Origin of the sequence: Streptomyces aidingensis, assembly GCF_900112355.1 — a bacterium.
Lineage (GTDB): Bacteria > Actinomycetota > Actinomycetes > Streptomycetales > Streptomycetaceae > Streptomyces > Streptomyces aidingensis.
This window is the reverse complement of sequence record NZ_FOLM01000007.1, coordinates 229468-284411: the sequence shown is the minus strand read 5'-3', so window position 1 is coordinate 284411 and position 54944 is coordinate 229468. Positions and strand designations below refer to the sequence as shown.

Annotated in this window: 57 protein-coding genes and 6 pseudogenes (2 of these 63 only partly in view); 27 read left to right on the top strand and 36 right to left on the bottom strand. The window is 71.6% G+C overall.

Translation table 11 applies throughout. The features are described from left to right. Positions 1-1078 carry the 3' portion of a pyridoxal phosphate-dependent decarboxylase family protein gene (locus BM242_RS15165; protein WP_245834098.1) on the top strand. Its footprint begins 461 nt before the window's first position, so the window shows 1078 of its 1539 coding nt (coding positions 462-1539); its start codon lies off the left edge, out of view; it ends in the stop codon at positions 1076-1078. 66 nt (positions 1079-1144) lie between these two features. On the opposite strand, the gene BM242_RS15160 is transcribed toward BM242_RS15165, so the two are convergent. Beyond that, entirely contained in the window at positions 1145-1588 is a 444-nt protein-coding gene (locus BM242_RS15160) for a MerR family transcriptional regulator (RefSeq protein ID WP_093839343.1), read from the bottom strand. A 55-nt stretch (positions 1589-1643) separates the two neighbouring features. On the opposite strand from BM242_RS15160, the gene BM242_RS15155 reads away from it, so the two are divergent. The 13 genes from BM242_RS15155 to BM242_RS15095 all read left to right on the top strand — a co-directional run bounded on the left by BM242_RS15155 (position 1644) and on the right by BM242_RS15095 (position 16680). After that, positions 1644-2627: an SDR family NAD(P)-dependent oxidoreductase gene (locus BM242_RS15155; RefSeq protein WP_093839342.1), complete on the top strand. Its 984-nt coding sequence runs from the start codon at positions 1644-1646 to the stop codon at positions 2625-2627. Positions 2628-2785: 158 nt separating this feature from the next. Further along, positions 2786-3457 carry an ArsR/SmtB family transcription factor gene (locus tag BM242_RS15150; protein ID WP_093839341.1) on the top strand — a complete coding sequence of 224 codons (672 nt, stop codon included), beginning with the start codon at positions 2786-2788 and terminating at the stop codon, positions 3455-3457. 166 nt (positions 3458-3623) lie between these two features. Next, the gene (gene phnD, locus BM242_RS15145; protein ID WP_175541430.1) at positions 3624-4538 is read left to right on the top strand and encodes a phosphate/phosphite/phosphonate ABC transporter substrate-binding protein; all 915 of its coding nucleotides are present in this window, start codon (positions 3624-3626) and stop codon (positions 4536-4538) included. 49 nt (positions 4539-4587) lie between these two features. Continuing rightward, complete coding sequence (locus BM242_RS15140; protein ID WP_093839339.1) at positions 4588-5340, top strand: phosphonate ABC transporter ATP-binding protein; 753 nt, start codon at positions 4588-4590, stop codon at positions 5338-5340. Beyond that, positions 5337-6254: a phosphonate ABC transporter, permease protein PhnE gene (gene phnE, locus BM242_RS15135; protein ID WP_093839338.1), complete on the top strand. Its 918-nt coding sequence runs from the start codon at positions 5337-5339 to the stop codon at positions 6252-6254. Before BM242_RS15140 ends, phnE begins: the two co-directional genes overlap by 4 nt. Positions 6255-6376: 122 nt before the next feature. After that, positions 6377-6727: a DsrE/DsrF/TusD sulfur relay family protein gene (locus BM242_RS15130; RefSeq protein WP_175541429.1), complete on the top strand. Its 351-nt coding sequence runs from the start codon at positions 6377-6379 to the stop codon at positions 6725-6727. Between the two features lie 71 nt (positions 6728-6798). After that, positions 6799-7992: an NAD(P)/FAD-dependent oxidoreductase gene (locus tag BM242_RS15125; protein ID WP_093839336.1), complete on the top strand. Its 1194-nt coding sequence runs from the start codon at positions 6799-6801 to the stop codon at positions 7990-7992. Between the two features lie 105 nt (positions 7993-8097). Beyond that, on the top strand, positions 8098-10278 hold the full coding sequence (locus BM242_RS15120; RefSeq protein WP_093839335.1) for an MMPL family transporter: 2181 nt from the start codon (positions 8098-8100) through the stop codon (positions 10276-10278). A gap of 19 nt (positions 10279-10297) precedes the next feature. Further along, positions 10298-10909 carry a 4Fe-4S dicluster domain-containing protein gene (locus BM242_RS15115; protein WP_093839334.1) on the top strand — a complete coding sequence of 204 codons (612 nt, stop codon included), beginning with the start codon at positions 10298-10300 and terminating at the stop codon, positions 10907-10909. A gap of 4 nt (positions 10910-10913) precedes the next feature. Further along, positions 10914-11876 carry an NrfD/PsrC family molybdoenzyme membrane anchor subunit gene (nrfD, locus tag BM242_RS15110; protein WP_093839333.1) on the top strand — a complete coding sequence of 321 codons (963 nt, stop codon included), beginning with the start codon at positions 10914-10916 and terminating at the stop codon, positions 11874-11876. Between the two features lie 79 nt (positions 11877-11955). Further along, positions 11956-14535 carry a molybdopterin-containing oxidoreductase family protein gene (locus BM242_RS15105; protein ID WP_093839332.1) on the top strand — a complete coding sequence of 860 codons (2580 nt, stop codon included), beginning with the start codon at positions 11956-11958 and terminating at the stop codon, positions 14533-14535. 3 nt (positions 14536-14538) lie between these two features. Beyond that, the gene (locus BM242_RS31180; protein ID WP_093839331.1) at positions 14539-15489 is read left to right on the top strand and encodes a molecular chaperone TorD family protein; all 951 of its coding nucleotides are present in this window, start codon (positions 14539-14541) and stop codon (positions 15487-15489) included. Between the two features lie 21 nt (positions 15490-15510). Beyond that, entirely contained in the window at positions 15511-16680 is a 1170-nt protein-coding gene (locus tag BM242_RS15095; RefSeq protein ID WP_342746972.1) for a cysteine desulfurase family protein, read from the top strand. A gap of 76 nt (positions 16681-16756) precedes the next feature. Here BM242_RS15095 and BM242_RS15090 read toward each other — a convergent pair whose 3' ends face one another. From BM242_RS15090 to BM242_RS15065, 6 genes are all read right to left on the bottom strand, one after another. Continuing rightward, complete coding sequence (locus tag BM242_RS15090; protein WP_245834094.1) at positions 16757-17074, bottom strand: ArsR/SmtB family transcription factor; 318 nt, start codon at positions 17072-17074, stop codon at positions 16757-16759. A gap of 65 nt (positions 17075-17139) precedes the next feature. Then, the gene (locus BM242_RS15085) at positions 17140-17442 is read right to left on the bottom strand and encodes a hypothetical protein (RefSeq protein ID WP_093839329.1); all 303 of its coding nucleotides are present in this window, start codon (positions 17440-17442) and stop codon (positions 17140-17142) included. A 155-nt stretch (positions 17443-17597) separates the two neighbouring features. Further along, positions 17598-18371, bottom strand: a complete 774-nt coding sequence (locus tag BM242_RS15080) for a class I SAM-dependent methyltransferase (protein WP_093839328.1) — start codon at positions 18369-18371, stop codon at positions 17598-17600. Between the two features lie 124 nt (positions 18372-18495). Beyond that, positions 18496-19683 (bottom strand): aminotransferase class V-fold PLP-dependent enzyme, encoded by a 1188-nt coding sequence (locus tag BM242_RS15075; protein WP_093839327.1) that lies wholly within the window; start codon positions 19681-19683, stop codon positions 18496-18498. A 31-nt stretch (positions 19684-19714) separates the two neighbouring features. Further along, positions 19715-21034, bottom strand: coding sequence for a pyridoxal-phosphate dependent enzyme (locus tag BM242_RS15070; RefSeq protein ID WP_093839326.1), 1320 nt, complete (start codon positions 21032-21034; stop codon positions 19715-19717). Continuing rightward, positions 21031-22500, bottom strand: a complete 1470-nt coding sequence (locus BM242_RS15065; protein WP_093839325.1) for a Y4yA family PLP-dependent enzyme — start codon at positions 22498-22500, stop codon at positions 21031-21033. The genes BM242_RS15070 and BM242_RS15065 overlap by 4 nt, the downstream gene beginning before the upstream one ends. Positions 22501-22836: 336 nt before the next feature. Between BM242_RS15065 and BM242_RS15060 the strand changes: the two genes are divergently transcribed. Beyond that, on the top strand, positions 22837-23268 hold the full coding sequence (locus BM242_RS15060; protein WP_425443858.1) for a Fur family transcriptional regulator: 432 nt from the start codon (positions 22837-22839) through the stop codon (positions 23266-23268). Positions 23269-23279: 11 nt separating this feature from the next. Here BM242_RS15060 and BM242_RS15055 read toward each other — a convergent pair whose 3' ends face one another. The 3 genes from BM242_RS15055 to BM242_RS15045 form a co-directional block, all read right to left on the bottom strand. Continuing rightward, positions 23280-23816 carry an ATP-binding cassette domain-containing protein gene (locus tag BM242_RS15055; protein ID WP_093839324.1) on the bottom strand — a complete coding sequence of 179 codons (537 nt, stop codon included), beginning with the start codon at positions 23814-23816 and terminating at the stop codon, positions 23280-23282. A gap of 171 nt (positions 23817-23987) precedes the next feature. Beyond that, positions 23988-25736 (bottom strand): fibronectin type III domain-containing protein, encoded by a 1749-nt coding sequence (locus BM242_RS15050; RefSeq protein WP_093839323.1) that lies wholly within the window; start codon positions 25734-25736, stop codon positions 23988-23990. Between the two features lie 316 nt (positions 25737-26052). After that, positions 26053-27156, bottom strand: a complete 1104-nt coding sequence (locus BM242_RS15045; protein ID WP_093839322.1) for a glycoside hydrolase family 11 protein — start codon at positions 27154-27156, stop codon at positions 26053-26055. Between the two features lie 615 nt (positions 27157-27771). On the opposite strand from BM242_RS15045, the gene BM242_RS15040 reads away from it, so the two are divergent. Beyond that, the gene (locus BM242_RS15040) at positions 27772-28254 is read left to right on the top strand and encodes a GNAT family N-acetyltransferase (protein WP_175541427.1); all 483 of its coding nucleotides are present in this window, start codon (positions 27772-27774) and stop codon (positions 28252-28254) included. Between the two features lie 73 nt (positions 28255-28327). Here BM242_RS15040 and BM242_RS15035 read toward each other — a convergent pair. Both BM242_RS15035 and BM242_RS15030 read right to left on the bottom strand, forming a co-directional pair. Further along, positions 28328-28686 (bottom strand): annotated as a pseudogene (locus BM242_RS15035) (ATP-binding protein); the annotation flags it as partial. Positions 28687-28763: 77 nt separating this feature from the next. Further along, positions 28764-29828: a hypothetical protein gene (locus BM242_RS15030; RefSeq protein WP_107365132.1), complete on the bottom strand. Its 1065-nt coding sequence runs from the start codon at positions 29826-29828 to the stop codon at positions 28764-28766. A gap of 153 nt (positions 29829-29981) precedes the next feature. On the opposite strand from BM242_RS15030, the gene BM242_RS15025 reads away from it, so the two are divergent. Further along, positions 29982-30518 (top strand): hemerythrin domain-containing protein, encoded by a 537-nt coding sequence (locus BM242_RS15025; RefSeq protein ID WP_093839319.1) that lies wholly within the window; start codon positions 29982-29984, stop codon positions 30516-30518. Positions 30519-30622: 104 nt separating this feature from the next. Here BM242_RS15025 and BM242_RS30280 read toward each other — a convergent pair whose 3' ends face one another. Together BM242_RS30280 and BM242_RS30275 are read right to left on the bottom strand one after the other, a co-directional pair. Next, the gene (locus tag BM242_RS30280) at positions 30623-31339 is read right to left on the bottom strand and encodes a CmcI family methyltransferase (protein WP_245834112.1); all 717 of its coding nucleotides are present in this window, start codon (positions 31337-31339) and stop codon (positions 30623-30625) included. A 192-nt stretch (positions 31340-31531) separates the two neighbouring features. Continuing rightward, positions 31532-31693 (bottom strand): annotated as a pseudogene (locus BM242_RS30275) (IS5/IS1182 family transposase); the annotation flags it as partial. A 427-nt stretch (positions 31694-32120) separates the two neighbouring features. Here BM242_RS30275 and BM242_RS28920 point away from each other — a divergent pair. Both BM242_RS28920 and BM242_RS15015 read left to right on the top strand, forming a co-directional pair. Continuing rightward, positions 32121-33071 (top strand): terpene synthase family protein, encoded by a 951-nt coding sequence (locus BM242_RS28920; protein WP_217652497.1) that lies wholly within the window; start codon positions 32121-32123, stop codon positions 33069-33071. A 263-nt stretch (positions 33072-33334) separates the two neighbouring features. Continuing rightward, positions 33335-33766, top strand: coding sequence for a transposase family protein (locus BM242_RS15015; protein WP_342746969.1), 432 nt, complete (start codon positions 33335-33337; stop codon positions 33764-33766). 45 nt (positions 33767-33811) lie between these two features. On the opposite strand, the pseudogene BM242_RS31175 reads toward BM242_RS15015, so the two are convergent. From BM242_RS31175 to BM242_RS29440, 5 genes and pseudogenes are all read right to left on the bottom strand, one after another. After that, positions 33812-34034, bottom strand: a pseudogene (locus BM242_RS31175) (SAM-dependent methyltransferase); the annotation flags it as partial. Then, on the bottom strand, positions 34007-34273 hold the full coding sequence (locus BM242_RS15005; RefSeq protein WP_093839317.1) for a hypothetical protein: 267 nt from the start codon (positions 34271-34273) through the stop codon (positions 34007-34009). The gene BM242_RS15005 and the pseudogene BM242_RS31175, both read right to left, overlap by 28 nt. Continuing rightward, positions 34270-34419 (bottom strand): hypothetical protein, encoded by a 150-nt coding sequence (locus BM242_RS29445; RefSeq protein WP_175541426.1) that lies wholly within the window; start codon positions 34417-34419, stop codon positions 34270-34272. The genes BM242_RS15005 and BM242_RS29445 overlap by 4 nt, the downstream gene beginning before the upstream one ends. A 597-nt stretch (positions 34420-35016) precedes the next feature. Beyond that, on the bottom strand, positions 35017-36750 hold the full coding sequence (locus BM242_RS15000; RefSeq protein WP_093839316.1) for a thioester domain-containing protein: 1734 nt from the start codon (positions 36748-36750) through the stop codon (positions 35017-35019). Positions 36751-37005: 255 nt separating this feature from the next. Further along, positions 37006-37233: a hypothetical protein gene (locus BM242_RS29440; protein ID WP_175541408.1), complete on the bottom strand. Its 228-nt coding sequence runs from the start codon at positions 37231-37233 to the stop codon at positions 37006-37008. On the opposite strand from BM242_RS29440, the pseudogene BM242_RS14995 reads away from it, so the two are divergent. Further along, positions 37156-37529 (top strand): annotated as a pseudogene (locus tag BM242_RS14995) (transposase); the annotation flags it as partial. The gene BM242_RS29440 and the pseudogene BM242_RS14995 sit on opposite strands and share 78 nt — an antisense overlap. 318 nt (positions 37530-37847) lie before the next feature. Here the strand turns inward: BM242_RS14995 and BM242_RS14990 are convergent. After that, the gene (locus BM242_RS14990) at positions 37848-38270 is read right to left on the bottom strand and encodes a winged helix-turn-helix transcriptional regulator (RefSeq protein ID WP_093839315.1); all 423 of its coding nucleotides are present in this window, start codon (positions 38268-38270) and stop codon (positions 37848-37850) included. 85 nt (positions 38271-38355) lie between these two features. On the opposite strand from BM242_RS14990, the gene BM242_RS14985 reads away from it, so the two are divergent. From BM242_RS14985 to BM242_RS29435, 3 genes and pseudogenes are all read left to right on the top strand, one after another. Then, positions 38356-39171 (top strand): NAD(P)H-binding protein, encoded by an 816-nt coding sequence (locus BM242_RS14985; protein WP_093839314.1) that lies wholly within the window; start codon positions 38356-38358, stop codon positions 39169-39171. Between the two features lie 54 nt (positions 39172-39225). Next, positions 39226-39534, top strand: a pseudogene (locus BM242_RS14980) (IS481 family transposase); the annotation flags it as partial. Between the two features lie 141 nt (positions 39535-39675). Then, on the top strand, positions 39676-40065 hold the full coding sequence (locus BM242_RS29435; protein WP_175541424.1) for a hypothetical protein: 390 nt from the start codon (positions 39676-39678) through the stop codon (positions 40063-40065). Positions 40066-40103: 38 nt separating this feature from the next. Here the strand turns inward: BM242_RS29435 and BM242_RS14970 are convergent, their stop codons facing one another. From BM242_RS14970 to BM242_RS14955, 4 genes are all read right to left on the bottom strand, one after another. After that, complete coding sequence (locus BM242_RS14970; protein WP_093839312.1) at positions 40104-40727, bottom strand: dihydrofolate reductase family protein; 624 nt, start codon at positions 40725-40727, stop codon at positions 40104-40106. Then, entirely contained in the window at positions 40724-41137 is a 414-nt protein-coding gene (locus tag BM242_RS14965; RefSeq protein ID WP_217652495.1) for an SRPBCC domain-containing protein, read from the bottom strand. Before BM242_RS14965 ends, BM242_RS14970 begins: the two co-directional genes overlap by 4 nt. 73 nt (positions 41138-41210) lie before the next feature. Further along, on the bottom strand, positions 41211-41543 hold the full coding sequence (locus BM242_RS14960; protein ID WP_093839394.1) for an ArsR/SmtB family transcription factor: 333 nt from the start codon (positions 41541-41543) through the stop codon (positions 41211-41213). A 264-nt stretch (positions 41544-41807) separates the two neighbouring features. Continuing rightward, a complete protein-coding gene (locus BM242_RS14955; protein WP_093839311.1) occupies positions 41808-42812 on the bottom strand; it encodes an NAD(P)-dependent alcohol dehydrogenase in 1005 nt (334 codons plus the stop codon). A 156-nt stretch (positions 42813-42968) separates the two neighbouring features. Between BM242_RS14955 and BM242_RS14950 the strand changes: the two are divergent. After that, positions 42969-43181, top strand: a pseudogene (locus BM242_RS14950) (toxin Doc); the annotation flags it as partial. 198 nt (positions 43182-43379) lie between these two features. On the opposite strand, the gene BM242_RS14945 reads toward BM242_RS14950, so the two are convergent. The 3 genes from BM242_RS14945 to BM242_RS14935 are packed head-to-tail and all read right to left on the bottom strand — an operon-like array spanning position 43380 to position 44833. After that, entirely contained in the window at positions 43380-44000 is a 621-nt protein-coding gene (locus BM242_RS14945) for a dihydrofolate reductase family protein (RefSeq protein ID WP_093839310.1), read from the bottom strand. After that, positions 44000-44506, bottom strand: coding sequence for an SRPBCC domain-containing protein (locus BM242_RS14940; protein ID WP_093839309.1), 507 nt, complete (start codon positions 44504-44506; stop codon positions 44000-44002). Before BM242_RS14940 ends, BM242_RS14945 begins: the two co-directional genes overlap by 1 nt. Before the next feature lie 3 nt (positions 44507-44509). Further along, a complete protein-coding gene (locus BM242_RS14935) occupies positions 44510-44833 on the bottom strand; it encodes an ArsR/SmtB family transcription factor (protein ID WP_093839308.1) in 324 nt (107 codons plus the stop codon). 444 nt (positions 44834-45277) lie between these two features. Here BM242_RS14935 and BM242_RS14925 point away from each other — a divergent pair, with 444 nt between their 5' ends. Together BM242_RS14925 and BM242_RS14920 are read left to right on the top strand one after the other, a co-directional pair. After that, positions 45278-45814: a GNAT family N-acetyltransferase gene (locus tag BM242_RS14925; RefSeq protein WP_093839306.1), complete on the top strand. Its 537-nt coding sequence runs from the start codon at positions 45278-45280 to the stop codon at positions 45812-45814. An 83-nt stretch (positions 45815-45897) separates the two neighbouring features. Further along, complete coding sequence (locus BM242_RS14920) at positions 45898-46122, top strand: hypothetical protein (RefSeq protein ID WP_093839305.1); 225 nt, start codon at positions 45898-45900, stop codon at positions 46120-46122. Positions 46123-46555: 433 nt separating this feature from the next. Here the strand turns inward: BM242_RS14920 and BM242_RS14915 are convergent, their stop codons facing one another. The 3 genes from BM242_RS14915 to BM242_RS14905 all read right to left on the bottom strand — a co-directional run bounded on the left by BM242_RS14915 (position 46556) and on the right by BM242_RS14905 (position 48763). Continuing rightward, positions 46556-46930: a LuxR C-terminal-related transcriptional regulator gene (locus BM242_RS14915; RefSeq protein WP_093839304.1), complete on the bottom strand. Its 375-nt coding sequence runs from the start codon at positions 46928-46930 to the stop codon at positions 46556-46558. Positions 46931-47750: 820 nt separating this feature from the next. Next, positions 47751-48083 carry an AzlD domain-containing protein gene (locus BM242_RS14910; protein ID WP_093839303.1) on the bottom strand — a complete coding sequence of 111 codons (333 nt, stop codon included), beginning with the start codon at positions 48081-48083 and terminating at the stop codon, positions 47751-47753. Further along, positions 48080-48763, bottom strand: coding sequence for an AzlC family ABC transporter permease (locus BM242_RS14905; RefSeq protein WP_093839302.1), 684 nt, complete (start codon positions 48761-48763; stop codon positions 48080-48082). Before BM242_RS14905 ends, BM242_RS14910 begins: the two co-directional genes overlap by 4 nt. A 68-nt stretch (positions 48764-48831) precedes the next feature. Here BM242_RS14905 and BM242_RS14900 point away from each other — a divergent pair, with 68 nt between their 5' ends. Beyond that, the gene (locus BM242_RS14900; RefSeq protein WP_093839301.1) at positions 48832-49401 is read left to right on the top strand and encodes a helix-turn-helix domain-containing protein; all 570 of its coding nucleotides are present in this window, start codon (positions 48832-48834) and stop codon (positions 49399-49401) included. Positions 49402-49420: 19 nt separating this feature from the next. Here the strand turns inward: BM242_RS14900 and fabG are convergent, their stop codons facing one another. The 6 genes from fabG to BM242_RS14870 all read right to left on the bottom strand — a co-directional run. Continuing rightward, complete coding sequence (fabG, locus tag BM242_RS14895; protein WP_093839300.1) at positions 49421-50140, bottom strand: 3-oxoacyl-ACP reductase FabG; 720 nt, start codon at positions 50138-50140, stop codon at positions 49421-49423. 53 nt (positions 50141-50193) lie between these two features. Continuing rightward, positions 50194-51276 (bottom strand): branched-chain amino acid aminotransferase, encoded by a 1083-nt coding sequence (locus tag BM242_RS14890; RefSeq protein WP_093839299.1) that lies wholly within the window; start codon positions 51274-51276, stop codon positions 50194-50196. A 40-nt stretch (positions 51277-51316) separates the two neighbouring features. Next, positions 51317-52912 (bottom strand): acyl-CoA carboxylase subunit beta, encoded by a 1596-nt coding sequence (locus BM242_RS14885; protein ID WP_093839298.1) that lies wholly within the window; start codon positions 52910-52912, stop codon positions 51317-51319. 91 nt (positions 52913-53003) lie between these two features. Beyond that, positions 53004-53942: a fumarylacetoacetate hydrolase family protein gene (locus BM242_RS14880; protein WP_093839297.1), complete on the bottom strand. Its 939-nt coding sequence runs from the start codon at positions 53940-53942 to the stop codon at positions 53004-53006. A gap of 1 nt (position 53943) precedes the next feature. Continuing rightward, the gene (locus BM242_RS14875; RefSeq protein ID WP_093839296.1) at positions 53944-54366 is read right to left on the bottom strand and encodes an acyl-CoA thioesterase; all 423 of its coding nucleotides are present in this window, start codon (positions 54364-54366) and stop codon (positions 53944-53946) included. Between the two features lie 5 nt (positions 54367-54371). Further along, a protein-coding gene (locus tag BM242_RS14870) for an acyl-CoA dehydrogenase family protein (protein ID WP_093839295.1) crosses the window boundary here: on the bottom strand, positions 54372-54944 show its 3' end. 1275 nt of this gene lie beyond the right edge of the window; 573 of the gene's 1848 nt are visible here — the last part of the coding sequence; its start codon lies off the right edge, out of view; it ends in the stop codon at positions 54372-54374.

Here is a 54944-nt window from a genome sequence, read left to right as displayed (position 1 = left end):
CTGGGGCGGACTCTTCGTCAGCGGCGGCTCCGTCGCCAACCTCACCGCCCTCGCAGCCGCCCGCGACCACCACCTGGCCGGCGACCTCACCGGCGCCCGCCTCTACTGCTCCACCCAGGCCCACCCCTCCGTCGCCCGCGCCGCCCACCTCCTCGGCCTCACCCGCGACCAGCTCACCGCCCTCCCGCCCGACGACACCCAGCGCCTCGATCCGCACGCGCTCGCCGCCCGCGTCGACGCCGACCGGGCCGCCGGGCTGCGCCCCTTCGCCGTCGTCGCCACCGTCGGCACCACCGGCACCGGCGCCGTCGACCCCCTCGGCGAACTCGCCCGCCTCTGCCACCGCCACGGCCTGTGGCTGCACGCCGACGGCGCCCATGGGGCGGCCCTCGCCCTCACCGACCGGGGCCGCCCCCTGCGCGAGGCGCTGGGCCGCGCCGACTCCCTCACCGTCGATCCGCACAAGTGGCTCTTCCAGCCCTACGAGGCGGGCTGCGTCCTGGTCCGCGACCCGTCCCTGCTGCGGAACAGCTTCCGCATGGCCCGGCACCACCTCGACACCGGCTACCTGCACCCCGCCGAGGCCCACGGCGACGAGATCAACCTCGACGACTACGGCCCACAGCAGTCCCGCGGCCTGCGCGCCCTGAAACTGTGGCTGTCCCTCAAGACCTTCGGCGCCGCTGCCTTCCGGCGGGCCGTCGACCACGGCCTCGCCCTGTGCGACCACGCCGCCGCCCGTATCACCGACCACCCGGAGCTGGCCCTCGTGACCGCCCCCAGCCTCGGCATCCTCACGTTCCGCTACCGGCCGCCCCGCGGCGCGCCCGCCCCGCCCGCCCCGGAGGCCCTCGACGGCCTCCAGCATACCGTCAGCCGCGCCGTCTGCGCCGACGGCCGCGCCATGATCCTCACCACCCGGGTCCGCGGCCGGTCCGTCCTCCGCCTGTGCACCATCAACCCGGCCACGCTCCCGGCCGACATCGACACGGTCCTGGAGCTCGTGGTCCGCGCCGGCCGCGCCGCCACGGCCGCGGGGGAGGGCGCGGCCCGCGGAAACGGGCGCCCGGGGACCTGACGCCGGACTCAGCCGGAAAGCCCCCGGCGAGCCGCCGGCGACACCTGTCCGGCAGTCCTCGTCCGCTCAGACCGGGCGACCGCCGGCGGCGGCGGTCGGGTCCCAGAGCCCGACGGCCTCGCCGCGTGCCACGTGCTCGGCGTAGATGCCGACCTTCCGGGCGATGACCGAGCGGCACTCCTCCAGCGCGCGGATCTGTTCCTCGACGCGCCGCTGATGCGCATCGAGGAGCCGCAGCCGCTCGGGCTCGTTCCCCGGGCCCTCACGGACCAGTCCGGCGAACCGCTTCAGCTCGGCGAGGGGCATCCCCGACTCCCGGAGCCGGACACAGATCCCCAGCCAGTCCACATCGGCGGCGGTGTACCGCCTCCGGCCGCCGGAGGTGCGGCGGACCGGGCCGACCAGCAGGCCCTCGCGCTCGTAGAAGCGCAGGGCGTGGACGCTGAGGCCGGTGCGGTCGGCCACCTGACCGATGCCCAGCGATTCCGCGGGGGTCCCTGGCGTCGTCATACGGCTCACCCTATGACTTGATCTGGACCGCGCTCCAGCTCCTAGCGTCGTCGGCATGACTACCGACACCGTCACCACCGCACAGCAGCCGCTCGGCTCCCCGTTCTCCGCCGTCTCCACCGCCGAGGACGTCATGGCCGGGACCGATCTCTCCGGCAGGACCGCCGTCGTCACCGGCGGGTACTCCGGCCTGGGACTGGAGACGGCCCGGGCCCTGGCCACCGCCGGGGCGCGGGTCGTCGTCCCGGCCCGCCGGCCCGGGGCGGCGCGGGACGCGCTGGCCGGCGTCCCCGGCTGCGAGGTCATCCCCATGGACCTCACAGACCTCGACAGTGTCCGGGCGGCCGCCGCGCAGCTCCGCGGGTCGGTCGGCCGGATCGACCTGCTCATGGCCGTCGCCGGGGTGATGGCCACCCCGGAGCGGCGCGTCGGGCCCGGCTGGGAGTACCAGTTCACCGCCAATCACCTCGGGCACTTCGCCTTCGTCTGCGAGGTGTACCCCCTGCTGCGCGGCGCGCACGGCGCCCGCGTCGTCGTCTACAGCTCCAGCGGCCACGGCATCACCGACATCCGCTGGCACGACCCGCACTTCCGCACCGGCTACGACCGGTGGCAGGCATACGGGCAGGCCAAGACCGCCAACGTCCTGTTCGCCGTGCATCTCGACGCCCTCGGCCGGGGCGACGGCGTCCGGGCGTTCGCCCTCCATCCGGGGAAGATCATCACCGGTCTCCAGCGGGACCTGACGCGGGGGGAACAGGTCGGCCTCGGGTGGGTGGACGAGCACGGCACGGTGATCGGCGAGGGCTTCAGGACACCGTCGCAGGGCGCCGCCACCGGCCTGTGGGCAGCGACGTCCCCGCTCCTCGACGGCCGGGGCGGGCTCTACCTGGAGGACTGCGAGGTGGCGCGGGCCACCGGCGAGGACGGGCCGATGGACGACGGCTGGGTCCGCGCCTACGCCGTTGACCCGGCCTCGGCCACGCGCCTGTGGGAGCTGTCCGTCGCGGCGACCGGCGCCCGGCCCGTCCCCTGGTGAGTCCGGGTCCGGCCGGCCGCCGGGCGCCGAGCGCTCGGTGGGCATCCCGGGCGGGTGGGGCATCCGGCACGCGAAGGGAGAAAGGTGATTTCCTGGACTTCCCTTGTCTTTGGGGAAGTCTTCTAGTTATCTTTTGAACAGCGAGCGAAGGGGGCGCCATGTCGGAGCGGGTGGTACGTGAGGGGCTGTTCGGTCAGCTCGCCCGCATCGGCAAGGCGATCGGCAGCGCCAAGCGGCTGGAGCTGCTGGACGTGCTCGGCCAGGGCGAGCGCTCGGTCGAGTCCCTCGCTCAGGCCACCCATATGACCGTGGGCAATACCTCGGCCCACCTACAGGTACTGCGCAACGCGCGGATCGTGGAGACCCGCCGGCAGGGCACCAAGGTGCTCTATTCGCTCGCCGACGAGCAGGTGGGAGTGTTCCTGCGCGAGCTGTGGCGGCTGGCCGACACCCGGCTGGCCGAAGTGGAGCAGCTCCTCCGGGACTACCTGGAGGGAGACGACAGCCTGGAGCGGATCACCCGCGACGAACTGGTGCGGCGTTCCCTGAGCGGGGACGTCTGCGTCATCGACGTGCGTCCGGTCGAGGAGTACCGGGCCGGCCACATCCCGGGGGCGATCTCCGTCCCGTTCCAGGAGCTGAACGAGCATCTGGCGAAGCTGCCCGAGGGCACCGACATCGTCGCCTACTGCCGTGGCCCGCACTGCGTTCTGGCGCCCAAGGCGGCCCAGATCCTGCGGCGGTCCGGGCTGCGCGCGATGGTGCTGGAGGACGGCATGCCGGAGTGGCGGGCAGGGGGACTGCCCGTGAGCACCGCACGAGCGAGCTGACCACAAGACCGGGTTCCGTCACCTGGTGCACGACGTCCACGTCCGCGTCCGCGGTCTCTTCCCGGGACGCCGGCGGAAGACCGCGGCGCGGCCGGAGGGACCGCGCCGGGGCCGGAGGCGTCAATGTCATGCACTTGACACGTACGCCCACTGGGGGAGTGTGCACGTGAAACTGCTGAGAACTCTGCTGGCCGCGCTCGCCGCGCCGGCCCTGGCCGTGACGCTGTCCGCCTGCGGCGGCGACGCGGACGCCACCAACAGCGAGGGACTTCCGGAGAAGCTCACGGTCGGGGTCATCCCGAACGTCGCGCCGGACACCCAGAACGCCAAGTACGAACCGCTGCGGGCCTATCTCGCCGGACAGCTCGACACCGAGGTCGAGCTGTTCGTGGCCACCGACTACGCCGGTGTGGTGGCGGCGCTGGCCGCCGGGAAGGTGGACGTGGCCTATGTGGGCGGCCTGACCTACGCCCAGGCACGTGCCCAGACCGAGGTCGAACCCCTGGTCACCGAGGTCGACAAGGAGACCGGCACCAAGGAGTACCTGTCCGGTGTCGTGGTCCGGGCCGACTCCGGCTTCGAGACCCTGGCCGAGGTCGTCCGGGCGGGCGGCTCCTTCGCCTTCGGAGACGTCAGCTCCACCTCCGGAAGTCTCTATCCGCGCCTGATGCTGAACGCGGCCGGTGCCGAGTGTTCCCCCGGCGCCATGGAGAGCTGTCCGCCGCTGAGCGGCGTCTCCTTCACCGGCGGCCATGACGCCACCGCCCAGGCGGTGCTCAACGGCTCGGCCGACGCCGGCGGCCTGGAGGTGCGCATTCTGCACCGGCTGGAGCGCGACGGGGTCGTCCCGGAGGGCGAACTGAAGGTGATCCAGACCGAGAACGTCATGGGCTACCCCTGGATCATGCGCTCCGCCCTGGGCGAGAAGGCGGCCGAGGCGGTCACCGAGGCCTTCCTGGAGATGGACGACCCGGAGCTGCTGGACCTGATGCAGACCACCGGCTACCAGCGGGTCGGCGCCGAGGAGTACGAGCCGCTGGTGCGGCACGCCGAGGACCTGGGCCTGCTCTCGGCCGGCTGACCCGTGCCCATGGTCCATTCCACACCCACCCCGACGGGGGAGTACTGGCATGCACATCCGTCTCGATGACGTCTGCACCTCCTTCGACCGCGGCCGGACACCCGTCCTGGACGCCATCACCCTGGACATCGCCGAGGGCGAGCACGTGGTGCTGCTCGGGCCCTCCGGCTCCGGCAAGACCACCCTGCTGCGCTGCCTGCTGGGCGCCGTCCGCCCGGACCGCGGCACCCTGCGGATCGGCGGCCTGGACCCGGCCGACCCCGCGCAACTGCGCACCATCCGCCGCCGCGCCGGCGTGGTCCGGCAGGGCAACGACCTGGTCCTGGGCCTGACCGCCCGGACCAACGCCCTGCTGGGCACCGCGCACTCCTGGGGCGTGCGCGAATGGGCGGCGGTCCTGCGCGGCGGCACCCCGAAACGTTTCGCCGAGCGGATGCGCCGGCTGGCCGAGAACCAGGGCATCACCCCGCAGTTACGGCACCGGGTGGAGAATCTCTCCGGCGGGCAACGGCAGCGGGTGGCGCTGGTCCGTGCCGTGCTGCCCGCGCCGTCCCTGCTGCTCGCGGACGAGCCCACCAGCGGCCTGGACCCGGTCACCTCCCGGGCCGCGGTGGACACCCTGCGCGAGGCCGAGGGCGTCACCGTGGTGGTCTCCACCCATGACCTGGCCGTCGCCCGGCAGTTCCCCCGGATCGTGGCCCTGCGGGAGGGCCGGGTCTGCTTCGACGGTGCCGAGCTCACCGACCGGGCGGCGGAGCGGATCTACCGTGGCGCCGCGGCCGGGGCGGAGGTGCCGGCATGAGCACCTCCGTGAAGAAGGGCAACTGCGGCCCGCGGGTGCCCGTGGACGACGCGGGGGAGAGCCGGGCGGCGGACGGCGCCGGACAGCCGCCGCCCGCCGCTCCCCGGCGCCGCCGGCCGGCCGAGCCGGCCGGCAACCCCAGACGTTCCAGGACCCTGTGGCTGGTGTTCCTGGTCGCCGCGGCGGCCATCGGCTGGTCCCTGCACGGCACCGGGGTCGATGTCGCCTCCCTGGCCGCCGGCTGGGAGGGCGCCCGCGAGATCGCCGTCGGACTGTTCCCCCCGGACATGGACGGGGACCTGCTCCGGTCGGTCGGCGACGCGGTGATCGAGACGCTGCAGATCTCCCTGGCCGCGCTGTTCTTCGGCACCGTCATGGGGCTGCTGCTGGCCGTGCTGATGGCCGGCAACATCGGCGCCCCGGCCTGGCTGGCCTCCTCGGCCCGGCTGATCGCCACCGTCTTCCGCTCGGTGCCCGAACTGCTGTGGGCGCTGGTGTTCGTCGCCATGATCGGCCTCGGCCCCGCGGCCGGGGTCTACGCCATCTCCCTGCACGCCGCCGGGCTGCTGGCCAAGCTGGTCTCCGAACAGCTCGAAGCGGTGGATCCCGCCCCGGTGGAGGCCATGCGGCTGACCGGCGCCTCCCGCAAGGCCACCGGCGTGCTGGCGGTGATCCCGCAGGCCCGCAACAACATCGCCTCCCTGGTGCTCTACCAGTGGGAGTGCAACATCCGCAGTTCCGCCATCGTCGGCTTCGTCGGCGCCGGCGGCATCGGCCAGTCGCTGGGCATCTCCATGCGGCTGTTCCGCTACCAGGAGCTGGCCACCCTGATGATCGCCCTGCTGCTGCTGGTCATCGGCGTGGACCAGATCTCCCGCCTGCTGCGGCGGCGCATGGGGGCCGCCACCCGCTGAACCGCCCGCGGGGCGCACGGCGACTTCCGTGCGCCCCGCGGAACCCCGAAAGACACGCCGCGCTCTGGACACCCCTTCACCGTATCTCTAGTCTTCTAGTGTTCTTTTGAAAAGGAGTGGAAGTGAACTTCCTGTTTGTGCTGCACGATCCGCCCTACGGCACCGAGCGGGTCTACAACGGGCTGCGCTGGGCCACCGAGGTCGCCCGCCGGGAGGGCCATCAGGTGAAGGTCTTCCTCTTCGGGGACGCGGTGGTCTCGGTGGCCGACGGCCAGAAGACGCCGGACGGCTACTACAACGTGGCGCGGATGGCCACCAACTTCGCCCGGCTGGGCGGGGAGATCGGCTGCTGCGGATCCTGCATGGACGCCCGCGCCATGACCGAGGAGGGCCTGACCAAGGGCGCCCACCGGTCCTCGATGAAGGAGCTCACCGACTGGACCCTGTGGGCGGACAAGGTCATCAACGTCTGACCGCCGCCGTCCCCGGCGCATCCGGCATATCCGGCACATCCACCGACGCGACGTACGGAGAAGCACATTCCATGGCCCAACGCGACATTGTGGTGCTCGGCGGAGGCTTCGGCGGTCTGAGCACCGTCCGGGAACTCCAGCGGCACCTGCCCGCTTCCGACCGGATCACCCTGATCGACCGCACCGGGGACCAGTTCCAGGGGCTCTCCCTGCTCTGGCTGATGCGCGGCTGGCGGCAGCCGGAGGACGTCCGGGTGGTCCCCACCGCCCGGGCCCTCGGCCGTGCCCGCCGGGTCACTGCCGAGGTCACCGCCCTGGACCTTCAGGGCCGCACCGTGCGCACCTCGGGGGGCGACTTCGGCTATGACGCCCTGGTGCTGGCCCTCGGCGCCCGCAACGACACCGCCGCCCTGCCCGGCCTGGACCAGGCCCTGGCCGCCGGCAGCGCCGCGCACTACTACAGCGCCGAGGCCGCCGTGGACGCCCACGCCAGGCTGCGCGCGGTGCGCTCGGGCAGGGTGGTCGTCCTGGTCTCCGCCATCCCCTACCGCTGCCCGGCCGCCCCGTACGAGGGGGCGCTGCTGGCCGGCTGCCTGCTGAGCGAGACCGGCGCCCGGGACAGCGTGGCGCTGGACGTCTTCACCCCCGAGCCGCAGCCGATGCCGGTGGCCGGACCGGTGGTGGGCCAGGCCGTGGTCTCCCTGCTGGAGGCGCAGAAGATCGGCTTCCACCCCGGGCACCAGGCCGAGCGGGTGGACGCCGCCGCCCGCGAGGTGGTCTTCGCCGACGGCACCCGGGCCCCCTTCGACCTGCTGCTGGTGGTGCCGCCGCACCGGCCGCCCGAGCCGGTGGCCGCCGCCGGTTTCTCCCCGGCCGGCTGGGTCCCGGTGGACGCCCACACCCTGCGCACCCAGGACGACCGGGTCTGGGCCATGGGCGACAACGCCGCCATCACCCTGACCAACGGCAAGCCGCTGCCCAAGGCCGCGGTCTTCGCCCGCGGCCAGGCCGAGGCGGTGGCCGCCGGCATCGCCCGCGAACTCGGCCATGACGCGCCCGAGCCGTACTTCACCGGCCATGGCCACTGCTACATCGAAACGGGAGGCCGCAAGGCCGCCAAGGGCGAGGGCGACTTCTACCACCCCGACGGCCCGCAGGTCGCCATGTCCGAACCCTCGGAGGAACTGCACCGGGAGAAGGGGCGCGAGGAGTCCGGCTGGCTGGAGCTGTGGAGCGCCAACGGCTCCGCCGCCCCCGCCGGCTGACCCCGGCGCCGCCGCTCCCCGCCCGTGCGGCGGCCGTCCCCGTCGGCCGCCGCACCCCAGCCCCAGCTCCGCCCTCGCCCGCCCCGCACCGAAAGGCCCGTCCCCATGTCCGTCGGCACCTCCGAACCCCTCCGTGACGCCTCCGGCGGCGCCCGCTCACCGGAGCAGGCGGAGCGGCGACGCACCCTGGCCGACCGCACCGCCGCCGTCATGGTCCGCCGCCGCAGGCCGGTCATGCTGCTCTGGCTCGTCATCATCCTGGCCGCCGCCCCGCTGGCCGCCACCCTGAGCGGGGCGCTCTCCGGCGCCGGGTGGACCGCCCGCGGCTCGGAGAGCGAACAGGTCCGCGACGAGCTGCGCCGCGACTTCCCCGAACTGGGCGCCGAGGCCGCCGTCGTGGTGGTCCAGGCCCCGGCCGGCAGCGAACCCGACGCCGCCGTCGGCGAAATCATCGCCGCCCTGGACGGCCGGGAAGGCGTCGCCGGGCTCACCGACCCCCGCACCCGGCCCGCCGAGGCCGGGCTGGTCAGCGAGGACGGCCGCACCGCCCTGGTCCCGGTGCGGCTGACCGCCGAGGACGAGGCCGGCCTGCCCGAGGCCGCCGCCGAGGTCCGCGACACCGTCGAGGACACCGCGCTGCCGCCCTCGGTCACCGCCGAGGTCACCGGCGAATGGCCGGTGTGGGCCGACTTCAACGAATCCAACGAACAGGCCATGCTCCGCGCCGAGCTGCTCTCCGGCCTGCCGGTGATGATCCTGCTGGTGGTGGTCTTCGGCTCGCTGGTCGCGGCCGGGCTGCCCATGATGCTGGCCATGGCCGGCATCGCCACCGGCTATGCCGCCCTGCACCTGATCACCTTCGCCACCCCGCTGTCGGTGTGGTCGATGAACTTCTCCATGATGATCGGGATGGCCATCGGCATCGACTACAGCCTGTTCATCGTCACCCGCTACCGCGCCGAACGCGCCAGGGGAGCCGGCACCGAAGCCGCCCTGGCCCGCACCCTGGCCACCTCCGGCAAGGCCATCCTGCTCTCCGCGCTCGCCCTGGTGATGGCGCTGGGCGCGGTGTTCCTGCTGCCCGTGATGGTCTTCCGCTCCATGGCGCTGGGCATGATCCTCGCCGTCGTGGCGGTCTCCGCCGCCGCCGTCACCCTGCTGCCCGCGGTGCTCGCCGCCCTCGGCGACCGGGTGCTGCGCGGCCGGGCGGGGCGCACCGAGCGCAGCGAAACCCGCTGGCGCCGCTGGTCGGCCGTGGTGGTGCGCCGCCCGGTGACGGGGCTGCTGGCCGGAGCGGTGCTGCTGACCGGGCTGAGCGGCCCGGTCGCCGGGGTGGAACTGGGCATGCCCGGCGCCCGGGTGGTGGACACCGGCTGGTCCAGCCGCGACGGCTACGAGACCCTCACCGACGCCTTCGGCCCCGGCGCCGCGGCCCCCCTCTACCTCACCGCCCCGGAGGCCGGCGCCCCGGCCGTGCTGGAGGAGCTCACCGGCCGTGACGGGGTGGCCCAGGCCGGTGTGGTCACCGAACCGGCCGAGGACAGCGGACGGGTGGTCATCCGCGCCGTCCCGGCCACCGCCATCGACGACGACCGCACCGCCGACCTGGTCGCCGACCTGCGCGAGGACCTCGGACAGACGGTGCCGGACGCCCGGGTGGGCGGCCCGGCCGCCCAGAACCACGACATGACCCGGGCCCTGGCCGCCTCCGCACCCTGGATCATCGCCCTGGTGCTGGCCATGTCGCTGCTGATGATGCTGATCGTCTTCCGCAGTCCGGCCATCGCCCTGGTGACCATTGTGATGAACCTGCTCACCGTGGCCGCGGCCTTCGGCATCGCCGCGATCATCTTCCAGCACGGCATCGGCGCCGGGCTGATCGGCATTGACCACCAGGGCTTCATCAACGCCTGGGCACCGGTGTTCTTCTTCGCCATCCTGTTCGGTCTGTCCATGGACTACCAGCTCTTCCTGCTCGCCGCGGTGCGGGAGCGCTACGAGCTGTCCGGCGACACCCGGCAGGCGGTGCGGGAGGGCATCGCGGTCACCGGACGGCCCATCACCAACGCCGCCGTGATCATGGTGATCGTCTTCACCGCCTTCGGTGTCACCGGCCCCATCCCGCCCACCGAACTCGGCGTCACCCTGGCCATTGCGGTCATCCTGGATGCCACCGTGGTCCGCATGCTGGTCGTCCCCGCCTCGCTCACCCTGCTCGGCGAGCGCACCTGGTGGATCCCGCGCGCGCTGGACAAGGCACTGCCCTCGGTCACCTTCCGCCACTGACCCGCCAAGGAGCGCCCCCATGGCCCGGCTCGGCATGCTCATCGACCTGTCCACCTGCATCGGCTGCCACGCCTGCTCCGTGGCCTGCAAGGCGGAGTTCGACGTCCCGCTCGGGGTCTTCCGCGACACCGTGCGAACCGTCGAGGAAGGCCAGTACCCCAAGGCCGCCAAGCACTTCGTCCCCGTGCTGTGCAACCACTGCGAGGACGCGCCCTGTCTGGACGCCTGTCCCACCGGGGCCATCACCCGGCTGGAGAACGGCGAGGTGGTCATCGAGGAGGGCGACTGCAACCTCAACCGCTTCTGCATGGCCGCCTGCCCGTATGACGCCATCTACGAGGACCCGGAGAAGAACGTCGCGCAGAAGTGCACCTTCTGCGAGCACCGCACCGCCGACGGGCGGCAGCCCGCCTGCGTGGACGCCTGCCCCACCGGCTGCCGGATCTTCGGCGACCTCGACGACCCTGACAGCCGGATCTCCGTCACCGCCCGGGAGAACGGCACCGACGTGTGGAAGCCGGAGGCCGGCACCCGTCCCCGGGTGCTGTATGTGGACCCGCGCCGGGCACTGCCGCTGATCGCGGCGGACGGCGTACAGATGGACACCGGCGCGGACCTGGCCGGGGAGTGAGCCCATGCCCGAGCCCGCGCTCGCCGCGCAGATCACCCCCATGGAGAACGTGCCCTGGGGCGCGCCGCTGGCCCTGTACTTCACCCTGATCGGCCTGCCCAGCGGACTGACCCTGATCCTCTGGTGGCGCGCCGCCCGGCCGGCGACCGCCGCGGTACCGGGCGCGTCCCCGGGTGGCGGGGGAGGGGAGGGCTGGAGGCTGGACTGGCGGGCGCATTGGACGGTTCTGGCCCTGCTGACCGCCGCCGGTGCGCTGCTGGTCACCGACCTGGGACGGCCGGAACGTTTCTTCCTGATGCTGACCGCGTTCGGCAACTGGGACTCACCGATCTCCCTGGGTGCCAAGCTGATCGCCGTCAAGTCGGCCCTGCTGGCGCTGGCGCTCTATCTGCTGTGGGATCTGCTGTGGGCCCGGCGCCGCGCCGCCGGCCCGGGCGGCGGACCGCTGCCCGCCGCCCGGGGCCCGGCCCGTGCCGTGGACCGGGCCCTGCCCTGGCTGCTCGGCGCGGCCAGCGCCGCACTCGCCGTCTACCCGGCCGCCGTCCTGGCCCGCACCTGGGTCTCCCCGCTGGCCGCCACCCCCGGCGCGGCACTGCTGTATCTGCTCACCGCCCTGCTGATGGGCGGCGCGGCCGTCCAGCTTCTGCTGCTGTGGCCGCCCGGCGGCGCGGCGGCGGAGGACCCCGCCCGGCGCCGGTTCACCCTGGGGCTGCTGACCGTCTACGCCGCCGCGCTGTTCTTCGCCGGCATCTCCGTGGCCGACGGCACACCGGCCCGCGAATCGCTGGACGCACTGCTGAACGGCGGCTGGTCCGCCCTCTTCTACGGCGGGGTGCTCGGTGCGGGACTGCTGCTCCCGCTGCTCACCCTGGGCCTGGCCGGCCGCCGGCGGTGGGCGCAGCCGGCCGCGGCGGTCGGCGTGCTGGCCGGCGCCTGCGCCCTGCGCTTCCTGATCTTCGCCGCCTGAACCCCTGAACTTCTGAACCCCTGAGTTCCCGCGCCCCGAACCGTGCCCGCCGTCCCGTCCGTCCCGGGAGGAACCCGCGATGAGCACCCGAGCCGACACCCCCTCCACCGGGGAACCGTCCGACGTCCCGCCCGGCGCCTCCTGGGAGCTGGGGCGGCGTGATCTGCTGCGGATCGGCGCGGCGGCCGGGGCGGCCGTGGCGGGCCTCGGCATCCTCGACGCCGTCCACGACCCCGGGCCGGTGCCCGCCTCGGACCGCGGGACGGGCCCCGCCGCGGCCCGCACCGCGGTGCCCTCCATGTGCCAGATGTGCACCACCGCCTGCGGCATCATCGGCCATGTCGTGGACGGCCGCCTGGTGGAGGTGACCGGCAACCCGCTGGACCCCAACAGCCGCGGCTCGGTCTGTGCCAAGGGCGTGGCCGGGCCGTCCGTGCTCTACGACCCGCACCGGCTGCTCTACCCGCTCAGGCGCACCGGACCGCGCGGCTCCGGCCGCTGGAAGCGCATCTCCTGGGAGGAGGCGTACACCGAGATCGCCGGCCGGCTGCGGGAGATACGGGAACGCGGCGCCCCCGAGGAATTCGCCTTCCAGCAGGGCCGCAACCGCTCCGGCGACATCGTCTCCCGCTTCCTCAACGCCTACGGCACCCCCTCCCACTTCAACCACCGGGCGCTGTGCTCCAACAACCGGCGTGCCGCGATCGTCACCACCATCGGCGACTCGGACTGGGACCTGGGCGACTTCGAGAACAGCCGCTATGTGCTGAACTTCGGCTCCAACTGGGCCGAGGCCCACCAGGGCCACATCCCGGTGGCCATCCGGATGATGGAGGCACGCCGCCGCGGCGCCCGACTCGTCACCTTCGAGACCCGGCTGTCCAACACCGCCGCCCTGTCGGACGAGTGGTTCTGCGTCAAACCCGGCACCGACGGCCTGATAGCCCTGGCCATGGCGAACGTCATCTGCCGCGAGGAACTGTGGGACCGGGAATGGCTGGACACCTGGTCGAACTACCCGGCAGAGGACTTCGCGGCGCATGTGGCGCGGTACACCCCCGAGTACGCCGAGGAGCACAGCGGCGTCCCGGCCGCCGACATCGCGCGCATCGCCCGCGAGTTCGCCGCCGCCGCCCCGCGCGCCACCACCATCTGCAACCGCGGCTCCCAGGCGCACCGCAACGGCTTCTACAACGACCGTGCCATCACCGTGCTCAACGCCCTGGTCGGTTCCATGGGAAAGAAGGGCGGCTGGTGCTGGCACCCCAACGGCTCCTGGGACAAGAAGGCCATCCCCGAGCCCGGGCCCATCCCGCCCAGGCCCACGGCGAGCAGCGTCATCGCCGACGCCAGGGACTGGCCGCTGGCCAACGCCTTCGAGGGCAAGAGGATGCGCGTCGGTGAGATCGTCTACCTGTGGATCAAGGAAGGGCGGCAGAAGATCTCCGCCCTGATGACCTACAACGCCGACACCGCCTGGGCCTGGCCCGAGGCCAACCTGGTCCGCTCCGTCCTCGCCGACGAGAGCCTGATCCCCTTCCACGTCTGCATCGACGTGATGTACAGCGAGACCGCCCACCTCGCCGACATCGTGCTGCCCTGGACCACCTACCTGGAACGCTGGGACATCGACGCCCGCCCCCCGCAGTCCCTGGTGGACTACGTCGGCCTGCGCCAGCCCGTGGTGGCCCCGCGCGGGGAGTCCAAGGACATCCGCGACATCTTCCCCGAACTCGCCCGCCGGATCGGCGGCGGCATGGAGACCTACTTCCCCTGGGCCACCACCGAGGAATACCTGGAGGCCTTCTTCGCCCCCGTGCCCGGCGGGCTGGCCGCCATGCGCCGCGACGGCATCCACCTCGACCCGGAGAAACAGCCGAACTACGAGCCCTATATGCGCCGCCTGACCCCCGGGGAACTGGCGGGCGCCACCGAGGACCCGGCCACCGGCATCATCACCTCCGGCACCGACGACAAGGGCCGCCCGCGGGCCATCGGCATCCGGGTGAAGGGCATCGCCCGCCGGGGCTTCTCCACCCCCTCCCGCAAGGTGGAGATCCACTGCGGCTTCATCGTCGGCAAGGGGCGGGAGGCCGGCCGGGACATCGAGCCGCTGCCGGTCTACGAACCGATCGCCGACCACCAGGGCGAATTCCCCGACGACCAGTTCATCATGACCAGCTTCAAGATCAATGTGCACAACGCGCACCGGACCATGCAGTCCAAATGGCTCCAGGAGATCTCCCACACCAACCCCGCCCTGCTCAACCGCGCCTCCGCGCGGCGGCTGGGCATCGCCGACGGGGACTGGATCGTCGTGGAGAGCTACCGGCCCAACGACCCCGACATCCCGCAGGGCGACGGCTCCCCGCTGGGCACCCTGCGCACCCGGGTACGGCTCACCGAGGGCGTCCACCCGCTGGTCATCGCCATCGCCCACAACTCCGGCCGCTCGGCCGGCGGCGCCTACGCCACCAACGGACGCGACCGCACCGCCAACCCCGGCTACGGCACCGACGCCGCCGACCCCGACCTGGACCGCCTGTGGTGGAGCGGCGCGCTGAGCGTCCCGCAGAACGACCTGCTCCCCATCTACCCCGACCCGCGCACCGGCGGGCAGGCCTACCACGACACCATCGTCCGCATCCGGAAGGCGTGAACCATGGCCGATACGGCAGCGCATCCGCACTTCCCGGCCCCGCCCGCACCCGCCGCCGCCCATGTCAAGGCCTACACCGGGCTGCTGCGGCTGGCCGTCCGCCTCTTCAGCCGGGAAGCCGACACCGCCCTGTACCGGCAGCTCCTCGCCGCCGACGAGCGCTTCCACGCCGAGGAGCACCCCCGTTTCCTCGACCCCGCCCTGGCCCGGGAACCCGAGGACGCGGCCGTGGAACGCCTTGCCGAGGAGTACTGCCGGCTGTTCATCGGCCCCGGCCCGGCCGCCCCGCCCTACGCCTCCGCCCAGCAGCGCCAGGCCAAGCTCGGCGGACCGCAGGCCCGCGCCATGACCGCCTTCCTGGACCGGCACCGGCTGCGCAGCCTTCCGCAGCCGGGCGACGCCGTCCTCGAACCCGACCACCTGGCCGTCCAGCTCGCCCTGCTCGCCCACCTCTACGGCACCTGTTGCGGTACCGCCACCGGCGGGCCGCCACCCGCAGCCGCCTGGGCGGCGGCCCACGAACTGCTCCACCGTCACATCCTGACCTGGACCCCCGCCTATCTCGACCGGCTGGCCGGCACGGCGATCCCGCCCTACCGCACCATCGCCCGCCTGCTGCGCAAGGTACTGACCGAGGCCGCCGACTGGCCGGGCACCACCCCGCCCACCGCCACCCCTCGCCCGCACACTCCCGACGAAGCCCACGGAGCCCCGATGATCACCGTCTACACCACGCCCGCCTGCGGCTACTGCCACCGCCTGAAGTCCCGCCTGAACGCGGAGGCCATACCCTTCACCGAGGTCAGCATCGAGCACGATCCCGACTCCGCGGCACTGGTGGAGAAGATCAACAACGGCAACCAGGTGGTCCCCACCGTCGTTTTCGCCGACGGCACCGCCATGACCAATCCCGGGATCCCCAAGATCAAGCAGCACCTCGCCCGAACCGCCTGACGCACGCCCGGGGGTACCGCCATCACATCCCTGGCCGAACGACTGCGGGAGGGGCCCGCCTACCTCGACTACAACGCCACCACCCCGGTCGATCCGGAGGTGGCGGAGGCCATGCTGCCGTACCTGACGGCCCACTTCGGCAACCCCTCCAGCGGCCACCCCTACGGCCGCCTGGCCGCGGCGGCCGTCGCCACCGCCCGCGACCAGGTCGCCGGGCTGATCGGCGCCGGGCCGGCGGACATCGTCTTCACCGGCAGCGGATCGGAGGCCAACACCCTCGCGCTGCGCGGCACCCTGCTCCCCGCGCTGCGCCAGGGCCGCGACCACCTGGTCACCCAGACCACCGAGCACCCTTCCGTCCTGGAGACCTGCCGGGCGCTGGAGAGACTGCACGGCGTCCGGGTCACCCGGCTTCCCGTGGACAGGCACGGCCGCGTCGGCCCGGAAGACCTCCGCGCGGCCGTCACCGACCGCACGGCCCTGGTCTCCGTCCAGCACGCCAACGGGGAGACCGGCACCCTCCAGCCGGTCGCCGAACTCGCCGCCATCGCCCACCAGGCGGGCGCGCTGCTGCACACCGACGCCTCCCAGACCATCGGCAGGATCCCGGTCGATGTCACCGCCCTGGGCGCGGATCTGCTCACCGTCACCGGACACAAGTGCTACGGCCCCAAGGGCGCCGCCGCCCTCTACGCGCCGGAGCGGCTGGCCCTGGAACCCCTGCTGTGCGGCGGCGGACAGGAGAGCCACCGCCGCGCCGGCACCGAGAATGTACCCGCGCTCGTCGGCCTCGGCGCGGCGGCCGTCAAGGCGGCCGGTCTGCTCGGGACCGAGCCGGCGCGGCTTGCCGCACTGCGCGACGCCCTCCACGACGGGCTGGCCCGGGCCTTCCCCGGCCGGATCACACTCAACGGACACCCGGAGCACCGGCTGCCCAACACCCTGAACCTCAGCATCGCCGGAGTGATCGCCGCCGACGTCCTCGCGGCGGCGCCCGGCCTCGCCGCGTCCACCGCCTCCGCCTGCCATTCCGGCGGCCACCGCCCCTCCGACGTCCTGCTCGCCATGGGCATCGGCAAGCAGCAGGCGCTCGCCGCCTTCCGCCTCACCCTCGGCCGCTGGTCCGGCACGGCCGACACCGGCCGCGCCGTGCAGGCGCTGACGAAGGCCGTGCCGCGGACGGGCGACTGACGGCCATCGGGGGCGGGCGTCCGCGATGCAGACGATGCGGGCGTGAGCCCGGTCAGCTCCGGCGGCGGGCGCCGGGCTACTCCTGTGCGTGCCGGATGGCGTCCAGCACGATGTGGGCGATGTGGTCGTCGGTGAGGCGGTACCGGATTTCGCGGGCCTGGCGACGGGTGGTCACGATCCGGGAGTTGCGCAGCACCCTCAGATGCTGCGAGACCAGTGGCTGGCTCACGCCCAGGGCGGTGACCAGTTCGTGGACGTACTTCTCGCCCTCGGCGAGTTCGCGCACGATGCCGAGGCGGACGGGGGACGCCAGCGCCTTGAGCAGCTCACTGGCGGCCTCCAGGGCGCGTATCGGTTCGTCCGCGGGGACCGCCGGGGAAGAAGTCATCGCCATATGCGCACGTTAGCAAATGACAATGGTTTTCGGTACTGGCGTGCGGCGACGGCGGCGGCCGCGGATCAGTGGTCGTCCCAGTGGCCGTCGTGCGCGGCGTGCCGGTGGCCGTCGTGCGCGTAGTCCACGTGGTCCTCGTGCGGCACGGCGACATGTCCGCAGTTCTCGCCGTGCTCGTGGTCGTGGTCTTCGTGCGCGGTGTGTCCGGAGCTCAGGCACTCGTCGACGTGGTCCTCGTGGACCCTGTGGAGGTGGCCGTCGTGCGCGTAGTCGGTGTGGTCGCCGTGCGGGACGGCGACGTGTCCGCAGCCCGCGCCGTGCGTGTGCGGGTGGCCTTCATGGGGGCGGTGCTCGGTGGCGGTGGTCATGGAGCGCTCCTGGTGGGCTCTGCGGTCGCCCGCGGCTCATGGGCCGGGGCCGTATGCCGCCACATTAACATATGGCAATTCACGCATGTATTGAGCGGGCGCACCCCCCGTGCGCCACCGGAGAGCCGGGCCCGCCCCGCCGGCCGGGCCGGCGGCTACCGGGTCGCCACGACGACGTAGCTGGTGCCGTACTGCCAGACGGGCGCGGCGTGCGTGAACCCGGCCTGCCGCAGCATGCGCACATGCACGGAGAGGGTCAGCCGGGGATCGCCGCCCGCCCCCGAACCCCGCGCGGACCGCCGGCGATGGCGTTCGGCGAGCAGTTCCGCCAGCTCCGGATCGCCGGCCACGGCCGCCCACCAGGACTCCCAGTCCTCGTGGGCGAACGCCTGCTGCCGTTCCGCCCGGCGGCGGGCGATGTGGTCGGCGATCCCGGCGATGCCCGGGCCGCCCTCCGGGGGAAGATGGTCGCCGTTGACCAGGACGCCGCCGGGCCGCAGCAGGGCGGCGAGCTCCCGGTACGTGCGGCGCAGCACGTCCGGGGCGAGGTAGTGCAGCGCGGTGGTGGAGACGGCGGCGTCCAGCGGCCGGTCCAGACCCAGGGCGCGAACCCAGCCGCTCGCTCCCACCACCGCCTCGACATAGCGGGCCGCGGAGCCATGGCGGGTGCGGGCCAGTTCCAGCAGCAGGGGGTCCATGTCCACGCCCACGATCTCCGCGTCCGGCAGCCGGCGGGCCAGCCGTGCCGCCAGTGAACCGGGGCCGCAGCCCAGATCGACCACATACGGTCTGGCCGCCCGGCCCGCGGTGATGTGCTCCACCACATCGGCGATCACCGCGAACCGCTCCTCCCGGCCGACGGCGTACCGCTGCTGCTGACGCTCCCAGCGCTCCACCCACGCCTCGGCCGTTGCCACGCGCAACCCCATCCGGTCCTGCCGCCTTGTCTGTCGAATCCGCTCCAGGGACACCGGGCAGCCTACAGTTGAAAACGGTTCCCATTCGCGTGGGGGAGGGCGGCAGCGGCTGTGTCCTTGCTGCCCGACGGCCGTATCACCGGAGAGCGGCGAGGACCGCCAGCAACCGGTCGATCTCCTCCGGGGTGTTGTACACATGCAGGCTGACCCGCACCGAGCCGGAACGCTCACCCTCGTCGCCCTGGCAGTGGCTGTCGGAGCGGACCATGAAGCCGTGGCTGAAGAGAATGAAGCCGAGATCGCCCGAGTCGATGTCCCGGTGCCGGAAGGTCACGATGCCCCGGCGCTGCTGGACGGGCGAGCCGGCGGCCAGGCTGAGCGGGCAGCCGAGGATCTCGTAGGCGTCGAAGTGGCGCAGGCCGTCGGTGAGCCGGGCGGCCAGGGCCACCGTCCAGCGCTCGATGCGCTCGGTCCCGGCCGCCTCCAGCCAGTCCAGCGCGGCGGTCAGCGAGGCGATACCGGCGGTGTTGGGGGTGCCCTGCCACCCGCCGGGCGCGAAGGCGGGTCCGCGCTCCTGCCGGGCCCACACCGCTCCCGTCCCCGGCAGGGCCATGGCCTTGTGCCCGGAGAAGACGACGAAGTCCACGTCCGGCTCCGCCACGGAGACCGGCAGATGGCCCACGCTCTGGGCCGCGTCGAGGCAGATGACCGCCTCCGGTCCGACCACCTGCCGGATACGGTGCACGTTCATGTTCCCGCCGTAGACATGGTGCACGTGCGTGGTCGCGACGAACCGGGTCCGCGGCCCCGCCAGCCGGGCCAGCCGGGCGTGGTCGTAGTCGTGCGAACCGGACTGGTACGGCATCGGGCGGACCTGAACGCGTACCCCCCGGGCGGCCAGCAGCGCCTGTGCCTCCAGCCAGGGGGCGATGTTCGCCCGGTGATCGGCCAGGGGGACGACGATCTCGTCCCCGTCGGCGAGGTACGAGGTCAGCCAGTCGCGGGCGATCGTGCGCAGCCCTTCGGTGGTGCCGCTGGTGAAGTGCACGCCCGAGCGCTGTGGGGCCGGGTCGGCCAGGAACTCCTTGACCCGCTCCCGGGCCCCCTCCACCAGTTCCGTGGTCCGGTTGGCCCAGGGGTAGGTGCCGCGGCCGGCGTTGGCGTTGGCGGTGACGAGGTAGGAGCGGACGGCGTCCAGCACGGCCCGCGGCTTCTGGGCGGTGGCCGCGCTGTCCAGATAGGCGAGTCCGGGATGGTCCGTGATGATCGGGAACTGGGCGCGCAGTGCGCGCTGCCAGGACCGCAGATGTTCCGGGAAGGGCATGCCGTTCTCCAGTGCCGGGGCGACGGCCGGGTCAGTCCCGCACCAGGGGCGCGCCCGCGTCCCGCCAGGCGACGATGCCCCCGGCGAGGCTGCGCACATCCGGATGCCCCATCCGCCTCAGCAGCGCCGCGTAGCGGGCGGACTTCTCGCCCACCGGGCAGGCCAGCAGCACCGGACGGCTGCGGCTGAAGGGCAGGCCGCCCCGCAGCAGCTCCTCGAACAGTTCGTCGACGATGTTGACCGACCCGTCGATGTGCAGTGCGGCATAGGCGAACGGGCTGCGCAGATCGACCACGAGCGGCCCCTCGGCGGCGATCCACCGGCGGGCCTGCGCCACCCCGACCGCGGGGGCGCTGAGCGCCTCGGCCGCGGTCACGTCGGCCGGGGAGTGCTTCCGGCGGGGGCGGCCCAGCAGGTCGGGCCGCCGCTGCTTGACGTAGGACAGGTAGCTCTCGACGCGGTCGCAGACGACGAAGACGGCCGTGCGGCGTTCGGTGAGCCGCGCATCGGCCTCGCGCAGATGCCGGACCGCCCCGGAATAGGCCCCGCCGCCGGTCGGCCCGGCCAGTATCCCGCAGCGGCGGATCAGGGTGAGCATGCCCTCGATGGCCTCGTCGGCACTGACCGACGCCATGGAGTCGTAGGTCTCCGGGTCGAACAGGCCCACCTCCTGGACCTCGTCGATGGTGCGGATGCCGGGGATGAAATCCGACTTGGCGCCCACCAGCCCGACGACCCGGACCCCCGGGTCGTGTTCCCGCAGCACCCGGGCCACGCCGGCGGAGGTGCCGGCGGTGCCGACACAGGCGATGAACCAGTCCGGGGCGCGGCCGTCCAGGTCCTTGACGATTTCCGGACCGGTGCCGTTGAGATGGGCCTCGGTGTTGCGGGGGTTGAAGTACTGATCGGTGTGCAGATACTCGCTGCCCGACTCGGCGAGGGCCCGGTGGAAAAGGGTCAGCGGGTCGTCGGTCGCGGTCGGGTCGAGGCATTCGCTCTGCCCCGGCAGCTCCTCGATCTCCGCGCCCAGCAGCAGAAGCAGGTCCTTGATCTCCGGCACCCGCATGCGGTTGGTGACGCTCTTGAAGGACAGGCCGTGCATCCCGGCGATGACGGCCAGGGCCTTGGCCGTGTTGCCGCTGGAGAGTTCGACGATCCGGCTGCCGTGGGCGACGGCGTCGGTGAGATGGGGACGGGCCATGTGCCAGGCGGTCCGGTCCTTGACCGAGCCGAAGGGGTTGAGCATCTCCAGTTTGGCGAACAGGTCGATGTGCGCCAGCCCGGTGACGGCCGGGTCGATGCGGACCAGGGGGGTGTTTCCGATGGCCTCGGTGATGCTGTCGTATCTCACTGGGGTCCCTCCGCGGACATGGTCGGCCAGTACTCCTCGTCGAGGCACCAGCGCCAGGTGCCGCCGTCCTGCCAGGCGGCGACCTTGCGGGCGACGGGCTGGTGCTGTGCCCGGCCGGCGTGGAAGTCCATGGCGTAGCCCGCGGTGTTGGCGAAGGCCAGCAGATCGCCCGGCTCCGGCCGGCACGGGAGGAAGACCGTCCGCCGGGTGACCAGGTCGCTCTCCAGGCAGAGGCTGCCGAAGAGATGGACGGCTACGGGCCCGGCGGCATCCCGCGGCCCGGAGCCGTCCCGGGGGACGACGACGGGATCCATCAGCACCCCGTGCTTTTCGAGCGCCATGTCGTCGGCCTTCATCGCCAGCCGTACCGCTGCCGCGCCGTCCGCGCCGGCCTGCCGTACTTCCAGCACCTTCGCCAGGGTGATCCCGCACTGGTCCACCAGGGCGCGCCCCGGCTCGATGTACAGGTCGTAGAGGTGCTCCAGCAGCAGGGCGGCCAGCGGGCGGCCACCGAACGAAGCGGCGGGCCGGGCCAGCAGTTCGTCCAGATACCGCTCCCCGGCGACCGGGCGGTGGGCCGGGTAGAGCCCGAGCGTGCCGCGCAGCGTCCCGGCCTCGTTGCGCAGCCCGTAGCCGTGCCCCTGCCAGGCCAGCGGCGGGCGCCTGCCCAGTACGGCTTCGGTGAGCTGCGTCGTGTACTCCTCCCACTGCCGCCGGTCGGCGAGGTAGCTGACGCCGAAGCCGCCGCCGATGTCCAGGGCGCGGGGCCGCAGCCCCCGGCTGCGGCACGTCTCCAGCGCCGTCAGGCAGCTCTCCAGAGCGGTCGCCTTCTCACTGAGGCTGGTGGTGTCCAGGTGGTAGGCCACGCCCGTCAGTTCCACCGCGCCCGCGTGCTGTTCCAGCCGCTCCAGCAGCGTGTCCAGGTCCCGCACGGGTGAGCCGAAGCGGCTGCGCCGGCTGAGCACCCGCACGCCCGGCGCCTCGAATCCCGACAGCCGTAACAGGACCCGGGCCCGGGCCAGGGAGTGCCTGCCCACCAGGGCGGCAAGCCGGTCGAGTTCGCCGGCGGAGTCGACGCCCACGGTCACCCCGGCACGGGCGGCCAGCCACAGGAACTCGGGGTTCTTGGGCCCGGTGGCCATGATCCGGTCCGGTCCGAAGCCGGCTCCCAGGGCGTGCCGCAGTTCGCCCAGGGAGGCGACGTCGACGCCCGCATCCGTCGCGGCGAGCCGACGCAGCAGGGCGCTGGAGCGGTTGGCCTTGTGGGCGAGGAAGATCTGGCCGGACAGGCGGTGCCTGCGGTAGACGGACCGGAACCGGGCCAGATTCTCGGCGATCTGGTCCGGCACCAGCACATTGAGCGGCGATCCCAGCGCGCCGGTGAGCAGGTGCAGGAGGCCGGGGGTGCGCAGCAGGGAAAGCAGCCGGTCGCCCAGCGCGGGTTCCAGATGCAACGGCCTGCCCATTCCTGTCCCCCGAGTCCTCCGGGCCCGGCATGCCGGGCCCGGCCGACGCTTCGGCCCGCGGCCCGCCGTATGACACCTTTCCCTCACATGCGCGTACTTACGCCCCGAGGCGCCGGTGTCGTACCGAATGGCGGGGGCGCTCGCCGCCTCCACGACCGGACCGCGGTGTCCAGCCGGCGATGTCGCCCGGGGGCGCGCTTTCCGGCGGCGGGGGCCGGTGCGGAGCGCATCACGCCGCTGGACGTCCTGGTGGCGGTTCGGGGCCAACCTTCAGTACCATGAATTTCATTTTCACGTCGTCTGCGGCGGGCAGCAGGTACGCCGACCACCGAGGGGGTGAAGGCCCTGAGCACCCGTCCCACCCCGCAGCGGGCCGCGGTCCAGGAGGCTCTCGCGCGGTGTCAGGACTTCGTCTCCGCGCAGGTCCTGCACGCGCTGCTGACCTCCGACGGGCGGCGGGTCGGCCTGACCACCGTCTACCGGGCTCTGCACGAACTGGAGGCGGCGGGCGGCGTCGATGTGATCGGGGACGGCGACGGCGGACGCCTGTACCGGCGACGGCCGGCCGAGGGCCACCGTCACTACCTGATCTGCCGCTCCTGCGGGCGCAGCCGGCCGGTGGAGGCCGAGGCCGTGGAGCGCTGGGCCGAGCGGGTCGCGCGGGAGGCCGGTTACGCCACCGTCGAGCACACCGTTGAGCTCAGCGGCGTCTGCCCCCGCTGCCACCGCCCGCAGGACGGCGCGGCTCCCCTCCCCGCGCAGGCCTGACGGAGACCGGTTCAGGTGCGAAGACCGCGCCGGGAGGGGGGCTGCTCCAGCACCAGGCTCACCCGGGGCAGCCCGTCCGGCCCGGGTGTCACCCGTGCCGCCACCCCGTAGACCTCGGACAGCGGCTTCTCGGTCACCACCTCCGTGCCGGGGCCGTCCAGCACGAGGACGCCCTGCCGCAGCACCACCAGCCGGTCGCACACCGCCGAGGCGAACTGGAGGTCGTGCAGCGCGGCCGGCACCGTCACGCCCAGGTCCAGCGCGATCCGGACCAGCTCCACCACCTGGCGGACGGTGTTCTCCAGGTCCGGCGGCACGTCCTGGGCCAGCGCCGCCGCCGTCCGCGCCACCTCCCGGGGGGCGGTCCGCCACACATCGCTGCCGTCGAGCAGCATCCGGCCGCGGTCCGGCCGGAGACGCCGGCAGACGCAGCGCGGCAGGCTGGACTTGCCGCTGCCGTTCGGCCCGAGCAGGTCGACCACCTCGCCCGGCCGCACCGTCGGATCCACCCCGGTGAGCACCGGCCGCCCGCCCGGCGCCCAGGACACCTCCGGGGACGACGCACCCCGTGCCGAGCACGAGGCATGAGGCCCGGCCCGGCGGCAGCGCCGTCCCGTCCCCGGCGTCCTGGGCGGGGGCCGGGGGCGCTCCGTCGGTGCTGTTGACCGGTGCGCCCTGCGCGACGGGCCGGCTGGTGTGACGTCCACCGGGGGCGCTGGTCAGTGTGGCCGGGGTGCGAAGTTCAGCTCCACGCTGGTGGCCCGGAGGTCTCCCTGCACGGCGACCACCGTGTGGTAGCCGACGCCGCTGCGCCATACCGGCCGGAGCTGCCAGCTCCCCAGGGCATCGGCCTGCGCGGTGGCGAAGGGGGTTCCGCCGGGCTCGTCGGCGAAGAGTTCCACCGGCCCGGGCCGGAAGTTGGCCCCGCGGACGTCGAAGGCCCTGCCGTGGGTGAACCGGTCCAGGCCGGGCCGGAAGGGCACGCCCGCGCTGCTGTAGACCACGATGGACGGTGGTGCGGCGGCCTGCGCGGGCAGCACCTCGATCGGCCGGTCCGCCATGGCGATCCGGGAGCCGGACATGGTCGCCCACAGCGCATAGGGGCCGGGCGGGAGGCCGACGGGGACGGTGAGCGTGCCGCTGAAGTTCCCGGAGCTCTCCACCGCCGTCTCGGCGACCACTGTGCGGGCCGGGTCGTCCAGCACGATCTGCACCACGTCCGAAACCCCGGTCCGTGCGACCACCCAGGGGCTCCAGGCGGTGGCGACCAGGCCCGGCATGTCGTGGTGGCGGATCCGGAAGGCGTATGCGGTGTCCGCCGCCAGCCCCGTGGGACGGAACCCTACGCCGTCATACGGCTCTCTGGAGAGCCTGGCGGTGTCCGGGCTCACCGGGTGTGTGCCGCCCGGGCCGGCCGGTCCCCACTGCACCTCGGTCTGGGCCACTCGACCGGAGGTGGTGTCGTTCCAGGTGAGATGGATCTCGTCGATGGGCCGGACGGTGAACCCGGTCCCGCTGAACGTGATCTGCCCGCCCGCCGGTACTCGGGTGCTGTCGGTGGCCCAGCGGGTGAGCGGCACGAAGACGTCCCGCGACGGAGCGGTGTGTCTGAGGTCGGGAGCCGGGTCGAAGGGGTGGGTGAGAGTGAACCGCACGGAGGCGTCGGGACCGCCCTCGGCCTCGATGCCCACGGTGAGCTCCCGGAAGCCCAGGCGGCTCGCCATGCCGAAGGCCTGGGAAAGGAACCCCAGCTGGTCCCCCAGCCCGGCCAGGTCCGCAAGCGGAACGGGAGTGATCTGCTCCCCGGGCGGCACGAACGGCCGCTGCATGGCCGCCAGGTACACATTCCGCAGGCCCGTCACCAACCCGCTGTAGAGGCTGCCGCTGCCGAGATCGGTGTTCCGCAGATGCACATTCGCCAGCGCCTGGATCCCGTACCGCGTTTCGCCGGGCACGGCCAGATACAGACCGAGCCGCACATCGAAGGTCAGCTCCATGCCCGGATCCGGCAGCACGGGCACGGCGGCCTCGAACGAGACCCGCACCCGGGGCACGTCGTAGACCAGCGACAATTGCGTGGCGGCCGACCCCGCGGGCACGACGGCCGCAAATCCCTCGGAGTAGGTGCCGTGCTCATGGAGCTGCGCCCGCAGCGTTCCGCGGACCGGAAGCGTGGGGACGATGTCATAGGCGCTGGGCTCCTGCTCCCGGATCGCTTGCGCGATCCGCCGGGCAATCGCTTCCCGCTGCCCGGCCCACAGGGTATGGAACACCTGGTCGAGCGGCTCGTCCAGGATCCTGTCGAAGGCCGCCTTCTGTTCCTCCTCCAGATAGCTCTTGAGGGCCGCGCGCAGCAGCGAACCCGTCCCGCCTCCCAGCAGATGACTCGACGGCGGGGGCGTCCCTCCGGCGGCCGGGACGTACCGGAGATCCACTTGCAGGGGACTTCCCACGATGTCGCTGTACATCGCCCCTCCCGGCAGCCGACGCCGGGCCCATGCTCCCACCGGTCACACCGGATGGTGAACGCAAGCACGAACTCCGCCCGAAACAGCTCCCGTTCGACATCGAAACCTCCGGCCTTCCCCGCAACTCCGGCAGCAGGGGCGTGCGGCACCACCGGCCCGGCCGGACAGACCGGCCCCGGCGCGGGCGCGCACCGAACGGGCCGTTCAGCGCCTTCCGGACCAACCCGGACCTCCGGGTCCCGGGACGCGCGACGGCGCGGTGCCGGGGAGGCACCGCGCCGAGGCGGGGAGAGGAGGCAGGCGGCGATGGCGCGGGTCAGCTCGCGGTGCAGCTGCCCACGGAGGGGCTCGGGCTGGGCGGGCCGCTCACGGTGAAGCCGAATGCCGTCGACTGGCCGGCGCTCAGCGTGCGGTTGTAGCTCGCCGCGGTCACGGTCACCACGTTCCCGCTCCTGCTCATGCTGCCGTTCCAGAGCGAGACGATCGTCTGGTTGCTCGCCAGCGTCAGCGGCACCTGCCAGTTGGAGATGCCGCTGCCGCCCGCGGTGACGGTCACCTCGCCGTTGAAGCCGCTGTTCCACGAGTTGGTGGTGCGGTACGTGGCGCTGCAGGAGCCCGTGCCCCCGCCGCCCGTGGTGCTTCCGCCGGTCGTGGTGCTTCCGCCGACCGCGGTGCTTCCGCCGACCGCGGTGGTCCCGCCGCCCGAGGTTCCTCCGCCGCCGATGGAGATGTTGGAGCTGCCGCTGCTCTGGTAGCCCTCCGATGCCATGATCATGTAGTAGCTGAAGGCTCCCAGCGGCATCCCGGCCGCCTGCCAGGCGTCGAAGTGGCGGCCGGTGTTGATGGTGCCGCTGCTCCGCTTGCTCTGGCGGACGCTCCAGTACTGCTGGAAGGTCCTGGTGCCTTCCACCGACGGCGCGTTGGTGCGCGTGGACTCGTAGAGGGTGTACGTGCCGCCGTCGTCGGTGACCGTGCCGCGTTGCTGGCCGGCCGAACCGGGGTTGTACGGGCCGTGGTTCTCCACGATGTAGTACTCGACCAGCGGGTTGGAGGTCCACCCGTACAGGGCGAGGTAGCCGTTGCTGCCCGGGTTGAACGTGCCGGAGTAGGTCACGGTCCGGCGGCTGCCGTTGGCCCAGCCCAGGCCGCCGACCCAGTTGTTGGTGTTGTTCCACTGGCTGCTGTACTGCCCGGCGGCGCCCAGCGTCATGGTGACCGTGCCGGGGCTGTCGGTCCAGAAGGAGTAGTAGTACCCGTTGTACGTGCCGGTGGAGTTGCTCGTGATGACCTGGTCGGCGCGCGCAGTGCCGGGCAGCAGCAGCCCGGAACCGGCCGCTGCCGCCATGGCCCCGGCGCCGCCGAGGACGAACCTTCTGCGGCTCACCTGGCTTAAGCCGGACTTGTGGGGGGTTTCGCTCATAACGAGTGTTTCCTCCTCGTGAATGGCCCCGTCGATTGCCGGGAGACACGCCTGACGTGCCTCGGGCGCTGAGCGACGAGGGCGACGGGGGGACCGGCCTCACGCCTGCGGCGCTCGGCCGGGGAGCGTCACCACAGTCTTCTGTGGTAGGGGAGTTGTCAATAGTTGCGCAATGTTTCCGAAACTTAGTCGTGATACCGTTCGCTGTCTTCGCAGTTGACAGCGGGTGTGGATGAGCTCCGGTGCGGAAGCGAAGGCGCATGTGGTCCTGCCGGCCCGGTGGCGGCGAAAGTTTCGCCCCGGTGCCAAGGGGCCGTCGGAACATCCCGAGCCGACAGCGCCGCGCACCATGCGAGCCGGCGTCGCGGCGCGAACGGATGGCCGTCCGGTGCGGCCGGTTGCGGCGATCGCCGTCGCCGTACCGCCGGCAGCCGGCCGGCGATCCCGGACCGCTTCAACGGGTACTCGCGTCCCCGGTGCCGTTAAGCCTGCTCAGGAGTGGTCTAGCCTGGGCTGATGCTGGCTGTTGGACATCGTTTCCAGCTGGTTCTGGTTCGCGCACACCCGTTGAGCAGGGCTTTTTCCCCGGCCTGTGGTCTGTCATGCTCCGGCGGCATGATCGATGACACAGTGGAAGTGCGTACGGCGGTGGAGGGGGACACGGACGGAATCATGGCGCTGGCGCCGAGGCTTGCTGAAGGGGCGGCGGCGTGGCGGGATCGTTGGGCGGTGGTCCGGGCTGCCAGGGCATGGCCGGCTGATTCGCTGGCTGCGGTTGCCGAGGGGAAGGCGGCGGTTTTTGTCGCGGTTCGTGGCGCCGTGGTCGTGGGGGTGGTGGCGGTGGAGGAGCAGCGCCACTTCACTGGTGTGGTGGATGGGTATGTCGGCGAGCTCGCCGTCGCTTCCGATGCAAGCCGTCAGGGGGTGGGGCGGCGGTTGATGACGGTGGCGGAGGACTGGGCCCGGTGCAGAGGGCTGCGTTATGTGACGTTGCAGACCGGTGCGGCCAATACGACTGCGCGCCGGTTCCATGGAGCGTTGGGATATCAGCAGGAGGAGGTGCGCTTGACGCGTGCGCTGGGTGAGGACGCTGACTGAGGTCCCGGGCGTCCTTGGTGCGGGCTGTTGTATTCAGCGTGGACGGCTCTTTCGGTTACTTCCTCGGGTTGTTCGTGTTCGCTCTGGTGCGGTCGTCGGCGGCTTCGGCCGGCTCGTTCACCAGGGCCGCGGCGGTGGTGCAGCGGACGCAGCAGCCGGCCATGGCCGCCTGAGTGCCCAGGGCGATCAGCAGGTCGGATCTGCCGGTACCGGAGCCCCCGATCAGACACAGCGGGCAGCCCTTGGCGATCCGGTCACAGGTGGCGAGGTGTGGATGACGGCCGGGTCAACGTGAGGGTTGGCGGTGCAGTCGAAATCGCGCAGGGACTTCTCCCGGGGGAAGCGGTCTCCGCGGATACGGCGTTCGGCCCGGCGGCGGCCGCGGTCCTCGCACTTGGCCATCAGCAACTCGGCGAGGAACCCAGCGCAGGACAGTCCCGCCGCCGGCGCTGTCCGCGGATCGGTGGTTGCTCCCGCGCGGTGGCGTTCGTGGGCTTCTGGCGGGGCGGCTATTCGACGTAGATCTGGACGGGGTGGGCGGGGTCCTGCCGGCAGGAGAAGATGTGGACGGCGTCGCGGGCGCCGTGGAAGCCGGTCGGGTGGTGGAACTCCTCGCCGCCTTCCACGGCCCGGGTCTGGTCCTCCAGCGGTGTCCAGCTTGGTGTTCCGCGTTCGCCGTTGGGGATGCTCAGCAGCAGGTCGCGGTCGGCTCCGCAGGCGCAGCCCACGGGGCGCGGGCCGTGGGGCCAGTAGGGCCATCCGCCGGCCTTGAGGCCCGGTGCCGCGGCCAGGTCGTTGCGGTAGTCGAACCCGGGGTCGGGCCCGAGGCTGTCATGCCAGTCCTCCAGCCGTTCCTGCAGCGGGTCGGGCAGGGCCTCGGTGTCGGGATAGTCGGTGATCTGCTCGGGTGAGATCACGCAGGTGCTGAGGACGGACCTGCCGTCGGTCCCGGCTCCGTCCGGGGGAGTGGCGTGGTGGGTGAGCTTGGTGGAGTCTCTCCAGCAGACCATGGGGGCCGGCCCGCGGTGGTGTTCGTCCATGCCGGGAACAGCGTTGTGCCAGTGCGGGCACCACAGGATCTGCAGCAGGTCCGTCCCTTCGGGGAAGCGCGCGTGGGGGATGTCCGCCGCACGCAGTTGGACCACCGGCACCATGGGCACCGGTTTCGGCGGCACCGCCATCGCGCTGGTGCGGACCGTGGTTCTGGGCCTGTTGGCCGAGGCCGATGCCAGCATCCGCAGCAGCTGCGCCGCCGTTGCGGCCGGCATCCCCCGGGAGCCGGGCTCGGGTGGAAGCGCGGAGAGGCGGTCGGCCAGGCGGGCGACTTCCTCGTCTCCCCTGCGGAACAGCTCGAGGTCCTCCGCCGTGGCGGGGCGTTCGATCTCCACCATGTGGGGCAGTTGGCACCTCGGCCAGGGCTCGCCGGAGGGCCACAGCATCGGACCGGCCACCGAACTGTCCTGTGGCCGCGGGGTGCCGGGCCGTGGATGCAGCCGGGTCGCCGTCCGGGCGTATGCCGCCAGACCGGGAACGGACGCCGCGACATCGGCCGGGCGGTCAGGAGTGGTGAACACCGTCCGAACGATGCCAGCACACACCACCACACTGTCAAGATCCGTCAACGGCAGGCCCCGAGGGGGCGGCGGACCGGCTCCTGCCGCCGGCGAACGAGCCACCCCTCCCCGGCGTTGACCGGGAACGCAGGAGCGGCCCAGGATGAGACCGGAATGGAGAACCAGGACAACATCCACGCCCGGCTGACCGCATTCGGCAGCCAACTGATCGACGTCCACCGCCGGCTCCGCAGCGAACTCACACGCATCAGCGACGAGATGGACGACTACCTCGACGGCGGCGCCCGGCCGCCCGCGGAGCTGCAAGCCCACTGCCTGGCCTTCTGCTCGGCACTGGAACGCCACCACACCAGCGAGGAACACGACGCCTTCCCCGCGCTGGCCGGGCAGCATCCCGGGCTGGCCGCCGTGCTGGACAAACTGCGCGAGGACCACCGGCTGGTCTCGGGCATCCTGCGGCGGCTGGAGCACCTGATCAAGGACTTGACGCCCCGGGCCCGCGGCAACCCCCGCGAGGCCCGGCGGCTGCGCGGGGAACTCGACGGTCTGACGGCCATCCTGGAATCCCACTTCCCGTTCGAGGAACGCACCCTCACCGACGCGCTCAGCACCCTGCGCGCCCCGGCGTGGGAAGCCACGCCGCCCGCCTTCCTGCACACCCGCCCGCCCACCCCGCCGGACACACCCTGACCGGGCACCGAGAACACCAGGCACCCGGCCCTCGCCCGGCCGCCGGGCAGGGGGAGCAGGGACGCCGGCACGGGAGGTCACGGCTCTCCCGCCGGCCCACCGCACTACCGCACCCGTTGCAGCCAGCCGCCCGGGTGGCAGGTGAGGCCGTAGCGTTCCAGGTCCCGGCGCTGCCGGAATGCGGCACCCTGCGCACTGGCGAGCCAGTCGCGCACGGCGGGCTGCACCCCGCCGGGCATGCCCGGCGGGCGGAGTCCGGGCACGTCCACGATGCCGTCCTCGGCGATGAAGAAGCCGCCGAGGGGCACCAGCGGGGTGAAGTGCCGCAGCGCCGCGAGGGTGGTGTCGTAGGTGTGGAGGGTGTCCTCCACGACCAGGCACCGCGCGCCGGCCGGCAGCGCGGCGGCGACGCGGCGGGCGGTGTCCGGGTCGGTGATGTCGCCCTCCAGCAGGGTGATCTCCCGCCCGTATCCGGGGTCGGCCGCCGGCAGGGCGGCGCGGGCCTTGTCCTGCCGCACATCCACCGAGACCACCCGCACCTCCGCCGGGACACGCCCGTACCCGGCGAGAGCACGCAGCCGGTCGCGGAACCACAGGGCGGCCCCGCCGAAGTGAGTGCCGAGCTCCACCACGGCCTGGCTGCGGGAGAGCCACATCAGGTGCTCCATCAGCCGCAGATCCTCGGGGAACTTCTTGATCCGCACCCCGGCGTACACATCCCGCAGATGCTGGCGCTCCCGCGCCTGCCAGTACATGACCAGGGGCTGCTCCGGCTCCGCCTCGACACGGGGCGGCAACTGCTCGTCCTCTCCGGTGTCCATGCCCGGTGTTCTCCCTGCCTCCGGTGACGGGCACCGGGCGCGAGAGCGAACGTCATGGTCTCCGCAGGTGTCGGGCCGGGACGCGGGCCCGGGCCCTCGGTGCCCGTGCGCTCCCCGGCCGGAGGCCGCCGCAGGCCCGGCGGCCACCACTGTTTCTGCCCCGACATGGCGGTGGAGCCGAGCAGAAACCCGGTCAGCGTCGATGACGACCCGGTGGTTGGTGGAGTACCGGTAGTTCTCGAACCGCTCGGCGATGGTGTGGTCGTGGGTGGAGACCAGGGCGCCGTCCACGATGAGCACGGTGTCCTCGGCGAATCGCTTGCGGGGCTGGAGTGTGAGCAGGGATCGGAGGTGGCACCAAGTGGAGCAATAGTCAAGACCTGTGAATCGATCGGCGGGGTCATTCGTCGAGCAGCGTGACACAGATTTGGCGCTTCAGCGCCTTCGTGTGCCTACGGCTCGTCGAGCTGCTGGCCTTGGTCCTCCAGAGACTCAACTGCCTCGCCCTGCGCCGTTGCCGGAGGCGAAGCGGCCTGATCACATGGCAAGTGTGATTCCCTGGGCGAGCAACATGGGGCCAGCCCTCTGCTGCCGCCCCTGATTCGCTTCGCTCGAGGGATAGGAATGGCGGGTAGGTATGTCTGTCCACGGACCCGACGAGTCCACGTTGCGCGGCACGGTCGACTTTCTTCCTTTGTGGTATCCCACTCCATCCGCTATTCATCCGCGCTGGCAGGAGTTGGACGGTCCGTCCTTGGAATGGGCTCAGCACACTGGGATGGTGCAAACAGCGACAGAACTCGAACGGTTGCGGCGCATGGAAGGCGGGAAACTGGCTGCGTGCGTCTATCCTCACGGTCTATACGACCAACTCCTGTGGGAAACCAAGCTCAACGTCTTCCTCTTTTCCTTCGATGATGCCTACTGTGACATCGGAGAAGCATCGAGAAAACCTGGAGAGCTGGCGCGTGTTACGAACCAGTTGACCTACGTGCTGGAGACACCGGCCGCAGCGGCTTTTCACGCTGAGCCGTTCGCCGTGGCTGTACGGGAGCTGCGCCGAGAACTGGACGGCTTCGCCACCCCGACTCAGGTGACACGCTGGGTGCATACCTTCTCTGCGTATCTGCATCGTCAGACGTTGCACGCCGCCTACCGGGAGAGGGAGGAGTTCCCGCCATTCGATGATTTCTTCGCCGCTCGGCTGGACACCAGCGGCTCGAAGTCGCTGGGCTCCCAGGGAGACATCATTGAAGGTTTTGAGGTACCGCTCGGAGAATGGCGCCATCCCGAGGTACAGGCAGTGGTGGATGCCTGTGGAGCAACCGTGGCGATCACCAATGATTTGTTTTCCTACAACGAAGAACGCCAGGAAAAACGTGAGTGGGTGCATAACCTGGTGGAGCTGTTCGCAGCCTACTATCGATGCAGCCGACAAGACGCAGCCCTCAAGACAGTAGTCGAGTATGAGAAAGTGATCCGGGCCTATTTGGCATTGCGGGAGAGGATTCAGCGGTGGGGTAGCCCTGAATTGAATCGGTACGTGGATCTGTGCGGCCACTGGCCGCGCGCCAACCACGACTGGGCCATTACCTCTGCCCGTTATAACCAGGTCCGGACTCCCGGATTCCCTGTCGAGCCTGCTGCCGAAAGTCTTTGGGCCACCCAACGATTAGAACGGTCACAGCTTTCCCCCATCCAGTGGTGGTGGGACCTACTCGAAGGGGAGTAGCCAATCCCGAATATTGCCGCTGGGTTACTGAGGTTGAATTCGTGGTGTCGTGCCGTTGCCCGGGTGGGTCTGACGGCCAGGCCGTTCTCGGCGAGGCAGCCCTCGATGAGGTCCGGACACAGAACAGGCAAGGCCACTGGTGATCATGTGGGTGTCGAGTCCGTATGAGCACCGAGCGAGTCCATGCCTGCGCGCCCATCTTCCCGTATACCTTCATGCCTGCAACAACTGGGCACCCGGTCCCGCCCGGTCTCGCCTGAAAGGTGACTGTCCTGCGGAAATGTCTGGCCGGTGTGCCGGACCTGCGGGACCGTCGCGGCATCCGCTACCCGTGGACGGCCCTGCTCACTGCCGCGGCTGCCGCCGTTCTGGTCGGCGCCGTTTCCATCACGGCGATCGGTGAGTGGGTTGCCGACGCCCCACAGCGTGTCCTGGCCCTGCTCGGCTTCTGCCCGGTCCTTCCCCCAGCCTTCGGCCGGGAGGTACCCGACCGGTGCGGTGATCACTGCCGATGCCCTGCACACCCAGCACGACCACGCGTCCCACCTGCACAAAGCGGGGCGCACCACCTGGCCGTCGTCAAGAAGAACCACCCCGGACTCCACGAACGGGTCCGTCGACTGCCCTGGCGCGACATCCGCCTGGACCATCACGAACCACCAGGGCCCACCACCCCCAGGAGATCCGCCGGCTGAAGACCGCCGCGCTCGCGCACCTCGACCACCCGCACGCCTGCCAGGGGTGGCCTGGGCGATCTCGTGGCGGTTGGGGGAGGTGGGGACGCCTGTGCCGATGTCCAGAACTGCTCCAGTCCCATGCGGGCCAGGTACCGGTCGAGCGCTGGACGAAGGCGCGGTTGCTCCGGCCGGCGATCAGAGCGGATGGGAAGGCGGCCATAGCCCGGCCGGCCGCCTCACGGCCCGCCGGGAAGTTGGTCACCAGGCCCAGGAAGTAGTCGTATATGCGGGCTGAGTGCGGACGATCGAGGTTCCGTCAACGGCCTGGACGACGGTGTGACTGCGGTAGGTGACCGTCGGCGTTCGGCCGGTGTTCCAGCGGTAGATGATCGTCGCCGGAGTGAACAGGTCGACGCTGAGCTGACAGCTCACCTCGCCGCTCACCGTCACGGTGCCCTCGGCGCTGCTGATGTCGCCGAGCAGCGAGAAGCAGGTGTACCGCGCCTGTCCGCTGACTGTGGTCATGCGGGGGTGTTGGTCATCGACGGGTCGTAGGAGATCGTGTTCGAGCCCAGGGCGCACTGGATGTCGGAAGTCCCGGCATACGCGGTCGGTCCCAGGGCAAGGCTCGCCAGCAGCAGGCCGACGGCGCCGACAACGCTGAGGTTCATACGGAGGCCCACGGCTGCCCCTTCGGCGACGGGTGAAGTAGTGCCCGTCGACCTGTACGGCACATTCGACCTGGTGCTGGCCGCACCCGTCGCGGCCGGGCCGCAGCATCGGCTGGGCGGGCTGGATGTTCTGGGCGCTGGCGGCACCCTGGCCGGTACCGACGAAAGGAAACCGCCGCCGCGCGCCACCGGGGGAACTGGCCGAACAGGCGCGCCGGGCCGAGGACACCGTACAGCAGGCCGAACAGCACCACCGCCAGGCCGGACGACGGGCCACCGCCACCGCGGAGACCCTGCGGCCGAAGCCCGGCGCCGCGCCGAGGAGACCGCCGAACACGCTGAGCGCCTGGAAGAGCAGCGGCCCCGGCAGGCACCACCTCGGCACCTTTTCCGGCGTACCCCCGTTGACTCTCCGACGGGGTAACCGCTGCGTATCGGCGATGGCCCGCCGTAGGGCGGAGCCGCGGCACCGGTCGGCGCGCGCAACCGCTGCATCACCGGGTCCAGCCATTGCCCGGGGGCGGGGGCCGGGGTGAGAACGGGCACGCGCTGGCCCACCGGACGCGTCAGCGTCCGGTGGGCCCGGGCTCCGTGAGCCTATGCAGTCTTGTGGTGCCCGCCCTTGCCGGGCTTGCCACCCTTCCCTGGCTTCCCCGGCTTGTCGTTGCGCAGGGAGTAGACGTCGGTGATGCTGACGAGCTGGGTGGCCCCGTCGGTGATGGTGACGCTGGGCGGTTCGATGACCACATGGGTCAGCTCGACCCGGTCGTTCTCCCCGAGGACGGTCTCCGTCACGGTGCACCGTGTGCCGGCGGGGATGCCGCCGACCACCGGCTGGGCGTAGGTGCCGGCCACCGCGCCCGCGGGGACGGTGAACTCCTGGTCGAAGGCGTTCTCCGGGTCGTCACAGTCCAGCGCGATGACCGCGGTTCCCTGCGCTCCCGCGCCGCTGCCCTTGATGGTCTTGGCGATCTGCAGCGCGCCCAGTGCCCTGGCGTAGTTGTCGGTGACGGTCACGCGCCGGGTCTCCCCCTCCGTGATGACGACCGTCTCGGGTTCGATGACGGGATCGATCACCAGATTGACTTCGCCGTTGTCGCCGGTGGCGGTCTCGGTGACGGTGCATTCGCTGCCGGCCGGGATGCCGCCGATCGTCCAGGAGTGGTCACCTGCCCCGGCGCCCGCTTCGAGGATCAGCTCGTGGTGCTGGTCCAGATCGGTTTCCGGGTCCTGGTCCAGGCAGTCCACCTCGATGACCACCTCGCCCTGGAACCCGGCCCCGCTGCCGGCCACCCGCTTGACGACCTCCAGCCCGCCCGCGGCGAACGGCACAAGCTGGGCGCCGGCCCGCACCACCAGCTCGGTCTCCTGAGCCAGCACCAGCGTCTGGGCGTCGTCCAGGCCCGGGTTGGTGCCGTCGTAGATCAGGGCTGTGCCCTCCAGCACCGTCGCGACGTGTTCCAGGACGAAGCCCTGGGGAACCTCGTCCGAGATGCTGCGGGCCCACAGCTCCGTGCCCGGCTGCACCTCGTCGCCGTCCTGGAGCTGGTTGAGCCCCTCCGGGTCGGTGAACACCTCCACCCCCGTCGTGATGAGCGTCCCGGGAACGTTTCCGGACACCTGGAAAGGGCCCACGATCTCTCCGGTCGCCGGGGCGGCAATCACCTCGGGGGTGACCTCCAGCTCCGGCAGCTCCGGCTCCGCGGCCGGCCCGTTGGCCAGCGTGTCCGCGACGATGGCCTCGGTCAGCGGGCGGACGGTGCTGGTCTCGGACAGGATCAGGTTGTCGGTGAAGAACCAGATGGCGGACTGCACGGCCGCCGCCCGGACGGCGTCGTTCGCGGCCCCGGCCGGCTCCTGGGTGGTCGGGAAGTAGTTCTGCAGGATGTACTCCACGTAGCCCAGGTTGGGGACGTTGGCCTCGCTCCACTCACCCAGGACGTAGTTCACCCCGGCCATGGTGTCGGTGTGCAGATCGATGCAGTACGTCAGGCCGGTCCGCCCGGTGCCCGGGTCCTCGATGACGAGCGTCCCGGCCCAGGAGACCGGGTGCGCCGTGGAGCCGGCCGGAACGCCCGCGGGATAGCCGTTCAGCGGGTCGAAGCCTGCGGGCGCGTCGAAGGCGGACACGGACGTCCCGGAACCCAGACCGACGAGAGTGGCCTCGGTGAACAGGCCTCGCCTGGCGGAGGCCTCACCTTCGGTGAATTCCGCGACCGCGGCCGGGGGAGCGGCGAGCGCGAACAGCCCGGCCAGCAGGCCGACAACCGTCGCGCGTCTGACGTTACCGGCGGCGGCACGCCACCACCGGAGGAAGTTTCCGAGTCGCATGTTCAGGACAACCCCGCATTCATGGTGCACCTGCAAAGATCGCTGATTGACCCAAGCAGTAGCACGCTGTGACGGGCTGGTCGCGCCGAGACACGGGATCTTCCTCCCGCCGCGCCGGTCCTGACTCCGAAGGGCCGGATCAGTGAACATCGACGTCGAGTTGACGAGACTCGACCGCCCGCGGAACTTGGCCACTCCTCCGCACGGCGCTGCATGCCCGCCGGGCTCCTTCGGCTCGCGGACGGCCGGCGGCGGTCAGGGCATGTCGGCCACCCAGCCCCAGAAGGGCGAGTCGTCATCGTCTCCCGGCTCGCAGACCGCGCGGCCTCCAAGCCCCTCGAATCCTTGTTCGTTGTCGGCGGGGTGGGCGAGGACGGCGCGGTGCCGGTCCCGAGGGTTGCCGTACCGCAACTGATCCCGGTCCTGGAGCGTATCGGGGTCAAGCGCCGCGGCGGCGGCCGTCCGCGCACGCGGTCCGAGCATCTGAGCGGCGACAAGGCCTACAGCTCCCGTCGCAACCGCGCTACTTGCGCCGGCGCCGGATCAAGCACACCGTTCCGTAGCCGAGGGACCAGCGGGCCCACCGCCGACGCCGCGGCAGCGAAGGAGGCCGGCCCGTCGGCTTCGGCAAGGAGAGGTACAAGCGCCGCAACGAAGGCGAGCGCACGATCAACCGGCTCAAGCGTTTCCGGGCCGTGGCGACGCGGTTCGACAAGCGTGTCCACGTCTTCCACGGCACTGTCACCGTCGCCGCGATCCGGCTCTGGCTCCGCACATGACCGGCAGGGCGGAGGCTGCCGTCACACGGTCTCGATAGCGCCCTGGAGGGACGTGCTGCTGAGCTCGACGACGACGGAGGCGGCCCGAAGCTCCAACGGCAGGTGAGCGCGCTGCTCCACAGTCCCCAGGATGGCCACCCCCTCCGTAGGAGGATCACAGCCTCCAGGCGTCTGGCCGGATCGGCGACGATGTCGACAACGCCGCCCGGGGCGAAGCGGTCGACCATGACGCCGGCCGGGCTCAAGTAGACGTCAGCCTCGCCGCCGTCGCTCGCCCGCCTGGTTTGTTGCGGGTCGTGACGTTGTTGACGCCGATGGTCATCGGATGCCGTTGTCGGGATGCTGTGCATCGTATGTCTGGCGGGCACGGGCGATGGTGTCTCGGTGCTCGAGTGACCAGTCGGCCAGTGCCTTGACGAGGTGAGTCAGGCTTGCGCCGGTCTCGGTGAGTCGGTAGTCGACCTGGGCGGGCACGGTGGGGTGGACGGTCCGGAGTACCAGCCCGTCGCGTTCCAGCCGGCGGACGGTCAGCGTCAGCATCCGCTGGGAGATTCCCTCGATGGCGCGCTGAAGTTGCCGGAAGCGCCGCGCCCCGTTCGCAAGCTCGACGATCACGAGGACCGACCACTTGTCGCCCACGCGGTCGAGAACGTCGCGGATCCCGCACTCGGGATGGCCGGGCTGTCCGCACGGTTCCAGCTCGGCAGGTCCAGCGGTTACATCCGTGTGCCTCACTGACATGAAACTGCCTCCTTGTGGGCCGACCGCGGCCGGTTCAGGATCGCCGTAGTTACTGAAGAGAACCACGGTAGGAGATTGAACCCCGATGATCATGGTGACCGGCGCGAACGGACAGCTCTCCTCCCTCACGCTCCAGGAGCTGGCCGACCGGAAGGTGCCCGCCCTGGGTGGCAGCCGAACACCCGCCGACGGGCAGCGCCACCTGGACTTCGACGACCCCACCAGCCTCGACCTCACCGGTGTCTCGACGCTGGTCCTGGTCTCGGCCGGATATGCCGAGGACGACCAGGTCATCGCCCGTCACCAGGCCCTTCTCGACGCCGCGGTCCGCGACGGCGTCGCGCACGTGATCTACACCAGCCTGACCGGCACCGGAGACCATCTCGGGTTCGCGCTCGCCCACCGCGCCACTGAGGACCTGGTCAAGGCCAGCGGCCTCGGGTGGACGATCCTGCGCAACGGGCTCTACGCCGAGCTCTTCGGAGCGTTGTTGACGTGGACACCCGACGGCCTGGAGTCAGCGTTCGGCGATGGCGCTCTCTCCGCGGTGGCTCGGGCGGACCTGGCCGCAGCCGCAGCCATCGTCGCCGGTCACCCGACCGCGCACGTCACCAAGACCTACGACCTGGTCGGCGACCCGATCACCGCCGGCGACATCGCCGGACGTCTCGGCGTCGCCCACCGAACGATCGGGCTCAGCGAGTACCGCGCCCGACTCCTCGCGGACGACGCACTGCTGCCGTTCCAGCCGCCGATGCTCAGCTCGATCGCCACCAGCGTCCGGCACGGGTTCCTCGGCAACTCCAGCCCCGACCTCGGGGGACTGCTCGACCGACCGCTCACCGACGCGCTGGCCGTTGCGGCGGACACCGCGGCCGCGATGCGTCCCGGCGCACGCTGACGCGGATGGTTCATCGCAACGCGCCGCTGTCCCTCGATGGCCGTCGGCGGCCGGCGCAAGATCATCGCTCGGTGGCCCGGCCACATGGTCCACATCGACGTGAAGAAGGCCGGCCGAATGCCCGACGGCGGCGGCCGGCGAGTCCACGGCCGAGGAGCCGACCAGGCCAAGGCAGCCGAACGTTCCAAGAGGCAGACGCAGCGCGGCGGCTACATATGCCTGCACTCCGCGGTCGACGGTTACTCCCGACCCGCCTGCACCGAAGCGTCGCCTGACGAGAGAGCGGCTACTGCGATCGCGTTCATGCACCGCGCCCGTGCCTGGTTCGCAGCCCACGGGGCGTGGGAGATCACGCAGGTGCTGAGGACGGACTTGCCGTCGCTCTTGAGGCGGACGTGAAGGAGCGCGGCGAAGGGTGCCTGGTCCCCCTCGGTGCGCTCGCGGGAGCGTTCCCCGGACTTGCGGCCGGAGCTCGGCGGCCCGGCCAAAGGCGGATGTTTCGCTGTGACAGGGCTGGGCGATGCCCAGGACGCGTTCGGTTCCCAGGGCGGCGACCAGGCCGGCCATCGTGCCGCCCGAGCCCAGGGCGGTGATGACGTGCCGGACGTCCGGCTGCTGGGTCAGGATCTCCTCACCCGCCTCACGGTAACCGCGGGCGCCCAGGGCGCCGGATCCGCCGAACGGCACCAGATACGGCACGGCGTTCTCGCCGCGCAGCTCGGCGCACGTCTTCTCGGCCTGTCCGGCCAGCTCCGCGACCGACGACGCTGGGCCGCCCGCCCGGCCCGGTCCCCCGCCGCGGGCAACCCGCCCCTGCGGCTGGGCAGCGCCTCGGCCATCCCCCCTGCCCTGGCCGCCCCCGGGCTCCTCCCACCGGCATGCCGCAACAGCTGACCCACCAAGGGCCCCACGTCGTCCAACAGTTTCACGTCCTACCCGGTGAGATGGGTGACGCCCTCGTAGTCGGCGAGCTTGCCGGCGCCGGTGACCTCATAGTCGAGGACGACGAGGCCGCGCGGCGTGATGCGGTGGTCGACGAGCCGCAGGCCGGCGTCTCTGTGGCCCGTGAGAAGGCGGCGGCCCTGGCCGAGGACCACCGGTGCGATGGCCAGACGGAGGGTGTCGACCAGTCCGGCGTCGAGCAGGGCGGCGGCGAGCCGGGCGCTTCCGTGGACCTGCAACTCGCGGCCCGGCGCGGCCTTGAGGGCACCGACCGTGCGGGAGACGTCGCCCGGCAGCACGGTGGCCGGGGCCCAGTTCACCTCGCGGAGCGTGGTGCTCACAACGTACTTCGGCAGGGCGTTCATGCGCCCCGTGAAGGGATCCGGTTCGGGGATCTCGGGCCAGTCGCGGGCGAATGCCTCGTAGGTGCGGCGCCCCAGAAGCAGACCGTCGGCGAGGTCGAGCCAGTCGGATGCCTGCTGCACGAAGGCCGCGTCCAGATGGGGCGCGAACCAGCCTCCGCGAGTGAAGCCGTCGCTCGGATCCTCGTCCCTCGATCCGGGCCCCTGGGCCACGCCGTCGAGGGTCATGAACGAGATGACGGCGATCTTCATGACCCGGCCCCGTTCTCGGCGAGCGCGGCGAGCGCGGCGCTCACCGCACCCCAGCCGTCGAAGAAGCCCAGCCGCTCGTGCCGGGCACGAGTCGCGGGGTCCTGGTGGCGCACGACGACCCGGTAATCCGTGCCCTCCGGGTGGTCGAGGAGACTGACCTCGGCCGTCATCGCGACCGGCACCGGCACCGGCGCCGCGGGCCGCCACCTGCTGTCGACCGCATTGGTGAAGGCAAGGCGGGACGCCGGTTCGACGAGGAGAAAGACCGCATCGGTGTGGGGAGTGAAGGCACGTCCGTCGTCGCTCATGCTGGTGACGAATCCTCTGCCCGGCCGGGCGTCGAGGACGTCGACCCTGGCGCGGGCCGGCGCGGGAATCCACCACTGGCCACAAGGCCCGGATCGGTCCACGCGCGCCAGACCCTCTCGCGCGGTGCCCGGATCACACGCTGGATCGTGAGATCGAGGTCCGGATCGGTGACGGTCACGTGTCCTCCTGATGGTCGGCGATGACTTGCTCAAGGCGGTCGGTGCGCTGCTCCCACAGGCATCGCTGCTCGGCGAGCCAGTCGTCGACCAGCGCGAGACGTTCGCGATGGAGCGTGCAGGTCCGCACCCGGCCGGACTTGCTGGTGCGGACCAGGCCGCTCGACTCGAGTGTCCGCAGGTGTTTCATGAACGACGGCAACGTGATGGAGAACGCCCCGGCCAGGTCACTCACACTCGCCGGGCCAGATCCAAGGCGCTGGATCCCCGCCCGTCGCGTCGGGTCGGCAAGCGCGACGAACACGTGATCCAGCGCACCATAGTTAGCCATGAGGCTAACTATGGTGGGAGCCGACAGTGCGCGCAAGGGGAAAATGACCAAGGAGTACGGAGGGCACATCACGGAGGCGCAGACCCTTGGAGCCCGGCACCGTCGGCGGTCTTGACCAAGCACCACGCCGGGAAATCACCAAGCCGAAGGGGCGGCCGGTAGCCGGCCCCGCCCCGGCCTCAGCCTGTCCGGTGGGCAGTGGCGCGCCCCTGGTCCTCGGTGGCCGGCCCGGCCCGGGGCTGTCCCGCGGTACCCGTCGCGGGGTCACATGGTGAGGACGATCCGGCCCTGCGCCCGGCCCTCGGTCAGCCGGCGCAGGGCGGCGCCGTACTCCTCCAGCGGATAGGTCCGGTCCAGCACCGGTGCCAGACGGCCGCTCTCCAGCAGCCGGGCCACCTCCGCCATCATCTTCCGCTGATCGCGCCGCTCGGCGCCGCCGCGCAGTTCCGGGCGGAACGGGGCCCGTGCCATCAGGGCGAGGAAGCGGGGCAGGGAGCCGAGGACCCGGCCGGCCGCCTGTCCGAACCGGTCGTGTCCGATCAGCACATAGCGGCCCCCGGGATCGAGCACCCGCCGGCAGGCGGCGAACGGACGGTTGCCGAGCACGTCGAAGACCAGGTCGTAGCGGGCGTCACCGCGGGTGAAGTCCTCCGCCTCGCCGTCCAGGACCTGGTCGGCGCCGAGCGCCCGCACCACATCGAGCTTGTCCGCCAGATCGACCCCGGTGACGTGCGCGCCGTACGACGTGGCGAGCTGCACCGCGCAGCCGCCCACCCCTCCGGCGGCGCCGTTGACCAGCACCCGCGCCTGTGGCCGCCGACAGGCCGGCGGGAAGTTCTGCAGGGCGATCAGCGCCGAGGTGGGCAGGGCCGCCGCCTGCGCGAATCCGGCCGCCGCGGGCTTGAGCGCCAGGGTGCTCTCGGCGGCCACGGCGTACTCGGCGAAGGAGCCGCCGTTGCTCCACTGATGGCCGCGGACGGTCTCTCCGAAGACCTCGTCGCCGGGCCGGAACCGGCTCACCCCGGTACCCACCGCCACCACTTCGCCCGCGAGGTCTGTTCCGGGCACCGGCTGCTTCGGCCGGCGCAGTCCGGAGCCCATCAGCCGCAGCACATACGGCCGCCCGGTGACCGTGTGCCAGACGTCGGGATGCACCGATGCCGCCCGCACCCGCACCAGCACCTCGTTCGCACCGGGCGACGGCCGCTCGATCTCCCTCAGCTCCAGTTCCTCCGGGGAACCGTAACGCCGCTGCACAACCGCCTTCATCGCTCGCACCTCTTCTTCGGGCACTGGTCCGGCCCCCGAGCCTGCGCTCCGGACGGCCCCGCGCGCAATCCGCGGGGCGGAAGGCGCTGGCGCGGAAACCGGGAGATCGCTCTTGCGGTCGGTGGGGCGGCCGTTGTGCGGCCCCGGGGCAGGCGGATTCCCGTACCGGGCCCGGGTAACCGCATCGACGTGCCCCGGCCGCTGCACCGCCACGAGGACGTCCTCCCCGAGCAGCCTGTCGTCACCGACTTCTCCGCCCTGGTCGCCGCCGTCGTCCTGCTGCACACCCTCGCCCTGCTCAAGCCCCTTCCCACCAGCAACACCCGCTTCGCCTGTGCCACCGCCGTGGCCTACATGCACGTCAGCGGTGGTCCGCATCCGGTGGAACATCGAGAGCCGCCATCCGGAACTGCTCGATCCCCTCACGGTCGTGCCGAGGCGGTGGAACGTCTCCAGCACGGTCTGCCGGGCAGGACCCGAGCCGCCGTCCCTCGGGACGATCAGGCGAATGGTGCAGTTCTCCGGCCGCGGGTGCTCGGATCGCTGGGGTGGAGCGGGGTGGCGCGGCTACCGTGGGTGCACGGCGTAGGTCAGGTGCGTCACCCGCGACGATGGCTCCGAACGGACCGGCTCCAGCGCGATCCTGGACGCGTCCACGCCCTCGAACAGGCGAATTCCGGAGCCGAACAGCACGGGCGACAGCGCGATCGAGAACTCGTCGACCAGGCCGGCGTTCACGTACTCCAGGACCGTCGCACCGCCGCCCGCGATGCGGATGTCGCGGTCGCCGACGGCCTCGCGGGCCTGGTCGAGCGCGGGCTCGATGCCGTCGTTGACGAAGTGGAACGTGGTCCCGCCCGGCCGCTCCCAGGGGTCACGCTTCTCGTGCGTCACGACGAAGACCGGCGTGTGGAACGGCGCCTCCGCCGGCCACATCTGCTCGCCGGCGTCGAACATGCGCTTGCCCATGACGCTCGCACCGGTGCGCTCGAACGTCTCCCGCACGATGTCGTTGTCGCGCCCCTCCTCGCCGCCCTCGCCCAGCTTCAGGTTCTCCCGGAAGAACCGCTGCGGGAAGATCCACTGCTGCAGTTCCATCCACTGCTGCCCCATCAAGTCCCCGAGGGACTCGGGCGCGATGAACCCGTCCAGCGACATCGACACGCTGAAGAACACCTTCCCGGCCATCAGCCCTCCGCCCCCTTCCGAACGATCTCAGTGACGTAGGCCGCCAGGTTGCTCAGGGTCTGCCGGCCGCCCTCGACCGCGTGGTACTTCTCGACCGCCTCGTCGCGCAGTTCCTTGGTGGGGAACACGGTGCGCATCACGATCCGGGTCGCCGCGCCGTCCGGTGTGAAGGTCAGGACCGACTCGAAGGCGTTCGGGTCGTCGCGGGACTCACCGTGCAGCAGCGCGATGCGCTCCGGAGGGGCGATCCGCAGCCAGCGGATCCACCCGGAGTAGTCGGTCCCGTCCGGCCCGTGCAGCACGAAGTACCACTCCCCGCCCTCGCGGAACTCGAAAAACCGCGTAGTGGTGGTGAACCCCTCCGGACCCCACCACCGCGACAGGTGCCGGACCTCGGTGAACGCCTCGAACACCAGCTCCCGCGGGGCGTCGATGAGCCGGGAGATCACGATCTCCCGGTCGCCCGTCGCCGACTCCGCCCGCGTTTCCTGCCTTGCCGCTTCCATCGGTCATTCCTCCCGCCGTGTCTGCTTGAGGTCCTGCACGTAGGTGTCCAGCCGGTCGAAACTCTCGTTCCAGAACCGCTCGAATCCGCCGACCCACTCGTGGACCGGACGCAGCCCGCTGGCGTCCAGGCCGTAGAGGCGCTGCCTGCCCGCCCCGCGGACCCGCACCAGCCCCACCTCCCGGAGCACCCGCAGGTGCTTGGACGCCCCCGGCTGGCTCATCCCCAGCTCCCGGGCCAGGTCGGTCACCGGCCGCTCACCCGCCCGCAGCAGCGCGCGGACTTCGGCAGGGCGTTCGTAAAATCCCGGGCCTTGTGAACCCGTCACCTTTGATGGCGGGCGCCACGGCCGAGCCGCTTGTGTTCGTGGACGACGAGGGTCACGGCGACGCCGGAGGATCGGACCTCCCCGGCGAGCTTCACGACGGCCTCCAGGCCGGGGCCCCGGGTGGCGCGGGTGCAGATCGTCTCCGCAAGGACGCGGCCACCCCCGACCACCACCAGCCGGACACCGGGCACTACCGCCCCCGCTTCCCTGGGGCGCTCCGGCCTGTCTGTGCTCACAGGGCTGCCGGAACACGGCACGTGGACGGAGCCGACGTATTCGGCGGGTACGGCGATCAGTGCCGTACGGACCTTGCGGAAGCCGAGTCGGGCGTAGAGCCCGCGCTGCCGCGCCTGCCGCCCTGTCGAAAACCCCTGGCACTACACCACACAGAACGTGAGGATCAACGGAGCAATCGGTGTCCAGCACTCAGAGCAGGGGGAACGCATGGCCGGCCGGGTGGAAGTGCAGCAAGTGGACGAGGACAGCCTCGAAGAACTCCTCGCGGTAGCCGTCAAGGACGCAGCACCCGAAGAGGTCATGCCTCCCGTGGCCGGTCCACCAGGATGGACGGCCGAACGACAGGAGACCTTCCGAAACTGGCACCGGGCCCGACGCCCCGGGCTTGCCGGCCCGCTCCGCGAGTCCACGTTCGCGGTCACCCACCACGGTGAAATCGTGGGATCAGCCCGCCTGGCCCTCCGCGACAGCCATGATGTCCTCGAAATCGGCTTGTGGCTCGGCCGCACTCATCGCGGACGCGGAATCGGCACCGCTACTGTCCGCATCCTGCTTGACACAGCCGTGAGAGCCGGTGCACGGACCGTAGTCGCGGACACGACGACTGACAACACGGCGGCGCTTGCCGCCCTGCGCCGCAATGGTGCAGCGCTCACCGCAAGCGGGGAAACCGTCGCAATCCACGCTGAGCTGACGCCGAAAAAGATGCTGCCGCCGTCACCCACCACCACCGCGAGCCCGTGACCTTCGCGGCTGGTCAGCACGACCTGCCCAGGGGTGCAGCACGATGCGCTCGTCCGCCTCCGCCGCCGGATCAACGCGGTGGCATGGTCCAGCCGCAGCACGTCCACCGGTCGGTGGGAGGCCATGTCCAGCACGGTGGCGCCGAAGCGCCGGCCACGGCGCAAGGCGAACTCATCCACGCCCACCACCTCGATTTCCGGGACCGGTGGAAGAGCCAGCCGCCGGATCTGCCGCAGCAGCGTGGACCCGCTCACCGCGACCGGCAGGTGCGCCAGCAGCCGCTGTCCGGCCTGTCCACCCAGTGCTGACGCGACGTGCTCGACGAACGGTCGCCCGGCGGCAGCCGTCACAGGGCCCGCGATCGGCACCGCCGCCCTCTCCGCTTGTGTTCGGCCCGGCGGGGAGGGGCGGCGGGCGGGCCCGCGTGGCGGGCGGAGGACCGGAGCGATCCGGCCCTTGCCGGTGGCGTCGGGGCCGGCGCGCTCCGCCCCGACGCCACCGCCGCCCCGCACGACCCCGCCTCCCGCAGCTACTACGGCAAATGCGCAGCCCGCGGGAAGACCCGCACACAGGCCCTCTCCCCGGCGATGCCTACCGGATCGTCGTGGATCGTCACAGTTGGGCAGTGGCCCACACGATCTTCTCGGCCCGGTGAACACCTTCGGCAGAAGTGTCCAACCCCTGGACGGTTGACAGCGAGTGCCGTCGCTGCGGAGGTCCTTGCGGCGGTCGCGGTCGGTGTCAGTAACCCGGACTCGGAGTTCTCAGTCTCAGGGGGTGGCACCTGGTCGGGTCGGTGGCGCAGGGGACCGCGGCGCCGTGGGTGAGGATCTCCCAGGCGAACCCGACGATGCCGGCCTGGAGGCGGGACTCCACGACGAGTTTGGCCAGTATCTGGGCGACATGGGCCTTGGCGGTGCGTTCGGTGATGAACAGCTGGGTAGCGATGGCCCGGTTCGACGATCCCTTCGCCAGCGTCCGGAAGACGTCGAGTTCACGCTCGGATAACAGCGGCACTCGTGTCAGAGCGGCGTCCCAGACGTGGTGGTGGACCAGTGCCGCCTGCCGGGCGGCGATGAGGTGGGGGGACGTTGTCAGGGGTTCTGCGGTGCGCATGACGGTTCCTCGGTTCCCTCTGGCTGGTGGGCGGTCATCTCGTGGGGTGAGTCTGCGCGCGTCGACGCGTGCGGGCCTCGCCGGTGAGTCCCGCAGGGTGGGCGGAAGGGCAGGCCGACCAGCCGGGTCGGCCGCGGGGCATGGGGGCGGCGAACGGTGCAGCGTCGTTCCGGGGAACGAATGAGGGCAGGCTTGGGGGCACGTCAGGCAGGTCAATTCCCGGCCGGTCGGACTGTGCTGCGCGGCGTGTGAATTCCGGCTACTTCCGGTGGCGTACCCGGAGTCGGTCCGACCGGCCTCGGACCGGCCAGCCGATTCGCCTCGCCCCGGGTGGCTCGATATGGGCGCAGAAAGTGCATGATTTCGTCGGGAGTTACCGGAGTGCCCTCGAAATTCTTCGACGGCCACCAAGGAGCAGGGCCGACGTCGACGCCGGAAAGGAATTCCGGGCGGCTTCGACGGGCGGATGGCGGGCCGAACCCCGGACGTGATCGAGGCGTACTACGGGAGTCCTGAGGTGCAGTAACGGAAGGAGTCCGACTCCCCCACCCACGATGGTTCCCCTTGAGCATCTCGATGGAACGGCATCCCGAACGAAAGGCGAGCAATGCGAACACGGGTGGCCGACCTCTGGAGGTCGTTACCTAGTGGTAGGGTACTCGGCCGCTACTGGAGCGAGCAATACCAGAGGCAATGTCTGAGACAAGTGGCTGAATTCCGCCATGATGTTTGAATTCTCGGGCGGTGCATCGCCCGGTGAAATGCGCGAGGCCGCCCGGACAGGTTCCTCCGGGCGCTCTTCGGAATGGTTTCGGGGATGTCACGGAACGCCCGCGAGTCGCAGGAGCGCCGCTGTCCCGGCCGCCGCGAGGACGACGACGAGAAAGGGGGCCCTGAGCCAGGCGAGCACTCCGCCGACCAGTACCCCGAGCGCCCGGGCCGCGCCGGCGAAGCCGTCGCCCTCGGTGAGCGCCGCCGTGGCCGTCAGTGCGGCGAGCAATACGACCGCCGAGACCTCCAGCAGCTTCTCGACCTGCTTCGGGAAGGTGACCTTCGCCCGCAGGGCGGGACCGGAGAGGCGTAGCAGAAAGGTCCCGGCCGCCAGGGCGGACATCGCCGCCAGCGCCGGCAGCAGGGGAAAGTGATTGCTCATCGTGCTGCTCCTTCGAGGTTCTTCGTCCGGAACAGCGGCAGCGCGGCCAGCGCGACCAGGACCGGCAGTCCGGCCGGCAGGAAGGTGGTGAGGGCCAGCGCGATTGCCGAGCCGGCCAGCGCGGTGCGCCGCATTGCCCGGTCCTTCATCGCGGGCAGGATCAGGGCCAGGATCACCGCGGGGAACATCGCGTCCAGGCCGAGGGCGTCGGTGTCCCGGACGACGCTGCCGAGCAGCGCGCCGAGCGCGGCGCCGGCGGGCCAGCAGGCCAGGATGCCGAGGCCGCAGGCCCAGTATGCGGCCCGCTTGCGCGCGAGCCCCTCCTGGGCGATGGCGAAGACGACCGTCTCGTCGTTCATCAGATGCGTGCCGAGCAGCCCGCGCCAGCCCCGCCCGAGCACATCGGGCATCGCCAGACCGAACGGCAGGTGGCGGGCGTTGACCAGCAGGCCCGCCAGCAGCGCGGCGATCGGGCTCCCCCCGGCGGCGATGATCCCGACGAAGAGGAACTCGGACGACGCCGCCAGGACGAGCGCGCCCATGAGCACCGGGAACCACCAGGGGAAGCCCGAGGTGACCGAGATGGCTCCGTACGACAGACCGATGACCCCCACGGCCAGGCAGACGAGCGCGATGTCCCGCAATGGCCCCTTGCCCAGCGTTTCCCATAACGTACGCATGGTGTTTATGGTGAACACCCTGGAGGGTGTTCGTCAAGGCGAACGATCGACCATTGGAGCGAACGCGCGTGTCCGACGTCGACCCCACTCTCAAGCCGCCTTTGGCAGTGATCGCCGCATCCCTGCGTGCGGAGCGAGTCCGGGCGGGGCTCTCCCTCACCGAAGTCGCCCGACGTGCCCGGATCGCCAAGTCCACGCTCTCGCAACTGGAGTCCGGTACCGGCAATCCCAGTCTGGAGACGCTGTGGGCGCTGTGCGTGGCCCTGGAGATCCCCTTCTCCCGGCTGCTGGCCTCCTCCCGTCCTCCCGTCCAGGTGCTCCGCGCGGGCGAGGGACCGGCCATCGGCTCGGCGCAGAGCGATTACCGGGCCACCCTGCTGGCCGCCTCTCCTCCGGGGGCGCGGCGGGACCTCTACAGCATCGCGGCCGAGCCGGGCCCGCAGCGCTCCTCCGCACCGCACATGCCCGGCATCGTCGAGCATGTCGTGATCGGCGCCGGCCGGGCCCTGGTGGGCACCGCCGACGAACCGGTGGAACTGTACCCGGGGGACTACATCAGCTACCCGGCCGACGTCCCGCACGTCTTCCGGGCGCTGGAATCCGGCACGCGCGCGATTCTCGTCTCGGAGCACTCCTGAGCACGCGCACGGCCCGGCTTCAGTGCCCCATGCCCCAGCCGCCGTCCACCGACAGGATGGTTCCGGTGATGTAGGCGGCGTCCTCGGAGGCGAGGAACCGGACCGCGGCCGCCACCTCCGCCGGCTCTGCGCTGCGCCCCAGCGGTACCTTGCTCAGTATGGCCGTACGCTGCTTCTCCTTGAGCGCCTTGGTCATGTCCGTGTCGACCACGCCCGGCGCCACCACGTTGCAGGTGACCCCCCGGGAGCCCAGTTCGCGGGCGACGGACCGGGCGAAGCCGACCAGACTCGCCTTCGACGCCGCGTAATTGGTCTGCCCCGCCGCGCCCAGCAGGCCGACTGCCGAGGAGATCAGGACGATCCGTCCCCGCCGTGCGCCGACCATCTCCTCGGCGGCCCGCTTGACCACCCGGAACACACCCGTCACGTTGGTGTCCAGCACGTCCGTGAAGTCCTTCTCGGCCATCCGCAGCAGCAGCCGGTCCCGGGTGATGCCGGCGTTGGCCACCAGTACCTCCACCGGGCCGTGTGCCGCCTCCACCTCCTTGAACGCCTGCTCGACCTGCGCCGAGTCGGTGACGTCGCAGGTGACGGCGAGGCAGCCGAGGCCGGTCGCGGCCCGCGGCGGTTCACCCGTGCGGTAGGTCAGCGCGACCTTGTCGCCGGCCTGCGCGAAGGCACGCGCCACGGCGAGGCCGATCCCCCGGTTCCCTCCAGTCACGAGGACCGAACGGCTCATGTCTTCCACGCACCCTTCTGCACCTTCGGTTGGCCCGGACCGGCGGACGCCGGTCAGGCGATCTTGTGGACCCAGCCGAACGGGTCCGGTCGCGAACCGTCCTGGATCCCGGCCAGTTCCGCGCACAGCCGCTCGGTGACCGGGCCGGGCGTGCCGCCGCCGATCGTCCAGTCCCCGTCCGCACTCCGGACGAAGCCGATCGAGGTGATCATCGACGAGGTGCCGCAGGAGAACACCTCGGTCAGCGCCCCCGCCTCGGCGTCGGCCCGCCACTGCTCTACACTGATCCGCCCCTCCTCGGCCCGGTGGCCGAGCTCGGCCGCCAGGGTCAGCACCGAGTCCCGGGTGACGCCTGCCAGCAGCGTCCCGGACAGCTCCGGCGTCACCAGCCGGTCGCCGTAGACGAAGAAGAGGTTGCTGGTGCCCATCTCGTCCACCCAGCGGCGTTCCGCCGAGTCCAGCCACACCACCTGGTCGCAGCCCATCTCCTTGCCCTGCGCCTGCGCGACCAGCGTTCCCGCGTAGTTGCCGCCGCACTTGGCTTCGCCGGTGCCGCCGGGGGCCGCCCGGGTGTAGTCCTGGGAAAGCCACACGGTGAGCGGGGTCGACCCCGCCGTGAAGTAGGAGGCCGCAGGTGAGGCGATCACCATGAACCGGTAGGCGGAGGAAGGGCCGTAGAAGCCGATGGTGGGCTGGGTGGCAATCATGAACGGGCGCAGGTAGAGGCTGTGCCCGGGCCGGTCCGGGACCCAGTCGCGGTCGGCGCCGACCAGCAGCTCGAGAGCCTCGACGAAGGTTTCCCCGGGCAGCGGCGGCATCGCCATGCGCGCGCAGGAGCGGTTCAGCCGGGCCGCGTTGGCGTACGGGCGGAAGGTCACCACCGTGCCGTCCCGGCGCCGGTACGCCTTCATGCCCTCGAAGACCTCCTGGCCGTAGTGGAACACCTGGGCCGACGGGTCGAGCACCAGTGGCCCGTACGGGTGCAGCCGGGCGTTGTGCCAGCCCCGGTCCCGTTCCCAGTCGATGCTGATCATGTGGTCGGTGAACACCTCGCCGAAGGCGGGTGACTCCATCAGTGCCGCCCGCTCGGCGGCCGGCCGGCGGACGGCGGTCTCGGTGGTGAAGGTGATCGTCATGGGTGCGCTCCGGGGCACGAGGTCACGGGGGTTTCTCAGGTCACAGGGGGATGTTGGCGTGCTTGCGGGACGGCTGGTCCGCGTGCTTGCTCCGCAGCATCCGGAAGGCGCGGACGAGCAGCGCCCGGGTCTCGACGGGGTCGATCACGTCGTCGACGAGGCCGCGCTCGGCCGCGTAGTAGGGGTGCATCAGCTCGGACCGGTACTCCTTGACAAGCTGGGCCCGCAGGGCCTCCGGGTCGTCGACCTCGGCGATCCGCTTGCGGAAGATGACGTTCGCGGCGCCCTCGGCGCCCATCACCGCGATCTCGTTGGTCGGCCAGGCGTAGGAGAGGTCGGCGCCGATCGAGCGGGAGTCCATGACGATGTACGCGCCGCCGTAGGCCTTGCGCAGGATCAGCTGGACCCGCGCCACCGTGGCCTCGCAGTAGGCGTACAGCAGCTTGGCCCCGTGGCGGATCACCCCGTCGTGCTCCTGGCCCACCCCGGGCAGGAAACCCGGCACGTCCACCAGGGACAGCAGAGGGATGCTGAAGGCGTCGCACGTCCGCACGAACCGGGCGGCCTTCTCGCTGGCCTTGATGTCGAGCACCCCGGCCAGAGCGAGCGGCTGGTTGGCGACGATGCCCACCACCTGGCCGCCGAGCCGGGCCAGCCCGCACACGACGTTGCGTGCCCAGCCCTCGTGGACCTCCAGGAAGTCGCCGTGGTCGACGATCTCCTCGATCACCCGGTGTATGTCGTACGGCAGCCGGCCCTCGGCCGGGACCAGTCCGAGGAGGGCGTCGTTGCGCCGGTCGTCCGGGTCGGCGCACGGGACGGCCGGCGGGTTCTGCCGGTTGTTGGACGGCAGCAGGGACAGCAGGTACCGGACCTCGGCCAGGCAGGTCCGCTCGTCCTCGTACACGAAGTGCGCGACACCCGACAGCTCCGCGTGGACATCGGCGCCCCCGAGCTTCTCCTGGCTGACGTCCTCGCCCGTGACGGCCTTCACCACGTCGGGTCCGGTGATGAACATGTGCGAGGTGCCGCGGACCATGAACACGAAGTCGGTCAGGGCGGGGGAGTAGGCCGAGCCGCCCGCGCACGGACCCAGGATCACCGAGATCTGCGGGATCACCCCCGAGGCCCGCACATTGCGGCGGAAGATGCCGCCGTAGCCGGCCAGGGCCGAGACGCCCTCCTGGATGCGCGCCCCGGCTCCGTCGTTGAGCGAGACCAGGGGAGCACCCGCCGCGATGGCCATGTCCATGACTTTCTGGATCTTCTCCGCGTGTGCCTCGCCGAGCGCCCCGCCGAAGATCCGGAAGTCGTGCGCGTACACGAACACGGTGCGGCCCTCGACCGTCCCCCAGCCCGTGATCACGCCGTCCGTGTGCGGTCTGCGGTCCTCGATGCCGAAGCCGGCCGCCCGGTGCCGGCGCAACTGCTCGATCTCGTTGAACGACCCCGCGTCCAGCAGCACGTCGATCCGTTCGCGGGCGGTCAGTTTGCCCTTGGCGTGCTGGGCCAGGGTCGCGCGCTCGCTCGGACCGCCGCGCACCCGTTCCCTGGTCGCGTGCAGGTCGGCCACCCGCGCCCGGATGCCGGTGCACGTGCCCGGCAGCTCCTCCGTGAGGTCCTGCTGGACGGTCATCCGTTTCCTCTCCTTCCGGGATCTGCGCGCCCACCGGCGCCGTGGCCGGCGCGGCCGCGGTGGTGCGGACCGCGCCGGGGCCGACGCCCGGTCACGACCGGGTCCGTGCGGACGAAGCAGGCCGGACGGGGGCGGCCGCGACCTCCGGGGCGTCCGCCTCCGCGCCGCCCAGGACCACCGCCCGGCACTGCTGCCGCTGTGCGCCCAGCCCCGACACCTCCGCCTCCACCACGTCACCGGCCCGCAGGTACGGCTGGTCGGGGCGGCCCAGCGCGACTCCGGCGGGCGTCCCGGTCAGCACAACGTCACCGGGGTGCAGCACCATGCACTGGCTCAGGTACCAGAGCAGGTGGGACACCTCGAAGACCATGTCCGCGGTGGACCCGTCCTGCATCATCCGGCCGTTCACCCGGCAGGTCAGCCGCAGCCGGCCCGGGTCTCCCACCTCGTCCGGGGTGACCAGGTACGGGCCCAGCGGACTGAACGACTCGAAGGACTTGCCCTTCACCCACTGCCCGCCGCGTTCCAGGAGCCAGCTCCGCTCCGATACGTCGTTGCCGGTGGCGTACCCCGCGACATGGCGCAGCGCGGAGGCGGGGTCCGGCAGGTACTGCGCGCGTCGGCCGATCACCACGGCCAGCTCGACCTCCCAGTCCGTCTTCTCACCGCCCGGCGGCAGCAGCAGGTCGTCGCACGGGCCGACCAGCGTGGTCGGCGCCTTGCTGGCCACGATCGGCTCGTCGGGCAGCGCCAGGCCCGCCTCCGCAGCGTGCGCCCGGTAGTTGAGCCCGATCGACAGCAGATGCCCGCCCGGCCGGACGGGCGGGCCGACCCGCCCGGCGGCCGGGTCGACCGCCGGCAGCCCGACGGCCTCCCGTACCAGCCGCGCCGCCGTCTCCTGCAGCGCGTCGGGGTCGAGGGCCGCACCCGTCCAGTCCGGCACCCACGAGGACAGGTCCCGCACGGCCCCGTCGGGGCCCACCGCGCAGGGCCGCTCACCGCCCGGCGGTCCGATCCGCAGCAGCCGCATCTCAGCCGGCCGCCGCTGTCTGCTCGAGGTACTTCTCGAAGAAGCGGAACTCTTCGTCGGTCAGCCGCCGGGGCCGCCCGGCCCGGTAGTCGAACGGCGCCATCACGGTCGAGGCAGTGGCGTACACGGTGTCGCCGTCGCGGACCACGTAGTCGATGGCCACCGTCGCCGACTGGAGGCCGGAGACCCACATCTCGATTTCCACTGGTTCAGGCCGGTGGACCAGCCGGCGCCGGTAGCGGATCCGGTGCTCCACCACCACCGACCCGTCCTTGAAGAAGGCGTCGCCGTCGTTCGGCGCCATCCGGAAGATGAAGTCGACCCGCGCCTCCTCCAGATAGCGCAGATAGGAGACATTGTTGACGATGCCGTAGACGTCCATGTCCGACCAGCGGATCGGGCAGAAGTAGCTGTGCCTCGCCATGGCGCTCAGCTCCCCTCGGCGACCGCGCCGGCGGCCGGTCCGAAGGCGCCGGTGCACTGCTGGAAGGCGCTCACGTAGTCGTCAGCGGCGATCGGCGCCCTCAGCAGTTCCGGGGAGAGTCTGAAGCCGCCGATCAGGGCGTCGGTGTACGGCTGGAGCCGCACGCACAGCATGTCCGTCTCCCGGGGCAGCCGCTCCACCTGCTCGGCGGTCAGCACACCGCGCGCCAGGTACCAGCCGGCGTCCCGGCGCACCTCGCTCAGCCCGTACAGCGCGGCCAGCAGGCCGAGCGCCGTCCGCGCCGACTCGTCCTCCAGCGTGCCGAGCGCGGCGGCGAAGCACTCCAGCGCGGTCCGCACACCCCGGGCCCGGGCCATCTCCAGACCGGTGTTGATGGTGCCGTTCCAGTTCTCGAAGTACGTCCGGCCGCCGGTGTCGTCCGCCATGGCGGCGGCGGCCTCCCGGAGCAGCTCCGCCTCCCGGTGCCGTACCGCCGCCACCAGGAACGCGAGGTCCCCCAGGTGCCGTCCCGCGGGGTCGGGGGCCGGGGCCGGCTCAGTGCCGTCGCCGTCGCCGTA

Bases quoted from the DNA above. Each gene is read 5' to 3' on its own strand.
- BM242_RS14940 (WP_093839309.1), bottom strand. From the start codon at position 44,506: ATGGAAGCGGCAAGGCAGGAAACGCGGGCGGAGTCGGCGACGGGCGAC.
- BM242_RS15000 (WP_093839316.1), bottom strand. From the start codon at position 36,750: ATGCGACTCGGAAACTTCCTCCGGTGGTGGCGTGCCGCCGCCGGTAAC.
- BM242_RS15115 (WP_093839334.1), top strand. From the start codon at position 10,298: ATGGCCCGGCTCGGCATGCTCATCGACCTGTCCACCTGCATCGGCTGC.
- phnE (WP_093839338.1), top strand. From the start codon at position 5,337: ATGAGCACCTCCGTGAAGAAGGGCAACTGCGGCCCGCGGGTGCCCGTG.
- BM242_RS29445 (WP_175541426.1), bottom strand. From the start codon at position 34,419: ATGAACCTCAGCGTTGTCGGCGCCGTCGGCCTGCTGCTGGCGAGCCTT.
- BM242_RS14880 (WP_093839297.1), bottom strand. From the start codon at position 53,942: ATGCGGCTGCTGCGGATCGGACCGCCGGGCGGTGAGCGGCCCTGCGCG.
- BM242_RS14910 (WP_093839303.1), bottom strand. From the start codon at position 48,083: ATGAGCAATCACTTTCCCCTGCTGCCGGCGCTGGCGGCGATGTCCGCC.
- BM242_RS31180 (WP_093839331.1), top strand. From the start codon at position 14,539: ATGGCCGATACGGCAGCGCATCCGCACTTCCCGGCCCCGCCCGCACCC.
- BM242_RS15080 (WP_093839328.1), bottom strand. From the start codon at position 18,371: ATGGGGTTGCGCGTGGCAACGGCCGAGGCGTGGGTGGAGCGCTGGGAG.
- BM242_RS14875 (WP_093839296.1), bottom strand. From the start codon at position 54,366: ATGGCGAGGCACAGCTACTTCTGCCCGATCCGCTGGTCGGACATGGAC.
- BM242_RS15155 (WP_093839342.1), top strand. From the start codon at position 1,644: ATGACTACCGACACCGTCACCACCGCACAGCAGCCGCTCGGCTCCCCG.
- BM242_RS15140 (WP_093839339.1), top strand. From the start codon at position 4,588: ATGCACATCCGTCTCGATGACGTCTGCACCTCCTTCGACCGCGGCCGG.
- BM242_RS15160 (WP_093839343.1), bottom strand. From the start codon at position 1,588: ATGACGACGCCAGGGACCCCCGCGGAATCGCTGGGCATCGGTCAGGTG.
- BM242_RS14985 (WP_093839314.1), top strand. From the start codon at position 38,356: ATGATCATGGTGACCGGCGCGAACGGACAGCTCTCCTCCCTCACGCTC.
- BM242_RS14955 (WP_093839311.1), bottom strand. From the start codon at position 42,812: ATGAAGGCGGTTGTGCAGCGGCGTTACGGTTCCCCGGAGGAACTGGAG.
- BM242_RS15045 (WP_093839322.1), bottom strand. From the start codon at position 27,156: ATGAGCGAAACCCCCCACAAGTCCGGCTTAAGCCAGGTGAGCCGCAGA.
- BM242_RS14890 (WP_093839299.1), bottom strand. From the start codon at position 51,276: ATGACGATCACCTTCACCACCGAGACCGCCGTCCGCCGGCCGGCCGCC.
- BM242_RS15025 (WP_093839319.1), top strand. From the start codon at position 29,982: ATGGAGAACCAGGACAACATCCACGCCCGGCTGACCGCATTCGGCAGC.
- BM242_RS14970 (WP_093839312.1), bottom strand. From the start codon at position 40,727: ATGAAGATCGCCGTCATCTCGTTCATGACCCTCGACGGCGTGGCCCAG.
- BM242_RS14960 (WP_093839394.1), bottom strand. From the start codon at position 41,543: ATGGCTAACTATGGTGCGCTGGATCACGTGTTCGTCGCGCTTGCCGAC.
- BM242_RS14920 (WP_093839305.1), top strand. From the start codon at position 45,898: ATGGTCCAGCCGCAGCACGTCCACCGGTCGGTGGGAGGCCATGTCCAG.
- BM242_RS14885 (WP_093839298.1), bottom strand. From the start codon at position 52,912: ATGACCGTCCAGCAGGACCTCACGGAGGAGCTGCCGGGCACGTGCACC.
- fabG (WP_093839300.1), bottom strand. From the start codon at position 50,140: ATGAGCCGTTCGGTCCTCGTGACTGGAGGGAACCGGGGGATCGGCCTC.
- BM242_RS29440 (WP_175541408.1), bottom strand. From the start codon at position 37,233: ATGCTCGGACCGCGTGCGCGGACGGCCGCCGCCGCGGCGCTTGACCCC.
- BM242_RS15105 (WP_093839332.1), top strand. From the start codon at position 11,956: ATGAGCACCCGAGCCGACACCCCCTCCACCGGGGAACCGTCCGACGTC.
- BM242_RS15085 (WP_093839329.1), bottom strand. From the start codon at position 17,442: ATGACCACCGCCACCGAGCACCGCCCCCATGAAGGCCACCCGCACACG.
- BM242_RS14990 (WP_093839315.1), bottom strand. From the start codon at position 38,270: ATGTCAGTGAGGCACACGGATGTAACCGCTGGACCTGCCGAGCTGGAA.
- BM242_RS14905 (WP_093839302.1), bottom strand. From the start codon at position 48,763: ATGCGTACGTTATGGGAAACGCTGGGCAAGGGGCCATTGCGGGACATC.
- BM242_RS15075 (WP_093839327.1), bottom strand. From the start codon at position 19,683: ATGCCCTTCCCGGAACATCTGCGGTCCTGGCAGCGCGCACTGCGCGCC.
- BM242_RS15040 (WP_175541427.1), top strand. From the start codon at position 27,772: ATGATCGATGACACAGTGGAAGTGCGTACGGCGGTGGAGGGGGACACG.
- BM242_RS15150 (WP_093839341.1), top strand. From the start codon at position 2,786: ATGTCGGAGCGGGTGGTACGTGAGGGGCTGTTCGGTCAGCTCGCCCGC.
- BM242_RS14945 (WP_093839310.1), bottom strand. From the start codon at position 44,000: ATGGCCGGGAAGGTGTTCTTCAGCGTGTCGATGTCGCTGGACGGGTTC.
- BM242_RS15005 (WP_093839317.1), bottom strand. From the start codon at position 34,273: ATGACCACAGTCAGCGGACAGGCGCGGTACACCTGCTTCTCGCTGCTC.
- BM242_RS15125 (WP_093839336.1), top strand. From the start codon at position 6,799: ATGGCCCAACGCGACATTGTGGTGCTCGGCGGAGGCTTCGGCGGTCTG.
- nrfD (WP_093839333.1), top strand. From the start codon at position 10,914: ATGCCCGAGCCCGCGCTCGCCGCGCAGATCACCCCCATGGAGAACGTG.
- BM242_RS15065 (WP_093839325.1), bottom strand. From the start codon at position 22,500: ATGGGCAGGCCGTTGCATCTGGAACCCGCGCTGGGCGACCGGCTGCTT.
- BM242_RS14915 (WP_093839304.1), bottom strand. From the start codon at position 46,930: ATGCGCACCGCAGAACCCCTGACAACGTCCCCCCACCTCATCGCCGCC.
- BM242_RS14925 (WP_093839306.1), top strand. From the start codon at position 45,278: ATGGCCGGCCGGGTGGAAGTGCAGCAAGTGGACGAGGACAGCCTCGAA.
- BM242_RS30280 (WP_245834112.1), bottom strand. From the start codon at position 31,339: ATGGACACCGGAGAGGACGAGCAGTTGCCGCCCCGTGTCGAGGCGGAG.
- BM242_RS15120 (WP_093839335.1), top strand. From the start codon at position 8,098: ATGTCCGTCGGCACCTCCGAACCCCTCCGTGACGCCTCCGGCGGCGCC.
- BM242_RS15050 (WP_093839323.1), bottom strand. From the start codon at position 25,736: ATGTACAGCGACATCGTGGGAAGTCCCCTGCAAGTGGATCTCCGGTAC.
- BM242_RS15090 (WP_245834094.1), bottom strand. From the start codon at position 17,074: ATGGCGATGACTTCTTCCCCGGCGGTCCCCGCGGACGAACCGATACGC.